Below are 50,010 nucleotides of genomic sequence, written 5' to 3' on the forward strand. Positions count from 1 at the left end.
TAATATCTCCATAGTATTCTTGAAGCGATTTAGAACTTACAAGCATCTTTGAAAGCGGCTGTCTATTCTTTATATTAGCCCCATTTCTAGCACTTCTTCCAAGTTTAACCATTTTATAAGCCTCTTCCATTTCTCCTTCAAGCTCTTTATCTATCAATTCTTCAGCATATTTTGGCCATGGACATAAATGTACACTTTCTTTAGCTGTCTTATCTAATTCTAGTACTAAGTTTTGATATATTTCTTCAGTGATAAATGGTACAAATGGAGCTGCTACTAGCGTTAGCGTAGTAAGTACCTTGTATAAAGTTACATAAGCTCCTATCTTATCATTTGTTAGGGTTTCACTCCAGAATCTTGATCTATTTCTTCTTACATACCAATTAGATAATTCATCTACAAACTCTTCAATAGCAAGAGCTGCCTGAGTTATTCCATAACCATCCATGTTGTTTTCTACAGTTTTTATTAGTGTGTTTAATTTAGAAATTATCCATTTATCCATTACATTTTCACTTACAAAGTCCTTATATTGTAATGGATTAAACTGATCTATCTCTGCATATAACACATAAAATGAATATACATTCCATAAAGTACTTAAGAACTTTCTTTGTGTTTCTTCTACGTCCTCCACAGAAAATCTAGTTGGAAGCCATGGAGCACTTGCAGTATAAAAATGCCATCTACAAGCATCTGCTCCAACCTTATCTAATATTTCAAATGGGTCTACTACATTTCCTTTATGCTTTGACATTTTAAGTCCATGTTTGTCAAGTACATGACCAAGAACTATACAATTTTCAAATGGATTTGTATCAAATAAGGATGTAGATATAGCCATTAAAGTATAAAACCATCCTCTTGTCTGGTCTACAGCTTCTGAAATAAACTGCGCTGGGAAATTACTTTCAAATATTTCTTTGTTTTCAAAAGGATAATGATGCTGTGCAAAAGGCATAGAACCTGAATCAAACCAACAATCTATAACCTCTCCTGTTCTCTTCATCTCCTTTTCACAATGAGGACATCTTAATTTAACTTCATCTATGTATGGTTTATGAAGTTCTATATTTTCCGGTACATTTATTCCCTTTTCTTTAAGTTCTGCTACACTTCCTATACATTCTCTATGTCCACATTCACATTCCCAAATTGGTAGAGGAGTTCCCCAGTATCTATCTCTTGAAATACCCCAATCTATTACATTCTCTAAGAACTTTCCAAATCTTCCTGTTCTCACGTTATCAGGATACCAATTTACTCTGTTATTATTTTCTAAAAGCCTATCTCTTAGTGATGTCATTCTAACAAACCAGCTATCCTTTGGATAGTATAAAAGAGTTGTGTCACATCTCCAGCAATGTGGATATGAGTGAGTGAACTTCTCTGATTTATAAAGTAATCCTCTTTCTTTTAGTTCTTCAAGAATTTTAGGATCGGCTTTTTTCACAAACATACCCTTCCAAGGCTCGACAGCTTCTACAAATTTACCTTCTCCATCAACAAGGTTTATAAGAGGTAGATTATATTTTTTCCCTGTTTGATTATCATCTTCACCATAAGCTGGTGCAGTATGTACAACCCCTGTACCATCTGATAATGTTACGTAATCCGCATGAACTACATAAAATGCCTTTTCCTTTGGAGTTACAAACTTAAAAAGCTGCTCGTATTCTGTTCCAAGTAATTCTTCACCTTTAAATTCTCTTACTACTTCATATTCTCCTTCTATAACTTTAGAAACAAGTTCCTTAGCAAGTATTAGATGCTCATTATTATTTAATACTTCTACATAATCATAAGCCTTGTTTATAGTTAATGCTACGTTACTTGGTAAAGTCCATGGAGTAGTTGTCCAAGCTAATATGTATTTATTTTCTTCTCCCTTTACTTTAAACTTTGCTATAGCTGTGGCTTCTTTTACATCTTTATATCCTTGTGCAACTTCATGAGATGAAAGGGATGTTCCACATCTTGGGCAATAAGGTATAACCTTATGTCCTTTGTAAAGAAGTTCTTTTTCCCACATTTGCTTTAATGCCCACCATACAGATTCTATATAATTATTATGATATGTTACATAAGGATCATCCATATCAACCCAGAAGGCTAATTTTTCTGACATATCTTTCCACATAGTTGAATATGTAAATACAGATTCTTTACATTGTTCTATAAACTTTTCTACACCATAATTTTCTATGTCTTGTTTCCCAGAAATACCAAGTTTTTTTTCTATTTCAAGTTCCACAGGAAGTCCATGAGTATCCCATCCTGCTTTTCTTAAAACTCTATATCCCTTCATTACCTTGTATCTTGGAATTAAATCCTTTATTACTCTTGTTAATACATGACCTACATGTGGCTTTCCATTAGCAGTTGGCGGTCCATCATAAAAAGTAAAGTATTCCCCTTCTTTATTTAGATCAAAGTTTTTATTAACTATTTTTTCATTTTCCCAAAAACTTAATACGTCACGTTCCACTTGTACAAAGCCTTTGGAGTTATCAATTTTCTTATACATTAAGCAATCCCTCCTGTTATTATTGTTGACCTTCATTTTGTATAATAAACAATTTATATACTAAAAAACAAAAAACTTCGCCCAAATAGGACGAAGTTAAACTCGCTATACCACCTATGGATATAAATTTCAAGCACTTTCATGCTCTATCTCTTAACGCGAGATCACGGATAAGCTTACTATAATTTCAGCATTCAACTCCAAGGTGATTTTCTTTAAACTATAAACTATGGATTTTCACCAATCTCCACTCTCTGTAAGCTATAGACTTTAAATACTTTTCCTTTTCACTGCTTTTAACTAATAATATTAATCTAAGTGAAATTTTATTATATTATAGTATATTAAATTTTTATTGTCAATTGATTTTACTACATTCCTAGTGCTTTAAATATTCCATTTGCCAAAGCTTGAGCAGACTTATCCTGAAATTCTTCACTTCTTAAATTTTTTTCTCCTGTAGGATTACTTATAAATTCAAGTTCTGCAAGTATTGCAGGAGCATCTGTATACTTAATAACATAAAATCCTGCAGTTTTAACCTTTCTATCTATAGTCCCAAGTTTGCTTATAAGTTCCTGCTGAACATATGTAGCTAACCTTTGACTTGCAGTACTTCCTCCATCCCACCAGTAGGTTTCTGTTCCACTAGCAGCAGGTGTAGCTGAATTACAATGGATAGACACATAATAATTTGCATTAGCCTGATTTGATATTAATACCCTTTTTTGTAAATCCTGAGAAACATTGGACGGCCATGATACAACATCACTGCTTCGTGTATATACAACTCTTATTCCTTTAGCTTCTAGCAGCTTCCCAAGTTTTAACCCCACAGATAAAGCAACATCTTTTTCCTTAAGTCCTGTAGGTCCTATAGCTCCAGGGTCATATCCTCCATGTCCCGGGTCTACAACCACAGTATATTTACCACTTTTGGTTACTAAAATAGTCCATATAACCTTTCCTGAATATCCATCTACAGTTCCTATATGGGTATATGTACCAGCCGTGCTCGTATTCACTGAAGGCTTGTCCCACCTCACGGCAACTTGTTCTTTAGTTCCATCATTTCTTGTTGCAGTAACGGTAGTTGGCAGTGTAATTGTACCTCCCTCAGTTACTGACTTTATAACATCCTTTTCTGCAATATCTGTAATAGTTGATTGGGAACCTTTAACTTGCATTATAGCATTTGCTATTCCTTCTGCATATTTATATTGAGTAGATAGATCAGAAAGCTTATCTTCCTCATCTGGATTGCTTAAAAATCCCAAAAACACCTTAGCAGTAGGTATATTGGGTAGTGCTGTGAACTCTGGCATTGATCCAGTCTTAATCCCCCTATTAGTAGCACCTGTTTTTGAGATCATGTTGCTTTGTAATAAGCTTGCTAGCGTCTGAGATTTGCTATTTCCAGACATATAGAACGTTTCAAGCCCAGAAGCATCCATACTTCCTGCTAAATTGGCATGTATACTTACTACATAGCTGGCACCAGAAGTACTAAGCTGTGAAAAACGTGAATTCATATCATCCGCTGCCCAACTTATATCATCATTTATTCTAGTATAAGTTACATCGATGCCTTTTTGTTCTAAAATGTCTCCAGCCTTTAATGCTACACTTAAGGCTAAATCTTTTTCTTTCAATCCGTTAAGTCCAGTTATTCCATCATCTTGTCCACCGTGACCTGCATCTAATACTACCTTGAAGTTATTACTTACTGGTGGATTCAATGGTGAAGACTTTACAGTAAAATTCATTTTTACATCTTGTTTTAACGTATCTCCTGAAGTTTTTTTCACATTTTTGCTTATTGTCAAAGTATAGTTTTTCCCAACTTCATATTTTACTCCTGATTTTAAAGCCACTGTTACAGACCTATTATCAGAATTTAAAACAGCACTTATTCCAATATTCTGTCCAGAATCATCTACCATCATAAAGTTACTTTCATTCACTGAACTTGCGTTTATAGGATAATTAAATTTTATATTCCAGCTCTTACTTAAATCTGAAATACTATACGTAGTCTTCCATTGTATGTAGTCTTCTGCTGCATATACAACAGCGTTACTTAAAAACAAAAAACTCATCATAAATGATATTATCAAAAACATCATTTTGTTTCTTCTCAACTCGCCACCCCCAAAATTTATACTAACATTCATATGTAGCAAGTTTATTATCTTAAGCTACAATTATATTATAATTAGGATTACTTCAGTTTTCCACATAAAATTTAAAATATATTAAAAATTCATCTAAATCTATAATTAGGTAGTTATATTTATATCTTTATTTACCTTTAAGCTACCAACTTTATAAAAAGCATAACTTACTAGTGGTATGAAATACAAGTAACTTGCATAGAGTTCTGAACTCACGCTTACATTAAGAGTAGTAAGCGGAACTAGTAATGCTATATTCCAAGGTACAAAAGCTGAAATAACTATAGCTGTGTTTTCTAAATCTATAGCTAAATCATACTTGCTTATAGATTTCTTTTCATAAGCATCTTTTACTAGCATATGAGTTAATATAACAGCTAAAGTTTGACTGCATCCAAAAGCTGCAGTTATTGTACTTGTAGCAACAGTTGCTAAAAATAATTGATGCCTATTTTGGGCCTTATTAATTAAGCTCTCTACAGACTTTAACATTTCGGTTCCCTCAAAAATTCCCGTGAAGGATGAAGATATGAATACAGCTATAGATGCTTTTACCATAGATATTACGCCTCCACCTTTCATTATAGCTTTAAGAGGGCTGTCATTTTCCATAACATATCCTAAAAGTACATATTTAAGAGAACTAATAAAACCGTTATGTTGTACTAACACACTTATAAATATTGCTACAATTATACTTATAAGCATGGATACCTTGACATTAACCCTACAAAGTGAGAGTATCAAAATAATACCTGCTGGTAAAAGTACTATAATTCCAACATTAAAAACCTTTACAATTTCGTCAGCTATAGTGGATCCCATGGTATTTAAAGGATATTTATAAGAATAAAGTGTATAAAATATTGACGCTAATGCAAATGGAACTATGGCTGTTCTGAACATGTTTTTTATATTAGTATAAAGCTCAGTTTCCGTTAGAGTAGCAACTAAGCTAGCACTCGAGGACATAGGTGAACATCTATCACCAAAATATATTCCGGAAATAATTGCACCTGCTGTAATTACTTCATTTACCCCTCCTCCTCTTGCAACTACAATTAGAGCTAGACCTGCAGTGCTAACTGTTCCAAGAGATGTACCTATAAGAAAGGATACAAATGAACTTATTAAAAATGCAAATAATATGAAAAGTTCTGGTTTTAAAAACTTCATCCCATAAAAAACAAGTGATGGTACAGTACCACTCGCCATCCAAATTCCTGTTATCCCACCTATAATTAAAAATATCTTGACTACTACGAGGGATTTTTTTCCACCCTTATACGCCATTTTTAATACATCTTTTACAGGAAACCCTTTTCTTACTGCAGTGTATATAAACAGCATAAGACTTATTATAAGAGGATATCCTATATATACCCCTTTAAGCACACTACCTATAAGAATTACAAAACAAATTATAAAAGTTACTATAATGCCACCCATCTTTTCTCCTTTATATTTATTTTATTGTTACTTTTTGTGTTTTTTTAATTCTACCAAATACTTGTTATGTACATCCTTAAGGGCTACAATAAGAGCCTTTTGTGAGGTTCCAAAAAATCGTTCTTGTATTTCACAAATAATTTTTTGAATGTCATCTACTATGTTGTGTTCAACTATAATAGATTTTATAAACTCTACAGTAATAGGACTTATAGCATTACATGCTATATCCACTATCTGCGATGTGTCCTTATTTATTATTACCCCCAGGAAAAAAATGTTATATTGTATTGTGATTGGGTCACTGCTATTAGAATGTGCAATTCCCGTGATGTATATTGTGTTCTTTTCATATTTCATGCTACTTCCCCCCTCTTATTATTACGCAAAGTCCTCTATTAAAATTATACAATAATTTATTACGAAATTGTTAAAAAATTAAATTTTTTACACAAAAATTCAGACTGTTATTTTAAATAACAGTCTGAATTTAAAATTAAACTAAAGCTAGTTCTTTTTCATATTTAATTATTTCTTCAGGCATTTTCATATTTAACATATTCATTATTACATTATATGGGTCTGATGCTCCTGTGGTATATACTTTAAAGCTTCCATTCCCTTCATGTTTCAAAAGAGAATTTTCCCTTAAGTAATTTATAACGGCTACCGCTTGCTCATAGGCAGGATTTATAAAATTTATTTCCGGATAGCATTCTTCAAATATATCCTTTATTATAGGATAATGAGTGCAACCAAGTATTACATGCTTAATATCTCCACCAGCTTTTAACACATCTTCCATATGAATTTTTATAGCTCTTTTAGCCTCTTCCCTATCTATCTTTCCACTATCAACCATAGCAGCAAGCTCTGGTGACCCTTTTCCATATACCTTTATATCTCCTAGCATTCTATCGTAATATCCACTTTTTACAGTAAAATTCGTAGCTATTAATCCTACCTTGTCCACATTTAAACTATTTTTAATATAATCTACCACTGGGTCTATAACCTTTATTATTTTCACATCGTAATCTGCTGCTATCTTATCTATGATAGTTGATATTGTATTGCATGCTACGGCTATTACCTTAGCTCCTTCATTAATTAAAAATTCTATAGCTCCTCTAGTAAGGTGTATTATTTCTTCTTCTGTTTTATTTCCATAAGGTACGTTTTTATTATCTCCAAAGTATATTAAGTTTTCCGTTGATATTAGTTTTTGAAGTTCCTTTACTGTAGTAAGTCCACCTACTCCTGAATCCATTACTCCAATAGGGTTATTTTTTGCTAACATATAACCATCCTCCTCAAAAAATATAAGCCGGTTCTCTTAATATTTAAGAAAACCGGCTTCATCATACTTATGTATACAAATTTTTTAATATTCGTCTGCATACCGATATAATGAACAGTAATTATTTAATTCGTTTTATGAGAATATTATAACAATAGGAAAACAGCTTGTCAATTAAAAGTTTATTTATTATTTTCAGAAAAATATCTCTCATATACACGCTTTTAAAAATTTCTTAAATATATAAAATAAAGAATTATAAATAGAGTTATAATATAACTACTATAATTTTAAAAGAGGTGCTATACATGAAAATTACTTGGCTAGGTCATTCTTCATTTTTAATTGAAGATTCTAAAGGTAGGAAAATTCTTACCGACCCATTTGATGAAAGCGTAGGATATAAAACTTTCAATGGAGATGTAAATATTGTAACAATAAGCCATCATCATTTTGATCATGATTATACGAAAAATCTAGATTCATCAAAAGCTCATATACTAGACAAAGTTGGAGCATTTAACCTATGTGATATTCCTATTTTAGGTTTTCCATCTTTTCACGATGAAACAAAGGGTAGTAAGCGTGGAGAAAACACTATATATGTAATTACTGTAGATGGTTATAAAATATGTCATTTAGGAGATTTAGGGCACCCTCTAAGTAAAGATGATATTATTTCCCTGGGAAATATTGATATTCTTCTGATACCTGTAGGAGGAAATTACACTATTGACGCCAAGGCAGCTTATGAACTTACAAAATTCTTAAAAAGTCATATAATTATACCCATGCATTACAAAACTCCTGCACTTTCCTTTCCACTAGATGGCGTAGAAAACTTTTTAACATTTATAAAAAATGTGAAAAAATCAAATGACAACTTTATAAATATAACTGGAGACATTTCTGACATGACCAATGAAGTCTTCATATTAAATTACAAATAAAAAGCCTGTAAATACTTACAGGCTCTTTTTTAATTATGTTCTACATGCTCTAAGGAAGCATTTAATATATGGTCTATATGTTCATCATCAAGAGAATAATAAACAACCTTGCCTTCTTTTCTAAACTTAACAAGCCTTGCAGCTTTTAATGTTCTAAGTTGATGAGATATAGAGGACTGGCTCATATCTAAGAGCTCTGCTATATCACAAACGCATAATTCTTTTTTTAAAAGAGCATATATGATTTTTATTCTAGTATAATCCCCTAAAACTTTAAATAACTCCGCAAGCCCTAAAAATGTATTATTATCAAGCATATCCTTTTTTACACATTGCACACAATCGCTATGTATTTCACAACATCCACAAACTTCTATATCTCTTGTGTCTTTCATTTTTTCACCCCTACACATGAAATTCGTTCATATTGTATTATATATGTTTTATATTAATACTTCAAGGAATGAATAATATAACTTCTCTTTTTTCAAGTGATTTTTTAACATCTATTATTCGCTGATTTGAAGAACCTTTATATTTTAATTTGTTATTCCTTTTACTTTCTTCAAATCTTCCATCTACTAAAACGTCTATTTGATATAGTAATTCTTGCCACTGTTTATTGTCAGACATACTATTTATAATTTCCTCAAAGGTAAATCCAGTATAACACCATATATTTAATTCAAACCTTTTTATATCTCTAGCTAGTTGTGATAATGTTCCTGCTTGTTCGAAAGGTTCCCCACCAGAAAAAGTAACTCCTTTAATAACTGGAATATTACTTCTAATTCTTTGAAGAACTTCATCTATTAGAACTTTATCTCCATAAGCAAAATCTTGCATAATTTCATTATGGCATCCACTACACTTATGACTACATCCTGAAACAAACACCACTGACCTTAAGCCTTCTCCATTGGCAAGTGAATTATCCAAAAATCCCGCTACTTGCAAATAGTTCATTATAAATTACCCTTATTGTAAAATGAAATATGATTAGTATGAGATAACCTGTCATTTCTTTCAGCTACTTTTCCTGCTCCAAATCTTTCATCTAAACTTAAATATCCTGTAACTCTAGAAATGCCTTGAATATTTTCACTACCACATTTAGGGCAATTATCTTCTTCATTATTTAGATAAGTTCCGCATTCTTTACAATATTTAATATGAAAGTTTATCCCTAAATAATTTATATTAGTATAATTATAGGCATAATTTAGAATATCCATTATTACATCTTCTGTTGGATAATCATCTAGTTCTATATAAGTTATATGTCCACCATTGCATATTGCATGATAAGGTGCTTCTATATCTATTTTATCCTTTATAGATATTGGAAATCCAACTGGTATATGATAACTGTTTGTATAATACTTTTTATCTGTAACTCCCTTTATTTCTCCAAATATCTTTTTATCTTGTAATATGAACTTTCCACTTAAGCCTTCTGCTGGAGTTGCATAAGCGCTCCAATTCAATTTTGTTTCTTCTGTAGCTTTATCTGTGAAGTTTCTTATATATGATATTATCTTTATTCCTAGCTCCCTTGCATGCTCACTTTCACCATGGTGATGTGAAGTTAAGGCAATTAATGTTTCTGCAAGTCCTATAAACCCTATTCCCCAAGTGCCTTGCTTTAATATTGGTTCTATAGAATCATCTGGAAGTAATCCTTCTGAGCCTTTCATAAGTCCCTGTCCCGCTACAAAGGGAAGATCCTTAACCTTTAATCTCTTAAGTATCCCATATCTATGGATTAATGATTCTTTAGCTAATTCTAATCTACCTTGTAAAAGTTCAAAGAACTTATCTAAGTCACCCTTTGCAAGTATCCCCACTCTAGGTAAATTTATAGTTGTTGGTGCAATGTTCCCTCTTCCCTTTACCTCTGCTTCTCCATTTATATTTGACTGAACTCGAGTTCTGCATCCCATAGTTGCTGGAATATATCCTTGATTATAGTATTCAAGATTAAAGTCTGCATCTATATTCATAAAAGTTGGATTCATTCTTTTACTTGCTACTTTACATGCTAGTTTAAATAGATAATAGTACGGATCTTCCTTCTTTTTATTTACTCCATCCTTTACCCTAAATATTATATTTGGAAATACTGGTTGTTCTCCATTACCTAATCCCTTTTCATACTCTAAAAGGAATATTTCACATACTAATGCTGCATCATCATTTTCTGGTATTCCTATATTAATTGAACTAAATGGAACCTGGGATCCCGCACGGGAATGCATAGTGTTCAGGTTATACACTATACCCTGCATAGCCTGCTCTATGGTTTTCCTAAGCTTCTTATGTACTATAGAATCAATCTTATCTTCATCTATACCATATTCCTTTAATTCTCTCGTTATCTCCTGTCTAGTATAATCTACAAATACTCCCATATCATTATCAAAATTAGGATGAGATTGGCCACCGAACATATCATTTTGTGTAGATTGTAATAATATACATGAAAGTTCTGCTGCTGACTCTATTCTTCTAGGAGGTCTTATAGTTCCATATCCTGTATTAAACCCTCTCTCTAAAACTTCTCTAGTAGGTATATGTAAACAATTTGTTGTCAAATTGTAACTATCAAGGTCATGATAATACACATCTCCATTCTCATGTGCTTTAGCTAAATGTTTAGGCATACTTGCAAGATTATGCCACTTATTTGATTCACTAGCTATTCTTAAAAGCTTGGACGAGAAATTATTTCCTACATTGGCATTATCTCTATCGGTTTCTACTCCGATTTTTTCTATGGCCTTCATTAAGTCTGACTTTATTTCACGTATATTTGTTCTTTCTCTTCTATAATTTGAATATACAAAACCTATTTCTTTATATTCACTTCCAACTAAAACCTTTTCTACTGTGTTTTGTATTTCTTCTACAGTAACTTCTTGAACTTCTCTTTGCTCCAAACTAGAAATTATCTTTTGAGTTAAATCTATAAACTCACTTTCTCTTATTTTATATCCAGTTTCCTCTGCCGCTCTCTTTATGGCATTTGTAATTTTCATCGAATTAAAAGAGACCTTTCTTCCGTCTCTTTTTACAACATGTAGCATACACATAATCCTCCCCTACTATATATTGCGTAAACACTAACCCATTATACTATGCAAAATGTTTTTATACCAGCTTATAAAATCAGTTTATAAAAAGCTATCTCCATGTTTAACCCCTTCTTCTTATATTTTTTACTGTTATTCTAATAATAAGTTTCTTATTTTTTAAAAGAGAGTTATTTGCAGTAAAATCACTTAAAAGTGAATAATTAACATTAAATACGCCTAAATATAAGGTTTATAAGTTTGATTATAAAATCCATAAAATGTAAAATTATTCTAAAATAAATTTATTTTATGATGGGGGCAGTATTATGAAAAAGTTTATATCTCTTATTTCAGTAATTCTTATACTTTTATTATCGAGCTGTACTCAAAGTACTAAAAATATCGAAGATAAACCAAAAGATAACATAGTTGAAAAGGAAGAAAAATATATATCGCCTTATACTGGAGAACAAGTCTCTAAAAATACCTTGAATAATATCCCCTTTATGGTTATTGTGGAAAATTCTAAGGATGCTCGTCCACAATCTGGCCTTGTAGATGCTGATATCGTATATGAAACCATGGCTGAAGGAGGAATTCCAAGATTTATTGCGTTATTTCACAAAAACAATCCTAAAAAAATTGGCCCAGTTCGAAGTGCCCGCCCTTACTTTTTAGATTTATCTAAACTTCATAAATTACCTTTTGGACATTGTGGATATAGCGAAGAGGCTAAAACTCAAATTGAGGCTGAAAATTTGCCAAGCTTAAATGAATTTATATATGAAAAGTATTATTGGCGAGATAAGTCTAGAAAGTATGAACATAGCTTATATACATCCACCGAAAATATGAGAAATTTAATTTCAGAAAAAAATCTTATATCCAAACCTACATCGACTTATAATTTTGATAAATCCTATTGGGAAAATTCAAATCTTGATAGCTCTAATTCAGTTACTATAAAAGTAAATAAATATTATAATACTTCTTATATATTTAAAGATAGCTTATATGTCAAATATATGGACGGTTCCCCCTCTATAGACAGCGACAATAATACTCCTATTCAAGCAAAAAATATTGTTATTCAACTTACAGACATAACACTTCAAAGTGATAATTTACATGTTGATATACAACTAATTGGTGAAGGGGATTGTCTAGTTATAAGCAACGGTAAAGTAGTTAAAGGAAAGTGGAAACAATCCAGCTTAGATTCTAGTACAGAACTTATAGATAATCTCGGAAATCCTATTCCTTTAAATATAGGGAATACCTGGTGGCACATACTAGATAAAAAAGTAAACATTGAAATAAAATAATTTACTTAATTATAGGCAATACTAACTAAAAAGGAGGTATTGCGCATGAAAGGCAGGATAATAGATTTAATAGGCTCAGATGCTCTAGTTGCTTTAGAAGATGGTACTACTATGGAAATTAACAGACTTACATTATCTGAGCATATACAGCTCGGAGATATGGTAAATGTAGATCCTAGTCCCCTTCATCCTGGAAATGATAAACTTGTAGACTTCTTTTAATAAATACACCATTCTTGAAAATACATATATAATACTATATAATAAGTTATGTAAAATTAATAAACCGTGCTAGAGGTGCCGAACTCGGCTGAGAAATGATTTAGTCATTAACTCTCATCACCTGATCTGGATAATACCAGCGTAGGGAAGCAGTCTTGATCGCTTTATAAGGTATTCCAGTGCTGGAATACCTTTAAGTATTGGTCTTGCATTATCTGTAATCCTTAATTTATTTAAGATTGCAGAATTTCCTAGCGGAGGATCTATTACATTAGGTGAAATTGTACCTATTATTCTTCTTTCATTATTTTACGGACCTGAAATAGGATTTCTAACTGGTTTCATGTATGGTATATTAAGTTTAATTTTAGGATCTTATATACTTCATCCTGTACAGGTATTATTTGATTATCCTTTACCATTTATGACCCTAGGACTTGCAGGCTTTTTTAAAGACAAAAATTTAATTGCTGCAGCTATAGCTGTATTAGGAAGATTTACATTCCACTTTATTTCAGATGTAGTATTTTGGGGAAGTAATGCTCTAGAGGGAATGCCACCTTATTTATACCCCCTTATATACAATGCTTCTTATTTAGCAATAGATGGCTTAATTTGTATTGTAATACTTACACTAATTCCTGTTAATCAAATATATTCTATTTTAAATAAAAATTCAATTCATAGTCATTAAATGAAAAGCATGTAATGAAAAATCATTACATGCTTTTATTATTTTTATTATTCTACTTTTATAGCATTAGTTGGACAACTTCCTTCTGCTTCCTTTGCAGCATCTTCTGAGCCAGATGGAACTTCATCTACTACAACTGTTGCTTTTCCAGTACTGTCATCCATTTCAAATACATCCCCAGCTATTGCTGGACATAGTCCACATGATATACAAAGATCCTTATCAACATATGCTTGCATAATACAATTCCTCCTTTTACTTTGAACTATATATATTTTACCCCACTCATGATTCTTTATTACTATTTTATTAAATTTTAAAATTTAATTTTTAACTCATGTTCTAGTATTTAGTTACTTGCTTAACTTTATAAAATTATCTAATAAATTTTCATAATCCCCATTTAATAACACAAATCTTTCCGCTTGACCGCTCTCTAAACTTTCAGCTAAATCCAAATTTATAGGCATCTCTGCCATTAAAGGCACTCCTAAGTATTTTGCCTGCTCTTCAGCTGATTTTTTGCTAAATACTCTAATTTTTTCACTACATTTATCACATTGTATATAAGACATATTTTCTACTACACCAAATACCTTTACGTCCATTTTTTCTGCCATTATTACAACCTTTTTAACTATCATGGATACCATATCTTGAGGTGTAGATACAACTACCATTCCTTCTACAGGCATACTTTGCATTATAGTTAATGCTATATCTCCTGTTCCTGGAGGCATATCAATTAAAAGATAATCTAAATCTCCCCAAACTGTGTCTGAATACATTTGCTTCAATACACCAGTTATTACAGGGCCTCTCCATATAACAGGCTGCTCTTCTTCCTCTGTTAAAAGATTTAAGGATATTACCTTTATACCCAAGGATGTTTGAACAGGCATGAACTTTGCTTCTTCACTATTTTCTACTTGATGTATTTCTGCTCGTTCTTCGTTTATTCCAAAAAATCTTGGCATAGAAGGACCTGTTATATCTCCATCAAGTACTCCAACTTTAAATCCAGCTTTTTGGAGTTGTACTGCTAAAATGCCAGTTACTGTGGACTTACCAACTCCACCTTTTCCACTTATTACTCCTATAATATGTTTTATATTTCCGTGCTTTGGCACATCCTTAGAACATGTGGATGAATTACTATTACAGCTTCCCTTACTAGGACAACTATTGCAATCACTCATTTCTATTCCTCCTTAAATATGTATTATAAAACTTTATTTATTATAGCACTAAAAAAATGTTATAAAAACCCTTATATAAATTATATTAATATCTAAAAGTTACTAGGCTTATCTTTAGTAGCATTCAAATGCCAACTCCTATTTTCATAGTTTGCAACTACATAATACTGTTCTGTATTTTTTTCTTGCCTATTATAAAAGGTAATTATGCTCTTATACATTAATCTATTATACCCCTGGGTTTTAACTGTCATTATCACATCATATTCTGTAGCATTACCTTTTACTAGTTCTCCATTTATATTTTTATCATTTAACTTATTTTTAAAATCTTCTAAATCTGTAGATAAAATAAATTTTGCAATTTCTCTATCCTCATCTAAGTTAACTCCTATTTTTTTTGTTGTTTTTGTATCCTTTATATAGCTATTCAGAGTTTCTATAAGTGAACCATAATATATATCTGTGAAGTCTTTTGGAATCCTTATGTTCCAAAAACTTTTTATAATATCATTATCTATTCTCTTTGATACAATATAAGTCTTATCTTCACTATAAAGATTACCACCACTTTTTTTATCTAATCCTGCAACATAATTAAACTTATGTACTTTATCATGTGCCTCATGCATTTCAAATATGTAATCTGGCTGAAGAGTAGATTTTTCTTCAACCTCCTTTGCAGAAGATAGCATATCATATAATTCTTTTATTACATTCTTATCTGTTACTATAAATCTATATCCTTGATCTCGAGTATTTTGTATTACAATCTTTTGTACCTTATTTTGCTTTATATATTCAAAATTTGTATTTTTTAATCCTAACTTTACCTTCATATTTTCTATTGTATTACATCCTGAAAAAAGAGTACTTACTAAGGTAATTGTAATGATCATAGCTTTAAATCTGAAAAACTTTTTTAACTTTATCAATTTCTTAACCTCCTAGGTTAATTATTAAAATTTACTTTAGGCTTTGTTATATTAAATATAACTATACCAATGATTAATGTAAAAACACTTATAAATTGTGATGTAGATAATATTGAAATTTCACCTCTTGGGTCTCCTCTAAATACTTCTACTATTATTCTTCCTATACTATAAATAATTACATATAAAGCAAATGTACTTCCCTTTTTATTTTTTCTTTTATCATACCAAACTAAAAATATTGCTAATAAAAAGTCAAATATAGATGAATAAATTTGTGTAGGGTGAAGATGTACCGCTGAAGGTGCAAAAGGTGAATTGTTAAATACAATCCCTATAGGAAGCTTTGTAGGTTTTCCATAACAACACCCTGCAAGCAAGCACCCTATTCTTCCAAAACCTTGCGCTAAAGGTATTGAAGGTATTATTAAATCAAAAGTATCTAACACATTCCACTTCTTCCGTTTGCAATAAAAAAATATTGAAATAGCTCCCCCAATTATAGAACCATATATGACAAATCCACTTCCAATATCTCTTAACAAAGAAGGGTTTTCTATCACATTTCTTATCTCAGTTATTATGTATAAAAGCTTGCCTCCAAGTATCCCTGAAAGTATCGCTATTAAAGACATATTATAAATATAATCTTCATGATAATTACTATTTCTTTTTACCCTTGAATCCAAGAGTGCCAATGCAGCTAATATGCCTATAGCTATCATTGTGCCATATCCATAAATTGGCCTTGCAAATAACATAAACAATACCGGCCTCACTTCCTATCACCTCCATTATCCATTATTATAGCATATAAATATATTTATAAAAAATAAGCTGGTCTATAAAATAATAGACCAGCTCTAACTTATTTTTAATGTTTCCACTATAGCTTTAAATATAGTGGGCATATTCTCCTTGAAGTTATCTTCCCTTGTAAAAAAAGAAAATCTTACAAACTTGTTGCCATCTGGTATGAAATATTCAAATGCCTTATACTTTATATTTTGTGAATTTATTAGAGAATATTCAATATAATAGGAATCCTTATCATTAACTTTTACATTAGATAACTTATATCCTTCTACAATATTTTGTTTAAAGGATATATCTTTACTTCTTTCTATAAAAGTTTTCAAGTCTTGATTTAAGTTCCACACTTCTACAAAGCCATATACCTTAAAATCCTTAGCTTGAAAATCGTTATGGTATATTATTTCTTCTCCACCAAAATCTCTTTTTTCTGAAATCCAATCATAAGGAAGTTTATAGGTTACCTTGCCATTTAAAGCAGAGTACTCTTTTAAAGAATTTATGTTACTTTGCATAAGGGAGGTTAGTTTTATACTATCTTTAAATATACTTTGAATACCAAACATAGTTATCATAAGCCCTACTATAATTATGGTGACGCCTAGTCTTTTTTTATTTACAATTATAAGTCTCATACCGTCAAACCTTAAAAGGTTATCGCTCACCTCCACATACTTTATCAATAATAAAATATATGTGAAAAAAGCTGTATTTATTAATTTTTATAAAAATATATTTAATATAAAAAGGTATGCAAATCTGCATACCTACTTTACAGGAATAAGAATAGTTGACTTTCTAAAATCATAAAACATTAACCAATACCCCTCATCTTCTTTTCCTCTACTTGGAACCCAAGTAACAAATCCAGATTTACCTCCATAAGGCTGATCACATTTATCTCTTTTTCCTGGAATCGCATAAACTAAACATTTTAATTTCCCATCCCTGTCACATTTATATCCTAATAAGAAATATCCCTGTTTCTTAATATAAGGATAATAATTCATCATAGGGTAGTATATAACTGCATACTTATTATAGTTTTTTAATCCACACATATTATTAATATCTTTTATAGGAATTCTATACCACTTACATCTTTTTATTTCTGATATATCCTTTACCTCATCATAATCCTTAACTAAGTTTTTGAAAAATTCTCCTGTTCTTCCCTTTGGTAAATCGTCCTTATCTCTAATCAATTTTTCATCTATAGGTTCAACTATAACTTCTATATTATCTATTGGATTATCTATTGGCTCTTCTTGTTCTTCTTCTACTCTAACATTTACATAATCATCTACATCTTGTAGTTCAGGTTCTTTATTGCTTTCTATAACTTCAGTCTCATCTTTTATACTTTCATCTATCCTAGCTTTTTCTTCACCTTTTATACTTTCATCTATCCTAGCTTTTTCTTCATCTTTTATAACTTCTTCTGTAGCCTTCAATTCTTCTGATAAACTTTCCTTAGGGCTCTCTTCTTTAACTATTATGTTTTCTTCTCTTTTAGCTGCTTCAATATTTTCTTCATATTTATCAAATATATTCTTTTCTTCTGAAACTTCCTCACCTGCTCTTGTCTTTCCTTCTAGCAGCAAAAATTCCTTCCATTTCGGAATATCAGTGGTTAAAAATCCGCTAAGTACAGGCACTATGTTTTTGTCTGGCAGTTTAACTATTGCCGCTCCTATAACATTTTCTACATTTAATCCTACATATGCTATATCTTCTATAGGATATTCATAGGAAACGTCGTTTCTTCCATAATCATCTATGTTTAACTCTCCTACCTTAATTATTCTGCTTCCATTCTTCTTCCCTGAAACTAGTGCCATAAAGTAAGGTGTAGTTTCTTTCTTTAAATTTTGTACATAATAAGAAACCTTACATTTATTATTTTTCACTTCAAGTTTTACATAACCTGTAGGAGGTTTATCGGAAGCTATAGCAAAACCCTTTTCATCTTCCTGAAGTATTATAAAGTACCTACTATAATTCTTTTTCTGTACCAATTAACGTACCCCCATATATTATATTCATTATAATATATGAGGTTCCATTCAAAAAGTGACCATTTAACATAAAACTTATAAATATTTTTTACTTATTTCTATGTATAGAGTTAGAAAGATTAGCAAATTCATATATTGAAAGTGTTTCTCCTCTTCTTTTAGGATCCACGTCACATTCCTTCAGTGCATTTTCCAATAAATCTTTGCTAAGCCCTAGGCTTTTCAACGCATTCCAAAGTGTTTTTCTTCTCATATTAAATGAAGCTCTTATAATTTTAAAGAATAACTTCTCATCCTCTACCTTAACTCTTGGACTCTCTAACTTGCTAAGTTTTATTACTGATGAATCTACCTTAGGCCTTGGTATAAATGAAGCTGGTGATACTTTTCTAACGAGCTCAGTATCACAATAATATTGAACTAATAACGATAATGCTCCATATTCTTTGGTACTTGGCTTTGCATCAATTCTCTCTGCTACCTCCTTTTGAATCATTATTGTTAAAGATTTGAATTTATATCCTTCTGTAAGAAGCTTTGCAATTATAGGCGTGGTCACATAGTATGGTAAATTTGCCACAAGCTTTACAGACTTTTCTTCTCCAATTATTTCATCAAAATTTATCTTTAATGCATCCTTATTTATTAACTGAAAATTTTCAAATTCCCTTAATTCTTCATTTAATATTGGTATTAAATCTTTGTCTAGCTCTATTGCACACACCTTTTTAGCTACTTGCAGTAATTCCTTCGTAAGAGTCCCTACTCCCGGCCCTATTTCTATTATAAAATCGTCACTATTTACTTCCGCACCTGTTACTATATCTCTTAAAACTTGATCATCTATTAAAAAATTTTGTCCTAAACTTTTTGAAAACTTAAAATTATACTTATTTACTACTTGTTGTGTTGTGTTATCCATTACTATTCTCCCTTTCCATTTGTTTGATTGCCTCTATAAACTCTTCCTTTGTTATTCCATAATTATTTAATCTGATAACAAATTGACTAGTATTACAATACCCTATTCTTAATATCTTGCCAAGCTTATCTCTTCTATCTTTAGCATTATTATTTCCAGTTAGCCTAAAGAAAATCAAATCTTGTAAGGTAAATTCCTCCCTCTTTTCCTTAACTTCACACTTAGCTGAATTTAATGCTTTTATTATAGCTTCTGGAGCTGCATTTTCCACTCCTATATCTCCATCCTTTGTTCCCTCATCCCTTGATATATAAGCATGCTTTATACCTGGAACCTTTCTGGATATTAAGTTTCTTATCTTTTGGCCAGCATAATCTGGATCTGTAAGTACTATTACTCCTTGTCTTCTTTGAGCTTCTCTTATTCTATCTATAACCCTTTCATTTATACCAAATCCGCCTACGGCAATCATTTCTGCATCCACTGCCTTTTTCACTGCAGTAATGTCATCTCTTCCTTCTACTACGATTACTTCTTTAATCATTTTTTTCCTCCTAAAAGTATAAAAATAGGAGCCATAGGCTCCTTTAATTAATTATATGAACATTTACGTATCTAGCTCCCCAATTTCTAGCTTCACTAAGCGTATTAAAGAAAAGATCCACCTTATTTCCTTTAATTGCAAGTCCAGTGTCTGCAGCAATTGCATACCCATAGCCTTCTATATATAGCTTAGTACCTAGCGGAATCACTCTTGGATCCACTGCTACGGTACTTGTTCCATTAGCATCTCTTACTGCAACCATCCCAGATGCAGTAGTAGCTCTTCCATAATCTTTTCTAGGTGAGTATGCTGTAGATCTAACACTTATTATTGTTGTACCACCTTCGCTACTTGATCCACGAGAAGCAGAATACTTAGTAGATACTGGTTGTACCTTAGGCTTTGTTCCCATAGCCACTACCTTTTGTACAGGCTTTTTAGTTACTGCTTCACTTACAACCTTTCTTGAAACCTCTTTCCCATTTTCGTAAGTAACCTTAGTAGTTACTAATTTTTCTCCAGCCATTCCAGACTGAACTACCTTTTGCTTACCCTTCTCTAACCCACCGTCATTTTTTGTAACTGTTGAGTAAGCTAAAGCCTTTGCTTCCTTAATGGTCTTAGTTTCAACTCTGATTATAGCAACTTTTAAGCCCTTTTCTAATGGCTGATCTTTTGATGGTAATATTTTATCAGCTTCATTAACTTTTATGCCCTCTACCTTAAGCATGGATTCTATATCACTTTCTGCAGAGTTCATAGTTAATGTCTTTCCATCTACTTCGACCTGTACATCCATTGCTTTTTTAATATATATCTTATCTTGATTTTTTACTTTACTGTCAATCCCAATTGACGTCTTATCTTTTGGTCCTAGTATTATGTTATTAGATGTTAAAACATCATTTACAGTATGTCTAAACGTAGTTACTTTATTTTCTTTTCCGTCAATATAAACATAAACTGTTTTTCTTGTATTAGTTATAAATATAACTGCGCCTATTACTACTAGTAATACAAGAAATGTTGCCTTAGGACCATTGGAAAAATGATTTTTTAGATACCTTTTTACCTTTTCCATCACAAAAACCTCCTATTGGCAAAATGCACAAACATTTGATTATTATAATTTACTTGGCGCATTTTGTCAAATTTTTGTACTTTGACCATCTAAAATGTAACATTGTACATAAATAACTTTATAAAAATTAATGATAGCGTTTTAATTCAATATAGACAGTCCTCTTGATGGATTCAATGGTAAAATATGTTAATATAATTATATTATACCTCTCTTTAAATTATTACCATTACCTCTAGGTATTAAAAGTTATCTAACCTTTGATATATACAAATTTTACACTATTATTATATTTTAAGCAACTTCCTAACATTCAAAATAAGCTGTTTTCCAATTTCTTCCTCACTGATATCTCTTATTTCTGCTAGTTTTTCTATTATGTATTTTATATAGTCCGATCTATTTCTTTCTCCTCTAAAAGGAGTAGGTGCCATATATGGACAATCTGTTTCAACTAATATTTTATCATCTGGAACCATCTTAGCCACATCTAAAATTTTCCTTGCATTTTTGAATGTTACCACTCCAGTAAACCCTATATAGTAACCCAAACTTAGGCATTCCCTTGCAAATTCCACACTTCCTGAAAAGCAGTGAACTACCCCTACTACCTCCGGAAACATTTTCATTATCTCTAAAGTATCCTTATGGGCATCTCTATCATGTATTATTACAGGTAAATTTAATTCTCTAGCTAACTCCATTTGTTTTATAAAGGCTTGTTTTTGTACTTCCCTATCCGGGTTTTCTTCCCAATAATAATCTAAACCTATCTCTCCAATAGCCTTAACCTTTTTAGACTTTGATAACTCTCTTATCTTGCTTATAGTACTATCATTTACCTCATCTGCATGTTCTGGATGAATTCCTACAGCTGCATAGAAAAAATCATATTTTTCTGATAGTTCAACAGATTTTATAGCTCCTTCTAAGGATGCACCACAATTTAATACACCTATTACATTACTATTTTTAATTTCCTCTATTAGGTTTTCTCTATCTTTATCAAATGAATTGTCATCATAATGAGCATGAGAATCAAAAATATACATATGCTATCTCCTTTGAAAATACTTATTTTAAAATTATACCATATTTTAATTTTTGTATACATTTCTATAAAAGCCTTAGTTATTAAAAAGTTCAGGGTCAATTATAACCCTGAACTTTTTATAACCATTATTATCTCACTATACTTCCAGTTGGAAGTTCTTCTGGAACCCCTACGGTAAATAATTTACTATCATCTTCAGTAGCCGCTGCAAGTATCATACCCTGAGAAAGTTCCCCTCTTAATTTTACAGGTTTTAAATTTGCAACTAAAACTACATATTTTCCTACAAGTTCTTCAGGTTTATAAAACTTTGCTATTCCTGATATTACCTGTCTTTCTTCTCCACCTAAATCAACCTTTAGCTTTAAAAGCTTTTTAGCACCTTTAACTGGCTCACATTCTATTACCTTAACTACTCTTAAGTCTACCTTTTCAAAGTCTTCTATAGTTATTTCTTCTTTTAAAGGCTGAATCTCCACCTTAGCTGGAGCTGTATTTTTCATTTGCTCTTCTTTTAATTTATTTAATTCATCTATTTTAGCATCAACATCTATTCTTGGGAACAAATTGTCTCCTTTTACAAGCTTTGTTCCTGCACTTGTTCCGTCAAAGGATGCAATGCTATCCCAAGTAATAATTTCTACGTTAAGCTGAGTGTTTATTCTTCTACTTGTATCTGGTAAGAATGCAGAAATTAATACTGAGATTATTCTTAAAGATTCTGCTAAATTATATAATACTGTTCCAAGTCTTTCCTTATTGCTTTCATCCTTGGCAAGTATCCACGGAGTGGTTTCATCTATATATTTATTTGCTCTTCCTATAAGTGTCCAAACCTCATCTAGAGCTTCAGGTATTCTTAGGTCATCCATGTGCTTTTCAATCTTTAAGTATACACTGGTTGCCATAGAAATAAGATCGTTATCTATATCTTCCTTTGCTGTAGGGCTTGGAATCACTCCGTAAAAGTACTTCTCTATCATAGCCGTAGTTCTAGATAATAAATTTCCTAAATCATTTGCTAGATCTGAATTAATTTTCTTTATAAATAATTCATTATTAAATATTCCATCTGAACCAAATGGAATTTCTCTTAAAAGATAGTATCTTACTGGATCTGTTCCAAAGTGATTTACGAGCACTACTGGATCTACTACATTACCTTTAGATTTTGACATCTTTCCTCCATCCACTAAAAGCCATCCATGACCAAAAACTTGTTTAGGAAGAGGAACTCCAAGTGCCATTAACATTATAGGCCAATAAATAGTGTGGAATCTTAAGATGTCCTTACCCACTAAATGAACATCTGCTGGCCAATATTTATTTAGCAGTTCTTCATTACCTGTATTATATCCTAGTGCTGTTATATAGTTTGCTAAAGCATCTATCCAAACGTATATAACATGCTTTTCATCAAAACTTACTGGAATTCCCCAATCAAAAGAAGTTCTTGAGACACATAAATCTTGAAGTCCTGGTTTTAAGAAGTTATTTATCATTTCATTTTTTCTAGACTCTGGTTGTATAAATTCAGGATGGGATTCTATGTGCTCTATAAGTTTATCTGCATACTTTGACATCTTAAAGAAGTACGCTTCTTCTTTTGCCTTTTCTACAGGTCTTCCACAATCTGGGCATTTTCCATCTGTTAGTTGTGTTTCAGTCCAAAATGATTCACAAGGAGTGCAATACCATCCTTCATATTCTGACTTGTATATATCTCCCTGATCATAAAGTTTTTTAAATATCTCCTGTACAGAGTTTATATGATAATCATCTGTAGTTCTTATAAACTTATCATAGCTTATATTCATCATACCCCAAAGACTTTTTATGCCTGCAACTATTTCATCTACATATTCTTTAGGTGTTACACCCTTTGCTTCTGCAAGTCTTTGTATCTTTTGACCATGTTCATCTGTACCTGTTAAAAACATTACATCATAACCTGTAAGACGCTTAAATCTTGCCATAGCATCTGCTGCTACTGTTGTATAAGTATTTCCTATGTGTAAATTTGCTGATGGGTAATAAATTGGTGTTGTAATATAATAGGTTTTCTTATTCAATTTCCATTCCTCCTTAGATAAAGTTCTTATATAATAAAAAGCCTCTATAAAGCTTTTAAGCTTTATAGAGGCGTCATTTTCACGCGTTACCACTCTAATTCTCCTTTTCTTCTCAAAAAAGGACTCAATAAGTGAGAAAAACTCACTTTGCATTTTAACGGATGCACCCGAAATACCCTACTTAATATTTCAGATATTTTGCTCTGGGGCCATGTTCATAAACCTTAACGCTATCGGCTTTCACCTTATCCGACTCTCTTTTAGCATTTCATCTTACTACTCTTCCCATCATTGCATTTCAAATTTAATATTAATACATATATTTTGCCATGTCAACTAGTTGATTTTCCTATTATTTCACTTATTTCTTTTAAATATACTTATATGTTTTTGCTTATCTTGTTTACAATGTATTATAATTAGTGGTGTATTACTTTGATAAACTTTGATTGAATGTTATTACTTAAAAGGAGGTACTTATTTGATACGCAAAGATATAATAAAGGATGTTTTAAAATTAGCCCTTCCTGCAGTTGGTGAAATGGTCTTGTACATGATGATATGGGTACTTGACACAATGATGGTTGGCAAATATGGCGGAGAAACTGCTGTAAGCACTGTAGGACTTAGTTCAGAGATAATGTACAGTTTTGTAAATGTATTTATTTCCGTGGGAATATCTGTTGGAACCGTATCCCTTATCTCAAGAAAACTTGGCTCTAAAGATAATACTGCTTCAGAAGAATTTGCAACTTTAGGACTTGCCATAGGCTCTATTCTAGCATTTATAATTTCATCAGCAGCATTTATATTTGCACCCAAAATTTTATTTTATTCTGGTGCTAGGGATACTGTACTAAGTAATGGAATAATATATATGAAAATCACCTCTATAGGGTTGTTTTTTAATATGCTTATGAATGTGTTGAATTCAGTTCTTAGAGCAGGTAAAAATACTAAAATCCCTCTTTTAGCATCTGGATTAATTAATATAATAAATTTATTTTTAGATTGGGTTTTAATATTTGGAAGGCTTGGTTTCCCAGAACTCGGAATACGAGGTGCAGCTATAGCTACATCTATGGCACATATAGTTGGATTTATATTTATAACTTTTTATACGTTAAAAAAGTCTCTTATAAAACCTCATTTTAAATTTATAAGAAATATAAATACCTATAGAGCTAAAGAGCTTATTAAGCTCTCAATTCCTTCATCAATGCAAGAAGGAGCGTTCTCCATGATACGATTATTAGGCACTATATTAATTATGTATTTAGGCAAAACAGCCTTTGCAGCTAATCAAATTACAACTACTATAGAATCTATATCATTTATGCCTGGAAATGGAGTTGCTATCGCTGCTACAACTTTAGTTGGACATAAAATTGGAGAAAGAGATTTACACGGTGCAAAAGAATACGCTTATACCTGCACATTAATTGGAACAAGTATAATGCTTATATGCTCCATAGCCTTTTTACTATTCCCTAAGTTTTTAATAAGCTTATTTATAAAACAAAATGAACTTGAAGTAATAGGTCTTGGTACCCTTTGCCTTATGATTGCTTCTATAGAACAACCATTTATGGCAATCTCAATGATACTTGGCGGCGCCCTAAAAGGTATGGGTGATACTAAAACACCATTTATGGTGTCCTTAATATCTAGTTGGATTATAAGGTTTCCATTGCTGCTTATTTTTATATACAAATTGAACCTATCAGTTATATACGTTTGGTGGATAACTGCCATACAATGGTCATTTGAAGGTATAGTAATTTTTGTACTATTTAAAAGTAAATTCAAAAAACTTATGACCCCTACTTAGCCAAGTAGGGGGTTATGTTTTTAATAAAAAAATAATTTTACAGTAACTACTGCCATTATAGCAGCTGTTAAATCTGCAAGTATGGCAGCCCATAGAGTATGTCTTATTTTTTTAATTCCTACTGCTCCAAAATAAATAGTCACTGTATAAAATATTGTTTCTGTAGAGCCCATTATAGTTGATGCTACTCTTCCTACAAAGCTATCTGGTCCATAGGTTGTTAAAACATCTGTAAAAACTCCTAAAGCTCCGCTTCCCGATAAAGGCTTTATAAGTAAAAGAGGTAAAAGTTCTCCTGGAATACCGACATATTTTAGCAATGGATTACTAATTTGTGTTATAAAGTCCAAGATTTTAGCTTCTCTAAGCACAGATACTGCAAGTATCATAGCAAGTAAATAAGGGAAAATTCTTAAGCATATCTTCAATCCGTCTTTGGCTCCCTCTACAAAACAATTATATACCTCTACCTTTTTAATAACTCCATAAGTTACTATTAACCCTATAATTCCTGGAACAAGAAAATTACCTAAGTTCATAATTCCCTCCTAAAAATATTTCTCAAGTATTTTACATGAAATTACTCCAACTACAGCTGCTGAAGCCGTAGTTATTATGGCCGTAATTATTATCTCTGCTGGATTTTGTGAGCCTGTAGCTGCTCGTATGGAAATTACAGTAGTTGGTATAAATTGAATACATGCAGCATTTATAACTAAAAATAATGCCATATCATTGGAAGCTGTATCCTTATTGGGATTTAACTTTTGCATATTTTCCATAGCCTTTATCCCAAATGGAGTAGCAGCATTGGATATTCCCATCATATTAGCAGTAATATTCATAACAATACTACCTAAAGATTCCTTATCTCTTCCTTCTTTTTTAAATATAACTTTTAAAATAGGCCTTAAAAGCTTTGCTAACATTTCTGTCATACCGCTTCTTTCTGCAATTTTCATTACTCCGCACCATAAACACATAACTCCTGCAAGCTTTATAATTATTTCTACAGTACTATTTGTTGAAGCTAGTATTGCCTGCGTCATTATATCTGCTCGTCCTGTAATCATTCCCCAAATTATACCCAAAGTTAATATTCCAAACCAAATATAATTTATCATTTTACCCTCCATGGATTTTTTGTATATTAATTTATATGTTAATAAACTCTATTGTATTGCAAATAAATTTTATTAATGTTACCATATATAATGTTTTTAAATATAAATTATGGAGGCTATACATGACTTTAAAAGATATAATGAAATATATAGAAAGTGAATACCATATTATAAATAGTACTCCCTGCGAAGTATGTGGCGGTGAATATTTAGCTGATGGCCTAGATATAGATATAATTAATGGAAACCCTTATGATGTGTGCGATTGTACATGTTCAAAATGTGGTCATGAAAAAACTTTTGAATTTTATGCTCCCTTTATAGATGAACTAACCAATAGTAAATGGAAACAAAACTTAAATTAAAAAGAAGCCCATATGTTAGGCTTCTTTTGTTATTTATACACAGGAACTTCAAATGTAATTTTAGGATCCTTGCATTGTGAAACTAAATTGATTATATTTCTAATTTGCGCATACGGCCAATTAATATCAGTTGCATATTGATGTGTTGCTGGTGCACCCGGATTAAACTTCATTTTATAAAGTGTATCTTGATTATTAGTTGTATTATTTATATATCCTGATCCAATAAACTTTGCCCCACCCTTTATAGCATCCTCTGGAGTAAACCACCCTTGCTCATATGCATATTTTGATCCAAGTTCATCTGGATTACTATCAAGGGCACCTATACCGAACATATTATAAACTAACTTCTTGCCTTTATCTCCATCAACCTCTATTCCATTAGCAAGTTTAGAGCTTCCATTTCCTGTTTCAAGCAAGGCATGGGACACAAGATAAATTGGATTTATGTTATTTGCCTTAGCTGCATCAAAAAATGCTTGTCCTTTTCCTGCTAGTATTCCCCTTCCCATTAAAATATTATTTAAATCTTGAACAGTTATACTATCATTTGTATAGCTTAATTTCATAAACGCATATTTCCCATCTTGATCCATAAAATTCTTAGGATTAAGATGATATTTTATTTGATTATAACTGGCCCCTACCCAGCCTGAACCACCTTCACTAGTAGTTGAAACACCTGGCTTTGCTTGCTTACTTATTGCATCTGTAAAAGTGGTTACATAACTCTTATTAACTATATCAGTATTTGATATGCTGTTTATGCATCTTAGATAATCTATGTAATAATTATCATAATCCGTATTTATATCCTTATAATTACCTTTAGTATTTGATCTTTTCACATAAACAAGGATTTTATACTTATCTCCATTTTCATCACTAGTAAATCTTTTATTTATGGTAATCTTACCTGAAGAAGCAGTTGTGTATCCATTAGTCCATTCCTGAAAATCCTCATACTTCCAAAGCTTCTTGTTATATCGACTTACATATATTTTATACTGAGCATTATCAACACTCGAAGATAGGTTGAAGGTTTGATATTGATTACTAATTATAGGTTCATATTGCATTTTAAGTGTCTTAACCTCAGCTCCATTTACATATGTAGAGCCATCTGAAAATCTAGGTGTTATTGTAAATTTCATTTTTACAGGTTGGTTTAACTTTTTACCCCCTAAAGATTCCACTTGTGTGCTTACATTTACGTAGTAAGACTTTGCTGGGGTATAGCCCTCCACTTTAGGAAGTACTTTTATGGTGTTAGCTGTATCACCTAGCATTACAGTGGCTTGTACAGCATTACCCTTATCATCTGTCACTGTTATATTAGAGTTATTTATAGTTTCTTCATTAAGATTAAAATTAAACTTTACTGTCCATACTTTATCTTGAGAAATAGCTGTTTGACTTTGAAATTCTTTTACACTTGTTGCTGCATGTGATATGTTATAATTACTTGTTGTAAGCGTAAAAAAAGTTGCAAGCATAAGTGCTGCAAAAGACTTCTTCAAAATAATCCCCTCACTTCATCGTTGTTTACTATAATTAGATTATATAAAATTTTAAGACTTTTTTCTATGAAAAAAGTTAATTTATTTTAATATTTTGCTATAATTTTAACTGTACATTAATAAAAGAGAGGTATAAGAATGAAAAAAAATGACCTTGCTGATAATTTTAAAGTAGAAGAAATTAGAATAAATAAGTTTATAAGCGAAAAAGGTGTATGTTCAAGAAGAGAAGCAGATAGGCTTATTTCTTTAGGTAAAGTTACTATAAATGGTGAAGTAGCTACTATGGGATCTAAAGTAACTTATGCAGATGAAGTAAAACTTGACGGTAAACTTCTTTCTGAAAAACCTAAATCAGTATACATAGCCTTAAATAAACCTAAAGGTATAGTAAGCACTACTGATCCAAAAGAAAAAAATAATATAGTAAACTTTATTAATTATCCTGAACGAATTTTTCATATAGGTAGATTAGACAAAGATTCCGAGGGCCTTATATTTTTAACCAACGATGGTGATATAGTAAATAAAATACTTAGAGCTGGCAATAATCACGAAAAAGAATATATAGTAACTGTAGATAAGCCATTAACTCAAGACTTTCTTCAAAGAATGTGCTCTGGTGTGAGGATACTTGGCACTATAACAAAGCCTTGCAAAATATATAAAGAAGGCTCTAATATATTTAGGATAATACTTACCCAAGGATTAAATAGGCAAATTAGACGAATGTGCGAAGCCCTTGGTTATACTGTAACAAAGCTTAAACGAATTAGAATAATGAATGTAAGGCTAGATAACCTCCCACTTGGCAAATGGAGATATCTTAGTAGAGATGAAATTCAAACTATAAATGAATTAGTAAAGAATTCACTAAAAACTGAAGAAGCCTCTAAATAAAAAGAGAGCCTTTAATAAGGACTCTCTTTCCTGTAAAAAGTTCTTTACTATGATCCAAAATTATTCTTCTATCATACAAATGCTTTGTGCTGCAATTCCTTCTCTCCTTCCTGTAAAACCCAATCCCTCTTCAGTTGTAGCCTTTATATTTACTTGATTCGCATGTATGCCTAGTATATTACTTATATTTGCTTTCATAGTTTCAATATATGGCGCCATTTTAGGCGACTGAGCAATAATTATAGAATCAATATTTACTATTTTAAAGTTTTTTTCCATTATTAGTTTACTTACTTCTTTTAATAACTTTAAGCTGTCAATTCCGTTGTACTCCTCCTTTGTATCCGGAAAATGTTTTCCTATATCCCCTAAAGCAGAAGCGCCTAATATACTATCCATAATAGCATGTATCAATACATCTGCATCTGAATGCCCCAAAAGTCCTTTTTCATAAGGTATGTGAACTCCACCTAGAATAAGTTTTCTTCCATTTACCAACTTATGTACATCATATCCTATTCCTACTCTCATCATAGTACCTCCTAATATATCTTTTATAATATTTTATAATAATACTTTTCTTAATTAAACAAAAAAATAAAGCCTGGCATTCCAGGCATATTATACTATATAATTTATGATATGTTTTTCCTGTAATTGATTACATTTTCCTTGTGACCTCTTTTATTTAAATGAAAAAAGCTTTTTATACTATTAATAATTCTTATATACAAGGGTTCCATATTCTTTTTATTTTTGTGCCTTTTAGAAAAATCAACATATACAACATTATCTTTCATACACGTCACACCCTTTATAATTTATTTATATTAATATAATACCATAAAATAGATGAATTGTTAAGAAAATTCTAAATATATTTTATGTCTAAAAGTTTTTACAAAAAAACTTTTAGACATAGGATTTGAGGAGAAACTATTTTACAAAAATAGGATCTACTAGTGACATCTATTATATTATATTCACTATACTTATAATTTGCTATTCTGTTTTATATTATTTACTTAATATTTAAAACTAATTCAAATAAAATGTGTTAAAATGTTTATTATCTACCATATTTTAAAATAGTTATCAACAATTTGTCCACATTTCTGTGGATAATGTTGATATAATTACTTGTCAATTCCAAAAATTTGTAATTTCTTATAGTTAATAACTATAATTAAAAATGTAACCTTTTGTATATATTTGAGGATATATAGAAATCAACAGAAATTTCACAAGTTATACACATGCAAAATGTGGACAATGTGTATAACCATGAAATTACTTAATTATTCTAATTACAACAAAACCTATAAGTCCTTTAAAATACAGGGATTCCGTATGTTTTAATAAATAATTTAAAAGGAGTAAAGATAATGCGAAAATATAAATTCCTTAAATCTCCATTATACTTAACTATACTAATATTTCTTACGATTCCTTCGGTTTATTTAATAATTAATCAATATTTATATATTAATAACTCAATAAATAATCAACAGTTTATCCACAAAAACAACGATAAACCTATTAATAACTCTAATAATATTACAACTTCTCAAGCAGATACAAAAAATACTTATTCAAAAAGAAACTTCTCGGGATCTAATTTAAAGCATAGTAACGAAGGAATACCTGTACTTATGTATCATTCTATTTCTAATCGGACGGGTAACGAAATTCAACTATCTAAAAACTTATTTGAAGCTCAAATGAAACTTTTAAAAGATAAAAATTATACTACCTTGTCTTTAGACGAGCTTTATGATTTTATTAATTACAATAAGCCAATTCCTAAAAAGTCCGTTGTGTTAACCTTTGATGATGGTTATGTTGATAATTACTTAAACGCTTATCCAATACTAAAAAAATATAATTTTAGAGCAACTATATTTGTTATTACAGATAATGTAGATAAATATAGTCATACTATAAATTCCCCTCAAATTAAAGAAATGTCTTTAAATGGCATAGATATTATGAGCCATACTGAAAAACACGAAAATCTTTTAACACTTACTTACGATAAACAACTATACAGTTTGAAAACTTCAAAGAATTTTTTGGAAAAAGTTACAAATAAAAAGGTAGATTATATTGCTTATCCTTATGGCAAATGGAATAAAGATACTTTGAAAGCTGCTCAAGATGCTGGTTATACTATGGCATTTTCTACAAGCGGAACTTGGACAGACAAATCAGATGGTATATATAAATTAGATAGAGTATATATAAGTTCTAATTTTGACTTAAGTGAATTCGAAAGAAGATTAACAAACAGAAATTACAACAATATTCATTCTAAAAACATGCTGTCTCAATAGCAAAAATAGACATAGAACTTATTAATTCTGTGTCTATTTTTCAATATTTTTTATAGTTCAAAATTATGTTCTCATCCTTCCATAGTACCTCTTATAGATTGTTTTATGGTGCCTTTCATATTTGTCCACAATTCTTTATAGCTTATCCACAATTTTTGTGAATAATTTTTATTTTTTTAATACCCTTACTCCCAATTATATAGGGACTTGTAAACATTGTCCACATTTACCCTGTTGATAACTTGGACAAGATACTGTGGAATACTTAGACATTTTATTACTTAATTCATGCAATTTTTTATATTTTTTTGCAACTTTTTTTACATTTTATTACATATAATATATCACAATAATTCATATTGTTTCTTGCTTGTACTACCATAATCTTATATGCATTTATTATAAAACTAAGGATGCCTTTAGATAAAGGCATCCTTAGTTTTATAATAAAAAAGTTATATGCTATTCACATTATAATATATACTTAATTTATTATTTGTGTGCAATTACTTCAATTTCTACTAATGCACCTTTTGGCAATTTAGCCACTTGTACACAGGAACGTGCTGGATAAGTTTCTTCAAAATATTGCGCATACACTTCGTTTACCTTTGGAAAATCATCCATATTTGTTATAAACACTGTGCTTTTTATAACATTATTGAAATTTAATCCTTGGGATTCTAATATGCTTCTTACATTTTTCATTGATTGATGAGTTTGAGCAACAATTACATCTTCACCTGTAACTACTTCTCCTGTATTTGGATCTACTGGTATTTGACCCGATAAAAATACTAGGTCTCCAACCATTATTCCCTGTGAATATGGTCCTATAGCCTTTGGTGCTAAGTTTGTTGAAATTACTTCTTTCATATTTTCTTCCTCCTTTAAACTATTCATATCTAATGATATACTAAATTTTAGCCAATTCCACCATAGAATATGCCAAATATATAAACTATTATAGTAAGTCCACAAAATACATATCTCGTCATTGGCTCAAACCAAGAACCTAATTCTTTTTTACAACCTAACTGCACCTGTTCTCTTGCAAATTTGGGCCCACAAACCCAGAAAAACATAATTCCGGCAAGAAGTGCTCCTAAAGGTATTACATAAATAGATATTACATCCATCCAAATTCCTAGTTTATTTCCATCTTCAAGCACCAATCCAGTAACCGCTCCAATTAATGCAATAGTAGCAACTGAAACCTTTCTAGAAAGGTTAAACTTAGCTTGTAATGCCTCTATTGGAGTTTCAAATAAGTTCATTAAAGATGTAACTCCAGCAAACAAAACAGCTATAAAGAATATAATTGAAAACAATTGTCCCATGGGCATTTGTTTAAATACGCTTGGCATTGTAATAAACATAAGCGGAGGACCTGCTGCTGGATCCATTTTAAACGCAAACACTGATGGTATGATTACAAGCGCTGCCAACATTGCTGCCATTGTATCAAAGATGGATACATACTTTGCACTTTCCACAACATTTTCGCTTTTCTTTAGATAGCTTCCATATACTACAGTTCCTGAACCTGCTAATGAAAGAGAAAAAAACGCTTGTCCAAGGGCATATACCCAAGTTTTAGGATTCCCAAGAAACTCCCATCTTGGAATAAATAAATACTTATATCCTTCCATTGCTCCGGGTAGTGTTGCTACACGAATAGCAAGTATTAAAAACAATACAAAGAATGCAGGCATCATTACTTTGTTAACCTTTTCTATTCCATTAGAAACCCCTGCAAGCATAATAATAAATGTTAAAGCCAACCCCATCATATGCCAGTTAACACTTCCCATATTGCCAGCTATAGCTCCAAAATATGCTCCACTATCCTGCGCCTTTACTAAAGAACCTGTAATTGATCCTACAGTAAATCTAAGTATCCAACCTACAACTACTGAATAACCTATGGCAATCCCTAGTGATCCTATTACTGGTATAAGTCCAATAAGATCTCCATGTTTCCTTCCTCTTCTTTCCAATGCCTTTTGGAAGGCGCCTAGCGGCCCTGTCCCCATTGCACGCCCAAAGGACATCTCTCCAATAACTCCTGTGAATCCAATAACTATAACAAATATAAAATATGGTATTAGAAATGCTGCTCCTCCAAGCTGTCCTACACGATAAGGAAACATCCAAATATTACCCATACCTACTGCTGAGCCAATGCATGCTAAAATAAAACCAACTTTCGAATCAAATGTATCACGATTAATCTCATTGTTCAATTGCGTGGAAAGGTTTTCTTGATTGTTATTTCCCATAACCTCACTCCTCTTATAATATAATTATAGCACCTAACAGAAATCCTGTTAATTTAATATTATCATTAACCTTTTTCATGTAATATAATTGTGAGAAAATAGCTTTTGACGTCATTTAAGAAAAGTTTTTTAGATAAGCACTAGTTAGGATTCTTAAATTATTTAATTACATAAATATAGAAAGCGAAAAAGAGTTTAGCATGAAAATTTAGTTTTTCATGTTGGATACTAATTGTACCTCCTATCTCTTTTCCACTTTCTACAAAATCAGTCTGATATTTTTTTTATCAATCTTCTCATTGCTACTGGCAATGAAAGTAGTGATATAGAAAAGTGAAAAATATGCAAAAACATCTAGCAATCATTTACATATTAAATATATTTTCCAACAAACTTACTTTTACATTAATATACAATTTAAATATTCCCGTAAAATAATATTATGCTATTTTACGGGTATATTTACTTATTTTACTGGCTCAAGACTCGCTTGGAAGTGACGAAGAATTGGTGGTTCCCATGTAATTCTGTAACCACTTACAGTATTGGCTTTTTCCTTAATTTCAATGAGAGCATCTGCCATAATATCAATATGAGCTTGAGTATATACACGACGTGGAATTGCAAGTCTTGTAAACTCAAATTCTGCATGAAGTTGTTTTCCTGTATCAGGATCATTACCTAACATATAAGATCCAATATCACATGTACGAATTCCTGCTTCTTTATAAAGCTCTATTGCTAAAGCTTGTCCCGGGAACTCATTATATGGAATATGTGGGAACATAGCTTTTGCATCTACAAATACTCCATGTCCTCCTACTGGAGATTGATAAGCTATACCTGCTTCATCTAGACGTCCTGCAAGATATTCCATCTGTCCTATTCTATATCTTAAATAATTCTCATCAAGGCCTTCATAGAGACCAATTGCTAATGCTTCAAGGTCACGACCTGAAAGTCCTCCATAAGTAATAAATCCTTCAAATGAAATTGTACGACCTTTGCATAATTGATATAATTGTTCATCTTCTTTAATTCCAATTAAACCACCCATGTTTACAATAGTATCTTTCTTAGCACTCATTGTAAACATATCTGCATAGCTAAATACTTCTTTAATTATTTCTTTTATAGATTTATTTTCATATCCAGGTTCACGTTGCTTTATAAAATAAGCATTTTCTGCATAACGTGCCGCATCTATACAGAGTTTTATATTATATTTTTTACATATTTCAGATGTTTCTCTTATATTTTGAACAGATACAGGTTGTCCCCCTGCTGAGTTATTTGTAATTGTCATAATAACAAGTCTAACTTTATCTGCTCCATATTCTTTTATTAATTCTTCAAGTTTTACAACATCCATATTTCCTTTAAACGGAACTCTAACTGTTGGATCTGCAGCTTCAGGAACAACACAATCAATTGCTCTTGCACCTGCAAGTTCAACATGTGCTCTTGTTGTGTCAAAGTGCATATTAGATATAGAATATTCTCCCTTACCCATCATTAATCCAAAAAGAACCTTTTCTGCTGCACGGCCTTGATGTACAGGCTGAATATACTTATATCCAAATATATCTTGTGCTGCTTCAACTAACTTAAAGTAACTAGAAGCTCCTGCATATGCTTCGTCGCCTCTCATTACTCCAGCCCATTGCTCTTGACTCATTGCATTTGTTCCACTGTCTGTTAATAAATCGATATATACGTCTTCACCTCTAAGATTAAACAAGTTATACTTAGCCTCAGCAATTTTTTCTTCTCTTTCTTCACGAGTAAGCATTTTAATTGTTTCTACCATCTTAATTCTAAATGGTTCTGGTACATATTTAATAGCCATATTAACAAACCCCCATCATCTAATTTTAATTTATCTTAATATAGATAAATTAATATGTAATAAATAATTTGTATAATTTAAATTTTCAAATTATTTATCTTTAATAGAATTGTATCACCGCTATAATTTTTAGTCAATACTATAATCTATTTTTTATCATATTTTTCTAATAAAAACCATTTATTAATATTTTATCCTGAATTATTGCACTGTATACGATTTCTGATAAAATATTTTTTATTTTGTAGATAATTTTTTATTATCATAATAATTTCTTTATTTATTCTCTTGAAATATATTACTGTTCATGATATCGTATAATATAATATATAAAGGAATAAAGTAGGTGGGTAAAATGAATAAAGCTACCTTAGAGCAATATATTAAACTCGTTGAGTTTTTAGGAAAAGTCTTAGGTCCTGATTATGAAATTGTGCTTCATGATTTAACAGATGAGAAATATTCTATTATAGCCATTGCAAATGGACATGTTAGCGGCCGCAGTATAGGTGCCCCTTTAACAAACCTTGGGTTAAAGATTATGGCAATGGGAAGTTACAAACATAGTGATTATGTTATTAATTATAATGGTGCTTCAAAGACTAATAGAGTTTTGCGTTCATCTACTATGTTTATTAAAGACAATACTGAAGAGGTTGTTGCAATGCTATGCATCAATTTCGATGATAGCAAATATGTGGCCATCAGTGAAGAAATTTTAAAACTCTGCCACCCTAATGAATTAATTCTGCAAAACAAGTCTTATGATTCAGTTAATTCAGTTTTAAGCGATGTTCCTGAAAATTTCTCTGAGTCCATTGCAGAGGTCACAGAAACTGTTTTAAATGAAGTTTTATCTGACAAAAATATTCCTGTTAATCGTCTTACTCAAGATGAACGCCTTAATATAGTAGATGTATTAAATCAAAAGGGAATATTTATGCTAAAAGGAGCAGTTAGTGAAGTTGCCAAACAACTCCACTGTTCAGAGCCGAGTATTTATCGCTATTTAAACATTCTTAATAAAGACAAAAATTAAAATTATAGTTATTCTATTATCATCTATAACTCTAAAAATAAAAATCCAGCTCCTAAAGAGCTGGATTTTTTTATATTAACGTATAATTCTTCTACCACCACTGAAATCGCTCCTAGTAAGTGGAGATATTTTTACTACATCACCTGTTCTTGGTGCATGTAAATAAGAATTATTACCCGCATATATTCCAACATGATGTGCCGGATATCCAAAGAACACCAAATCACCTGGTTCTAACTGATCTTTTGAAACAGCTACTCCAACTGTTTGCTGATCTGATGCAATTCTTGGAAGATTTATTCCATACTGTGCATATACGTACTTAACTAACCCAGAACAATCAAAGGTACTGGGTCCATTTCCTCCCCATTGATATGGTCTTCCTAAAAAGCTGGATGCATATACCACTATGGAGCTTCCGGATGCATTTGATGGAATTTCCATATTTAACTCAAAATTATTATTAACATTAGAATTATTTGAATTTCCCCTTGATGCTTTAGATGCAGCCAATTGATGTTGTTTTTGCATTGCAGCAATTTGAGCCATAGCCTTATTAATATAACTTTGAGATTCGGTTATTGAAGATGCATAGGTTCTCTCTTGTTTTCTTAAATCAGCTAAAAGTTTATTTTGTTCATTCTTTTTGCTCTTAACTTCACTTAGTTTTTTCTCACTGTCAGCTTTTAAGACCACTAATTTACTTTTATCATTATCTAAACGCTGTTTTTTTTCAACAATGACTTCCTTCTTTTGCTTAAGTTCAGCCGCTAGTTTTTTATCAAATTCCATTACCTTTTTAACAGTTTCAGCTCTTGAAATAAACTCTCCTATTCCATCAGCTTCTACTAAAATATCTAAATAGCTTCCCATGCCCTTTACATACATGGCTCTAATTCTTTTATCAAACAAATCCTTTTGATCTTTTATTTCTTCTTGTGCCTTTATAATTTCTTTTTCTGTTGCATTTATATTCTTTTCTGTACTCACAATTTTAGTTTTTACGGCATTTATTTGATACATTAATCCTTCTATCTGATTGTCCATCTTTTCAATGTCGACTTCTAAATCTTCTCTTCTTTCCTTAACATTTTCTAATGCCTTTTTACTTTGCTGAACTTTAGCCTTATGACTTTCCACTTGAGTAGATAATGGCTCCGCCAATACAGAACTACTTAAAGTAAAAATTAATGCTGCTGCCGTAATAATAGAAACTACATTCTTTTTCATACTAGCACCCCCAAGACTTCATCCTAAGTTCATAAACTTTTTATCCATTTTAATTAATTTATGTTATAATTTAACACACTTCTCATTATACCATTAATTTTAATAAAAACTCAACGAGAAATTAGATAACTTAACCTACCTGCTAATTTCCCGTTATATATTTATTTAGTATACTAAACCTCCAAAGAATATTTATATACTTCTGATTTGGGCATTTTTCTATCCCTGGCTACCATTTTTATTGCTTCCTTTTTTATATACCCCTGATCTATATAACTTTTTATATGTTCTTCTACACTCATATTTTCCCATAAGGCTTTTTCTTCCCTATCTATTTCTTCTATGGTCTTTCCTTCTACCACTAATACGTATTCCCCTCGTGGGGATACTGCTTCATAGTGACATATAGATTCCTCTAATGTTAGTCTTAATACTTCTTCATGTAGTTTTGTAAGCTCCCTACATAAAGCAATTTTTCTGTTACCTAAGTTTTCTCTTAGAAAAGTTAAAGTGTTTAAAAGTCTATGCGGAGCTTCATAAAAAATAAGTGTTTCAGTTCTACCTTTTAAATCTTCAATTATAATCTTTCTATCCTTGTTTTCTCTTGGTAAAAACCCTCTGAATAAGAACTTTGTAGTATCCATACCTGATGAAACTAATGCTGTTGTAATAGCTGTAGCCCCTGGCAGTACCTCAAAAGGTATTTTTTTTTCTATACATTTACCAATTATTACGCTTCCGGGATCTGAAATTCCTGGAGTACCTGCATCACTTACTAAGGCTATGGTATTTCCTTCATTTAAGCGTTCTATAATACTACCACTTCTATCTTCTTCATTATGCATATGATAGCTTATAAGTGACTTTTTTATATTATAATGATTTAATAACTTTAAGGTTTGCCTTGTATCCTCTGCAGCTATTATATCCGCTTCTTTTAAGGCTTCTAGAGCTCTTAAAGTTATATCTTTTAAATTTCCTATAGGTGTAGGAACTATAAATAATTTACCTTTACTCATTTCCATCATTCTCTCTTCCATATATTTCATTAATTTCATCTGTATAATCACCCTTTTCATCATAAACATAGAGGGTATTTTCCCACTTTAGAAACCTTCCTCCATTGTTTTGCCCTTCAATAAGAACAATATTTGCAGCTTTGTTTACTGATGGTTGAACCATTCTGATAGATTTAGGCTCTATTTTATACTTTCTCATAATACAAAGTATGTCAGCTATCCTCTCCGGCCTATGTACCATATATAATCTTCCTCCATGTTTAAGTACTGCCTTTGAAGCCTTAATAACATCTTCTAATGTACAACATATCTCATGCCTAGCAATAGCATCTTTATTACTTAAGTTTATAATACCTGTATTTAAAATTTTGTATGGAGGATTTACTGTAACTACATCTACCTTTTCTAATGAACTTAGCATTACCTCATCCCTTAAATCTCCACATAAAAAAGATACCTTATCTTGTAAGTTATTATACTCAACAGTTCTTAATGCCATATCTACCATTTCTTCCTGTATCTCTATACCTTTAATAGACTTTAATTCATTTTTCCCTGTTATTACAAATGGAATTATTCCTGTTCCACTACAAAAATCAATTACTTTATCATTTCTTTTTATCTTTGCAAAATTAGCTAAAAGTACCGCATCTATTCCAAATCTAAATCCCTGTTTTTTTTGTATTACATATATACCTTTTAAATTAAGATCATCTAGTGTTTCATCATCTTTTATTAAATTATAATTTTTCATCTTAAATTCCTCTCCATAGAAAAGTTTCTCTAAATAATTATTTATTAAGAAGGTTGAAATGTCAAATATATTATAAATAAAAAAAAAGACCACTTCAAAGTGGTCTTTTTTATTATTCTGCTACTGGAGCTCCTACTGGACAAACATTAGCACAGTTTCCGCAGTCGATGCAAGTGTTAGCATCTACAACGAATATTGAATCTCCTTGGCTTATTGAGTTAACTGGACATTCTGGTGCGCATGCTCCACAACTTATACAAGTATCATTAATTACGTATGCCATTATGTAAACACCTCCTTAATAATTTGGACAAGTATATCCGAATTCTATTTTACCACGTTCCTTAAAATTTTTAAAGAGATTTTTACAAAATAGTATACCCTAAATCTTCTACTGATTCCAGTATATTGTCTAAAGATAAAAAATACTCATCGTAGACTACATTAACTTCCTTATTTTCTAAATTTATTTGACAAGCTATGACTCCCTCATTATTAGAAATACCATTTCTAATTTTGTTCACGTCTACCATGCTTTTCATATTACATATCTTTAAAGCAGCCTTCATAATTGCCTCCTAGTTTTCCTTGAATAATTCCTTCAGTATAACTTTATCTTCTTCTTCTACTTCTATTTTTATGTCTTCTTCACTTACAGTTCCTTCATAGGCACCTGATATTAAAGTAATTTCATCTATTGAAATATCCTTTATAAATTCTTCTCCATTTTGAGGTTTTATCTTTACTCTTACACTTTCTTTAACTGTATTATTTCCAATAACCTCTCCTTGGCCATATTCACTATTAATTACTGATCCTATTTTAGGCAGTCTTTTTCTAATCCCCTCATAGGTTTCCTGTTCAAAATTCAAGCAACACATAAGTCTTCCACATATTCCAGATATCTTAGTAGGATTTAATGATAAATTTTGCTCCTTAGCCATCTTTATAGATACTGGAACAAAATCACCTAGATATGATGAACAACACATAGTTCTTCCACAAGGCCCTAGTCCGCCTATCATCTTTGCTTCATCTCTTACTCCTATTTGTCTTAGTTCTATTCTAGTCCTAAATATAGATGCTAAGTCCTTTACTAACTCTCTAAAATCCACTCTTCCATCTGCAGTAAAGTAAAATATCACCTTATTATTATCAAAAGTATATTCTACATCTATAAGTTTCATTTGAAGATTATGTCCTTGTATCTTTTCTGAACATATCTTAAATGCTTCCGAAGCCTTAATCTTATTTTCTGAGTGCCTTAATTCATCTTCTTCTGTAGCTTTTCTTATAACACTCTTTAATGGGCTTACTATCTCATCTTCACCTATTCGTTTTTCTCCTATAACACATTCCCCGAATTCTACTCCTCGTGCAGTCTCTACTATTACATTTTCTCCTTGATTTATCTTAAGTTCTCCAGGTGAAAAATAATATATTTTTCCAGCCTTTTTAAAACGTATTCCTACAACCTTTACCATATATGATTATACCTCCTGTATATCAAGTAGCATTGATTCAAATACTAATCCTACATTTACATTTTTCTCAAGTTTAACCCTTGTAGATTTTATTATATCTATAATATCATTTAACTCATTAAAAGAAAACATTTCAGATAACTTCTTTATATCTTCTATCTTATCTACATTAATAATCATATCTATATTATTTATTTCTTTATATATCAAAGAGTCTCTTATAAAGGAAAAAAACCACGTAAGTACTTCATTCCACTGGCCTTTATACCTTACAAGTATATCTTCATAATGCCATATATCAAAATCCTTACCTTTTATATTTAATAGTATATCTAAGGCTAGACTTCTTATTTCCTTTAAAGATTTATCTTCAATATACTTTTCTGCCCTTCCTGGAATACAGTCGCTAAATGCCATTATAGAATGCACTTCTTCTTTATTTAAGTTTGAATACTTACCTATTATAAACCTTTCCATTTCGTCGCATGTTAGGTGATGTAATTTATAGGCTTGACATCTAGAACGTATTGTATCAAGCAATGAATCTAAATGCTCACACAATAGCATAATGTAAACCCCACTTGGCGGCTCTTCTATCGTCTTTAAAAAAGCATTTTGGGCTTGATTGGTCATCCTATCCGCTTCATATACAATTATTACTTTTTTATTGCCTTCATAAGGCTTTGAGTTAATTTCTTCTATTAACTTTTCTACCTCATCTACTCCCATGGATTTTTTGTTTCCACTAATTCTTGCCTCTATAATATCTACACATTGTCTATTTCTATCCTTATTCAATAATTCATATGCTATATCTCTAGCAATTAAACTCTTTCCTAATCCATCCTCTCCAATAATAATGGATGCATGTGAAAAACGTCCATTATCTATGGAGTGCATTATCTGTTTCTTTATAGCTTCATGTCCTATAATCTCCTTAAATAACAAATATATATTCCTCCATTAGATCTTTTCAAATCTATCTACATCTATAACAAATACTGTAGCTCCACCTACTTGAACTTCTATAGGATAAGGTACATATACACCTGTAGAGCCTGCCACAGGTGATGGAGAAGTCACAATCTGCTTTCTTGTCTTACAAACTTCCTCTATGATTTTTATTACCTCATCAACTCTTTCTTTTTCCACACCTATCATTAAAGTAGTATTTCCTGACTTTAGAAAGCCACCTGTTGTTGCAAGCTTTGTTACTCTATAATTAGCTTCAGTTAACACATCTACTAGATCTATCGCATCATCATCTTGTACTACTGCAATTACAAGTTTCATATATATCAACCCCCTCACAATAAAATTACATATATACTTTATTATACCCTTTTAAGATTATTATAGAAATATTAAATTATTTCTGTTAATAATTTATATATACTTTCATGAATTTCATCTATTGTCTTTATACTTTCGTTTTCTACACATTTAATTTTATCCCAATTATACTTGTCTGCAATATAACAAGCATTATTATAAGATTGTATAAGGTAACTATTATTTCTTTCATGTATATCCTTTTCTTTATTTCCTGTAAACTTATTTTTTCTCTCCATCATAAGCTTAAAACTATATTCAGGTGGCATGTCTAAAAATAATACTTTATCTGGCACTGGTAGCCCCATTAATTTAAACTCTAACTCCCATAGCCAATCTAGAAACTTTTCCTTTTCACCTGTATCATTTATTTTAGATGCTTGATGTACCATATTAGAGGTAGTATATCTATCTGCGAGTACTATGCCTCCCTCTTTATAAAACTGTTCCCATTCCTTTTTAAATGACGCATATCTATCTACTGCATAAAAAGTAGATGCTGCATAGGCATTTATATCTTCTGGATTTTCACCAAACTCTCCATTTAAATACATCTTTATAAGAGCTGATGAATTACTTTTATAATTAGGATATTCTATTTTTAATACCTTATATCCTTCTTTTAGCAATCTTTCATATAATTTATTAGTTTGTGTAGCTTTACCGCTGCCATCCCCTGCCTCAAGTACTACTAATTTTCCCTTATATATCTCACTTTTCAACATATATTCCTCCAAATTAAATTTACATATGCAAAATTTTTATATATCCATTTTGTACTCCAATTACTTCTATATCATTTTCCATATAATATTTTAACACATTTATGGCTTCCTTATCTATTAACTCCCCTGCCATTAAAATCGGCACTCCTGGGGGATATGGTATGATACTTTCTCCACATACATGTCCTTCTGAATTTTCTATTTTTATCAGCTTTTTATCTTTCCCCAAGCTCTCGTATGGTGTCATATATGCCTTTGGAATCTTATATGATAGCAATGGCACATTTTTCATAAGGAATTCTTTATATGGCATCGTCGAAAGTACTTCATAAAGATGTTGAAACTCTTCTTCAGTATTAAATGGTGAAAATATAAGAACTACATTATATAAGTCACTCATTTCTGCCTGTATACGATTTTTTCTCAGATAATTTAAAACTAAATTTGCACTTACATTGTTTTTAAAATTTATAACATAACGGGTTGTATCTAAATTGCACTTATATATACCTAAATCCCTATCCTCTAATATACGCAGGTAATTTAACCTTTTTAGCTTTTCCTTATACTTATTAGATAAATTAATTAAGTTACCATATACTTCCTGTCCATAACTTTCTATATAATATCTCGCATAATCCATAGATGCCATAAGCATATAAGAAGGGCTTGTACTATTAAATATAGTAAAATAGAACTGAGCCCTATCTATCAGCTTACTATTAGTTATATGTAAATATGAAGTTTGAGTAAAACTCGGCAACGTCTTATGACAACTCATAACTACCATATCAGCTTTCAAATATACTGCGCTAGCTGGCAATTTTTCATGAACACCATAATGTGCTCCATGAGCTGAATCCACTAATAAATACATATTATTTTCTTTTGCCATAAAGGCTATTGATTTTAAATCGCAAGCTATACCATAATAATTTGGATATGTTAGAATTATAGCCTTAGCATCTTTATTTTCTTCTATAGCTCCTTTTAATTCTTCCATATCCATACCTACTGGCAAATTAAATTCCTTATGAAGTTTACTTCCTACATATATTGGATTTAGCTTTCTTAAAATAATTCCATTATAAACAGACTTATGACAGTTTCTATCTACTATTACTTTATCCCCTTCTTGAAGTGCAGAAAATATCATTATTAAATTTCCGCTAGTACTTCCATTAACTAAGAAGTGGGATTTTTTGCTATTATACAATTGTGATAGGAGGTCTTCTGCCTCCTTTATAATTCCTTCAGCATTGTGAAGATTATCTAAACCGTCTACTTCGGTAATATCACAATTTATAATTAAGTTTGCCAGTTCATTCCCTATATCAGTGGCTAAAAAACCCTGGCCATTCTTATGTCCAGGCATACAAAATGAAACATTATTTTCCTTTACATAACTTAAAACCCCTTCTACAAGTGGTAATTTTGACAATTATTATCCTCTCCTCTTATCATAGGGTATATCATATATTTTCTTATACAGTTCTTATAGTATCTATAAAAATCTGTATTCATATCAGTACTAATTATTCTTTTCTCACAATCTAAACAAACACCGTTTCCATTTATCATTATACCATTACCTAGAGGCTTTCCGCATATTATACAATGTAATTTTTTCATAAATATCCCCCTTCAGATTTCTTGCCTTAATTATTGCCTCTCATAATATATTTTATTCACTACATTGTCCAAATTTATTTTGTCCACATAAATATATATAAATTTTTAGGAAATAATATATATTGAATTTTAAAGGATGGTGTAATATATTATGAAACAGGAGATTATTGGTTACTTAGAATCCATAAAAGAAGATCTATTTGAAATTAGTTCCTATTTATATAACAATCCTGAAGAAAGTTTTAAAGAATATACCTCTTGTGAATACCTATGCAATTTTTATGAGAGATTTGGGTTTAAGGTTAAAAAAAATATTATAGGCATGCCTACTTCTTTTTCAGCTGAAATTGGAAGTGGTCATCCAAAAGTTTGTTTTATATGCGAATATGATGCAGTAAAGGATCTTGGTCATATAACTGGTCACAATTTGTTATCTGCTATATCTACTGGCGCAGCATTAGGGCTATCAAAGGTAATATCAAAACTTGGAGGAAGCATAATAGTTCTTGGCTGTCCTGGTGAATTTTTAGGTGGTTCTAAAGTTACAATGGCAAAACAGGGGATATTTGAAGATATTGATGTTGTGCTAGTTGTACATCCAGATATAATTACAGCTGAAAGTGGTACTTCCATGGCACTTATTCCACTAAAAATTAATTATAAAAGCGACTATGGATTAAGCTACAGGCGAAAAGGTAATTATTCTGCCTTAGATGCTTGTATGCTTACCTTTAATTCACTGAACATACTATCAAAGGGTTTCGGTCCTGCCTGCAGTATTGATGGGGTTATAGTTCAGGGTGGTAAGGATCCCCATTTACTTCCTAATGAAGCTGAATCAAAATTTTATATTAGAGCTACAAAAATGAACTACGCTGAAGCTGTTGAGTATAAAATCCGCTCACTTTCTAAATGCCTGGGTGAAATTATGAATATAGATTCTCAGTGTTCTATTTATGAAATACCCTATGATGAGCTTATTACTAATTCAACATTATCGAGGTTATTTTCCCATAATCTAAAAGAAGCAGGTATTATAGACATTGAAGGTCCTAAGGACACTTATTCCGGTCTTAGTTTAGGTACTGTTAGTCATTCAGTTCCATGTATACATCCTTATATATCTATAGTACAAGATAATAGTATTAAATATTCATCTAAAGAATTTGCTCAAGCAACTATATCTGATTTTGCTAAAAATATAGCATTAAAAGCATCTCATGCATTAGCTTTTACTGCAATAGATATTATACAAAAAGAGACCTTACTTCAAGAATCTAGGAAGGAACTTACTAATTCCTTAGAAAATCAAAAAGATTAGCCTTTATTATGAGGCTAATCTTTTATTTCTATTAAACTTTAACTTTTCGATCAAATTATTACTAGGCTCAAAGTAAAATTTCTTTAATTTATCTCCCTGCCTATAAACGCAACAATAAGGATTAAAATTTAATAGAGAACATATATACTTCTTATTATTTATAGTTGTTATACTAATAGTTTTTTGCTTCTTTATATATTCGATATCCTTAACTTTTATATTTTCAACTACCCTATCATCATTACCCTTAATCCTATGAATTATGAATTGATCTGCTATTAATGAATAGGTGTATCTAACTCTACATTTTATTACTTCCAATACTAAAACTAATGTAACTAAAGCACCTGTAAGCACAATCAGCGTACTGCCTATATACAATCCTTTAATTACCTCAGTAAAGAACAATACTATTAAGATTAAAGTAAACAATTTAATTAAAGAAGCAAGCTTTCTTCTACAAATTGTTTCTTTATGCATATTGCCCATAATAAACCTCCATACACTTTGTCCTCTTAATTAATTTAACATACAGATTATACTAGGGATTTAAAGTTTAATCCATGTCCATATTTCGCTATAATTATTCTTAAAATGTCATGTAGGACAACTATATTAGTATGATATAGAGTTGTACATATTAACTTGAATATGCTAAGCTTATCTATAGAGTTTAACATTTTTACGAATCAAAAATTTCTTATTAATCTTATAATGAATAATTTCATTCATTATAAGATTAAGTTATAGACATAGTTTAATTTTTAGTTATAATATAATTACTAACTAGACTTCAGCATAAGGAGGGATAACATGATATCAATATACAAAACTTCTGAGGAAAACAACATGTGTACCTTACACCAACTAGAAAATATAGAGCCAGGATGTTGGGTAAATATTGTTGCTCCATCAGATCAAGAGTTATTGTTAATTTCTAAAAAAGCTAATATATCTATAGAATTCTTACGAGCAGCTATGGATGATGAAGAGACTTCTCGTATAGATAGTGATGAAAATAATAATATATTACTTCTCTTAGATATTCCATTTACTGAAATGGAAGAGAATTCATTAACTTATGATACCTATCCACTAGCTATAATACACACAGAAACTATGCTTATAACAATTTGCCTTAAAAATAGTAAGATACTACTTGATTTTATAGATGGTAAAGTAAAATCTTTCTTCACCTTTAAACGCTCAAGATTTATACTTCAAATACTATATAAAATTGCAGGTTATTATTTAATTTATTTAAGACAAATAGATAAAAAAAGTTCAATGGTTGAAAAAAGACTTCATAAATCTATGAAAAATAAAGAGCTAATTCAATTGCTTTCTCTGGAAAAATCTCTAGTATATTTTTCAACTTCATTAAAATCCAATGAAATAACCTTAGAAAAAATGTTAAAGCTAGAGATAATGCAAAAGTATCCAGAGGATCAAGACATATTAGAAGATGTTATTATAGAAAATAAACAGGCTATAGAAATGGCTAATATCTATAGCAATATACTTACAGGAACCATGGATTTCTTTGCTTCGGTAATTTCTAATAACTTAAATATTGTAATGAAGTTATTAGCTTCTGTAACCATAGTAATGTCTATTCCAAATATGATTTCTGGTATGTTTGGTATGAATGTAGGTGGTGTTCCATTCTTTCAAAACCCTTACGGATTTTGGGCAGTATTTGCAATAATGGGTTTTATATCACTAATTGCTATAATAATTCTTAATAAAAAAGATATGTTTTAAAATTATTAAAACATATCTTTAAATAAAAAATCCCAATCATACTGATTGGGATCCTTCTATGGAGGCGCCACCCGGATTTGAACCGGGGAATAAAGGTTTTGCAGACCTTTGCCTTACCACTTGGCCATAGCGCCATATATTATTTACGTTACTTATAAATGATACCATCTAAATGCTTATTTGTCAACAACTTTTAGATGGTATTTATAAATTAGACTTGCTATATTACTTCTCCTAATATCTTCCCTATACTATCATATATAACTAACGATGCTCTATTATCATAGTCAGTTGTTGTCTTATTAATTAATATAAGATGCTTTCCATTAAAATATTGAACTAAGCTGGCTGCTGGATATACGACTAAAGATGTTCCCCCTATTATAAGTACTTCTGCATTTCTTACATGATATATTGCCTTATTTATAACATCCATATTTAAAGCTTCTTCATATAAAACTACATCTGGCTTTACAACAGAACTGCACTCATCACAATGTGGAATTACTTTATTAGAGTTCATTATATAATCTAAACCAAAACTTTTTTTGCATTTAATACAATAATTTCTATGTACACTTCCATGAAGTTCTATAACATTTTTTGAACCTGCCTCTTGATGTAATCCATCTATATTTTGAGTAATAACAGCCTTTAGCTTTCCTATCTCCTCTAACTTAGCTAAACTATAATGCGCCTTGTTAGGTTTAGCATTTCTATATATCATCTTTTCCTTATAAAACTGAAAAAATTCCTCTGTATGTTTTTTAAAAAAACTATGGCTTAGCATTACCTCTGGAGCATGCTTATAGTTATTCTTTATCTCATAAAGTCCCTGTGAAGACCTAAAATCTGGTATATTACTTTCTGTAGAAACGCCTGCTCCTCCAAAAAATACTATGTCGGAACTATTTTTAATAATATCCCTTAATTTTTCAGTGCTATTCAATAAAATCACTCCCAGCGTATATTAGTATAAATATTATATACCCAGCAGCTTTAAAGTGACAACAAAAAACTAAAAAACACATCAGATTAACTGATGTGTTTCCTACCTGGCAACGACCTACTCTCCCACCGGGCCTCCCCGGCAGTACCATTGGCGCTTTGAAGCTTAACCTTCGTGTTCGGAATGGGTACGGGTGTTACC

50 protein-coding genes, 1 tRNA gene, 1 rRNA gene, 1 riboswitch and 2 other annotated features (1 of these 55 cut by a window edge) are annotated in these 50,010 nt (G+C 30.9%); of the genes, 11 read left to right on the forward strand and 41 right to left on the reverse strand.

What is annotated here, in order from left to right; genetic code table 11:
- The 5 genes from ileS to murI all read right to left on the reverse strand — a co-directional run.
- Positions 1-2,527 carry the 5' portion of an isoleucine--tRNA ligase gene (gene ileS / locus JOC70_RS10370; RefSeq protein ID WP_204598815.1) on the reverse strand. The gene continues 584 nt to the left of window position 1, outside the view, so 2,527 of the gene's 3,111 nt are visible here — the first part of the coding sequence; it begins with the start codon at positions 2,525-2,527; its stop codon lies off the left edge, out of view.
- 83 nt (positions 2,528-2,610) lie between these two features.
- Positions 2,611-2,827: a binding site (T-box leader), on the reverse strand.
- A gap of 71 nt (positions 2,828-2,898) precedes the next feature.
- A complete protein-coding gene (locus JOC70_RS10375; protein ID WP_204598816.1) occupies positions 2,899-4,668 on the reverse strand; it encodes an N-acetylmuramoyl-L-alanine amidase in 1,770 nt (589 codons plus the stop codon).
- A gap of 138 nt (positions 4,669-4,806) precedes the next feature.
- Complete coding sequence (locus tag JOC70_RS10380; RefSeq protein ID WP_204598817.1) at positions 4,807-6,150, reverse strand: Na+/H+ antiporter NhaC family protein; 1,344 nt, start codon at positions 6,148-6,150, stop codon at positions 4,807-4,809.
- Between the two features lie 27 nt (positions 6,151-6,177).
- On the reverse strand, positions 6,178-6,510 hold the full coding sequence (locus tag JOC70_RS10385) for a DUF3870 domain-containing protein (protein ID WP_204598818.1): 333 nt from the start codon (positions 6,508-6,510) through the stop codon (positions 6,178-6,180).
- Between the two features lie 136 nt (positions 6,511-6,646).
- Positions 6,647-7,450 carry a glutamate racemase gene (murI, locus tag JOC70_RS10390; RefSeq protein ID WP_204598819.1) on the reverse strand — a complete coding sequence of 268 codons (804 nt, stop codon included), beginning with the start codon at positions 7,448-7,450 and terminating at the stop codon, positions 6,647-6,649.
- A 308-nt stretch (positions 7,451-7,758) separates the two neighbouring features.
- On the opposite strand from murI, the gene JOC70_RS10395 reads away from it, so the two are divergent.
- Positions 7,759-8,400, forward strand: a complete 642-nt coding sequence (locus tag JOC70_RS10395) for an MBL fold metallo-hydrolase (protein ID WP_204598820.1) — start codon at positions 7,759-7,761, stop codon at positions 8,398-8,400.
- Positions 8,401-8,429: 29 nt separating this feature from the next.
- Here the strand turns inward: JOC70_RS10395 and JOC70_RS10400 are convergent, their stop codons facing one another.
- From JOC70_RS10400 to nrdD, 3 genes are all read right to left on the reverse strand, one after another.
- Positions 8,430-8,795 carry an ArsR/SmtB family transcription factor gene (locus JOC70_RS10400; RefSeq protein WP_204598821.1) on the reverse strand — a complete coding sequence of 122 codons (366 nt, stop codon included), beginning with the start codon at positions 8,793-8,795 and terminating at the stop codon, positions 8,430-8,432.
- A gap of 61 nt (positions 8,796-8,856) precedes the next feature.
- Positions 8,857-9,366, reverse strand: coding sequence for an anaerobic ribonucleoside-triphosphate reductase activating protein (gene nrdG, locus JOC70_RS10405; protein ID WP_204598822.1), 510 nt, complete (start codon positions 9,364-9,366; stop codon positions 8,857-8,859).
- On the reverse strand, positions 9,366-11,486 hold the full coding sequence (nrdD, locus tag JOC70_RS10410; RefSeq protein ID WP_204598823.1) for an anaerobic ribonucleoside-triphosphate reductase: 2,121 nt from the start codon (positions 11,484-11,486) through the stop codon (positions 9,366-9,368). Before nrdD ends, nrdG begins: the two co-directional genes overlap by 1 nt.
- 314 nt (positions 11,487-11,800) lie before the next feature.
- Here nrdD and JOC70_RS10415 point away from each other — a divergent pair, with 314 nt between their 5' ends.
- From JOC70_RS10415 to thiT, 3 genes are all read left to right on the forward strand, one after another.
- Entirely contained in the window at positions 11,801-12,799 is a 999-nt protein-coding gene (locus JOC70_RS10415; RefSeq protein ID WP_204598824.1) for a DUF3048 domain-containing protein, read from the forward strand.
- A 45-nt stretch (positions 12,800-12,844) separates the two neighbouring features.
- Positions 12,845-13,021, forward strand: a complete 177-nt coding sequence (locus JOC70_RS10420) for a hypothetical protein (RefSeq protein ID WP_204598825.1) — start codon at positions 12,845-12,847, stop codon at positions 13,019-13,021.
- A 61-nt stretch (positions 13,022-13,082) separates the two neighbouring features.
- Positions 13,083-13,186: riboswitch (TPP riboswitch) on the forward strand.
- 34 nt (positions 13,187-13,220) lie between these two features.
- The gene (gene thiT, locus JOC70_RS10425; RefSeq protein WP_341534883.1) at positions 13,221-13,715 is read left to right on the forward strand and encodes an energy-coupled thiamine transporter ThiT; all 495 of its coding nucleotides are present in this window, start codon (positions 13,221-13,223) and stop codon (positions 13,713-13,715) included.
- Between the two features lie 47 nt (positions 13,716-13,762).
- Here the strand turns inward: thiT and JOC70_RS10430 are convergent, their stop codons facing one another.
- The 11 genes from JOC70_RS10430 to metG form a co-directional block, all read right to left on the reverse strand.
- Positions 13,763-13,954, reverse strand: a complete 192-nt coding sequence (locus JOC70_RS10430; protein ID WP_035304620.1) for a ferredoxin — start codon at positions 13,952-13,954, stop codon at positions 13,763-13,765.
- A 114-nt stretch (positions 13,955-14,068) separates the two neighbouring features.
- The gene (locus tag JOC70_RS10435; protein ID WP_204598826.1) at positions 14,069-14,914 is read right to left on the reverse strand and encodes an Mrp/NBP35 family ATP-binding protein; all 846 of its coding nucleotides are present in this window, start codon (positions 14,912-14,914) and stop codon (positions 14,069-14,071) included.
- A gap of 92 nt (positions 14,915-15,006) precedes the next feature.
- Positions 15,007-15,813, reverse strand: coding sequence for a YhfM domain-containing protein (locus JOC70_RS10440; protein WP_204598876.1), 807 nt, complete (start codon positions 15,811-15,813; stop codon positions 15,007-15,009).
- 53 nt (positions 15,814-15,866) lie between these two features.
- Positions 15,867-16,628, reverse strand: coding sequence for a prolipoprotein diacylglyceryl transferase (locus JOC70_RS10445; RefSeq protein ID WP_204598827.1), 762 nt, complete (start codon positions 16,626-16,628; stop codon positions 15,867-15,869).
- A gap of 84 nt (positions 16,629-16,712) precedes the next feature.
- Entirely contained in the window at positions 16,713-17,297 is a 585-nt protein-coding gene (locus JOC70_RS10450; RefSeq protein WP_204598828.1) for a hypothetical protein, read from the reverse strand.
- Between the two features lie 132 nt (positions 17,298-17,429).
- Positions 17,430-18,680, reverse strand: a complete 1,251-nt coding sequence (locus JOC70_RS10455) for a hypothetical protein (protein ID WP_204598829.1) — start codon at positions 18,678-18,680, stop codon at positions 17,430-17,432.
- Between the two features lie 88 nt (positions 18,681-18,768).
- Positions 18,769-19,602 carry a 16S rRNA (adenine(1518)-N(6)/adenine(1519)-N(6))-dimethyltransferase RsmA gene (gene rsmA, locus JOC70_RS10460; RefSeq protein ID WP_204598830.1) on the reverse strand — a complete coding sequence of 278 codons (834 nt, stop codon included), beginning with the start codon at positions 19,600-19,602 and terminating at the stop codon, positions 18,769-18,771.
- Positions 19,595-20,146 (reverse strand): ribonuclease M5, encoded by a 552-nt coding sequence (gene rnmV / locus JOC70_RS10465; RefSeq protein WP_204598831.1) that lies wholly within the window; start codon positions 20,144-20,146, stop codon positions 19,595-19,597. Before rnmV ends, rsmA begins: the two co-directional genes overlap by 8 nt.
- A gap of 43 nt (positions 20,147-20,189) precedes the next feature.
- A complete protein-coding gene (locus JOC70_RS10470) occupies positions 20,190-21,230 on the reverse strand; it encodes a 3D domain-containing protein (RefSeq protein ID WP_204598832.1) in 1,041 nt (346 codons plus the stop codon).
- Between the two features lie 284 nt (positions 21,231-21,514).
- Entirely contained in the window at positions 21,515-22,279 is a 765-nt protein-coding gene (locus tag JOC70_RS10475) for a TatD family hydrolase (protein WP_204598833.1), read from the reverse strand.
- 130 nt (positions 22,280-22,409) lie between these two features.
- Positions 22,410-24,353, reverse strand: a complete 1,944-nt coding sequence (gene metG, locus JOC70_RS10480) for a methionine--tRNA ligase (RefSeq protein WP_204598834.1) — start codon at positions 24,351-24,353, stop codon at positions 22,410-22,412.
- Positions 24,354-24,416: 63 nt separating this feature from the next.
- Positions 24,417-24,654: a binding site (T-box leader), on the reverse strand.
- Positions 24,655-24,834: 180 nt separating this feature from the next.
- Between metG and JOC70_RS10485 the strand changes: the two genes are divergently transcribed.
- A complete protein-coding gene (locus tag JOC70_RS10485; RefSeq protein WP_204598835.1) occupies positions 24,835-26,184 on the forward strand; it encodes an MATE family efflux transporter in 1,350 nt (449 codons plus the stop codon).
- Positions 26,185-26,204: 20 nt separating this feature from the next.
- On the opposite strand, the gene JOC70_RS10490 is transcribed toward JOC70_RS10485, so the two are convergent.
- Both JOC70_RS10490 and JOC70_RS10495 read right to left on the reverse strand, forming a co-directional pair.
- Positions 26,205-26,723 (reverse strand): spore maturation protein, encoded by a 519-nt coding sequence (locus JOC70_RS10490; RefSeq protein ID WP_204598836.1) that lies wholly within the window; start codon positions 26,721-26,723, stop codon positions 26,205-26,207.
- Positions 26,724-26,732: 9 nt separating this feature from the next.
- On the reverse strand, positions 26,733-27,308 hold the full coding sequence (locus JOC70_RS10495) for a nucleoside recognition domain-containing protein (RefSeq protein WP_204598837.1): 576 nt from the start codon (positions 27,306-27,308) through the stop codon (positions 26,733-26,735).
- 122 nt (positions 27,309-27,430) lie between these two features.
- Here JOC70_RS10495 and JOC70_RS10500 point away from each other — a divergent pair, with 122 nt between their 5' ends.
- Positions 27,431-27,673, forward strand: a complete 243-nt coding sequence (locus JOC70_RS10500; RefSeq protein WP_204598838.1) for a metal-binding protein — start codon at positions 27,431-27,433, stop codon at positions 27,671-27,673.
- 29 nt (positions 27,674-27,702) lie between these two features.
- Here JOC70_RS10500 and JOC70_RS10505 read toward each other — a convergent pair whose 3' ends face one another.
- Positions 27,703-29,196 (reverse strand): N-acetylglucosaminidase, encoded by a 1,494-nt coding sequence (locus JOC70_RS10505; RefSeq protein WP_204598839.1) that lies wholly within the window; start codon positions 29,194-29,196, stop codon positions 27,703-27,705.
- Between the two features lie 138 nt (positions 29,197-29,334).
- Between JOC70_RS10505 and rluF the strand changes: the two genes are divergently transcribed.
- Entirely contained in the window at positions 29,335-30,096 is a 762-nt protein-coding gene (rluF, locus tag JOC70_RS10510) for a 23S rRNA pseudouridine(2604) synthase RluF (RefSeq protein ID WP_204598840.1), read from the forward strand.
- Positions 30,097-30,156: 60 nt separating this feature from the next.
- On the opposite strand, the gene ispF is transcribed toward rluF, so the two are convergent.
- Positions 30,157-30,627 (reverse strand): 2-C-methyl-D-erythritol 2,4-cyclodiphosphate synthase, encoded by a 471-nt coding sequence (gene ispF / locus JOC70_RS10515; protein WP_279381248.1) that lies wholly within the window; start codon positions 30,625-30,627, stop codon positions 30,157-30,159.
- 854 nt (positions 30,628-31,481) lie between these two features.
- Here ispF and JOC70_RS10520 point away from each other — a divergent pair.
- On the forward strand, positions 31,482-32,429 hold the full coding sequence (locus JOC70_RS10520) for a polysaccharide deacetylase family protein (RefSeq protein WP_207755286.1): 948 nt from the start codon (positions 31,482-31,484) through the stop codon (positions 32,427-32,429).
- A gap of 492 nt (positions 32,430-32,921) precedes the next feature.
- Here the strand turns inward: JOC70_RS10520 and JOC70_RS10525 are convergent, their stop codons facing one another.
- From JOC70_RS10525 to JOC70_RS10535, 3 genes are all read right to left on the reverse strand, one after another.
- Positions 32,922-33,305: a RidA family protein gene (locus JOC70_RS10525; protein WP_204598842.1), complete on the reverse strand. Its 384-nt coding sequence runs from the start codon at positions 33,303-33,305 to the stop codon at positions 32,922-32,924.
- A 47-nt stretch (positions 33,306-33,352) separates the two neighbouring features.
- Positions 33,353-34,711, reverse strand: a complete 1,359-nt coding sequence (locus JOC70_RS10530) for a sodium-dependent transporter (RefSeq protein WP_204598843.1) — start codon at positions 34,709-34,711, stop codon at positions 33,353-33,355.
- Positions 34,712-35,177: 466 nt separating this feature from the next.
- Complete coding sequence (locus JOC70_RS10535) at positions 35,178-36,560, reverse strand: tryptophanase (protein ID WP_204598844.1); 1,383 nt, start codon at positions 36,558-36,560, stop codon at positions 35,178-35,180.
- Between the two features lie 355 nt (positions 36,561-36,915).
- Here JOC70_RS10535 and JOC70_RS10540 point away from each other — a divergent pair, with 355 nt between their 5' ends.
- Positions 36,916-37,599, forward strand: a complete 684-nt coding sequence (locus JOC70_RS10540) for a helix-turn-helix transcriptional regulator (RefSeq protein ID WP_204598845.1) — start codon at positions 36,916-36,918, stop codon at positions 37,597-37,599.
- Between the two features lie 75 nt (positions 37,600-37,674).
- Here JOC70_RS10540 and JOC70_RS10545 read toward each other — a convergent pair whose 3' ends face one another.
- From JOC70_RS10545 to JOC70_RS10595, 11 genes are all read right to left on the reverse strand, one after another.
- Positions 37,675-38,829, reverse strand: coding sequence for a C40 family peptidase (locus tag JOC70_RS10545; RefSeq protein WP_204598846.1), 1,155 nt, complete (start codon positions 38,827-38,829; stop codon positions 37,675-37,677).
- Positions 38,830-39,002: 173 nt separating this feature from the next.
- Complete coding sequence (gene rsmI / locus JOC70_RS10550; RefSeq protein WP_423880673.1) at positions 39,003-39,848, reverse strand: 16S rRNA (cytidine(1402)-2'-O)-methyltransferase; 846 nt, start codon at positions 39,846-39,848, stop codon at positions 39,003-39,005.
- On the reverse strand, positions 39,841-40,602 hold the full coding sequence (locus JOC70_RS10555) for a tRNA1(Val) (adenine(37)-N6)-methyltransferase (RefSeq protein WP_204598847.1): 762 nt from the start codon (positions 40,600-40,602) through the stop codon (positions 39,841-39,843). The genes rsmI and JOC70_RS10555 overlap by 8 nt, the downstream gene beginning before the upstream one ends.
- Before the next feature lie 112 nt (positions 40,603-40,714).
- The gene (locus JOC70_RS10560) at positions 40,715-40,885 is read right to left on the reverse strand and encodes a DUF362 domain-containing protein (protein WP_035304567.1); all 171 of its coding nucleotides are present in this window, start codon (positions 40,883-40,885) and stop codon (positions 40,715-40,717) included.
- Between the two features lie 82 nt (positions 40,886-40,967).
- Positions 40,968-41,171, reverse strand: a complete 204-nt coding sequence (locus JOC70_RS10565; protein ID WP_204598848.1) for a heavy-metal-associated domain-containing protein — start codon at positions 41,169-41,171, stop codon at positions 40,968-40,970.
- Between the two features lie 9 nt (positions 41,172-41,180).
- A complete protein-coding gene (locus JOC70_RS10570) occupies positions 41,181-42,086 on the reverse strand; it encodes a PSP1 domain-containing protein (RefSeq protein WP_204598849.1) in 906 nt (301 codons plus the stop codon).
- A 6-nt stretch (positions 42,087-42,092) separates the two neighbouring features.
- Positions 42,093-43,034: a DNA polymerase III subunit delta' gene (locus JOC70_RS10575; protein ID WP_204598850.1), complete on the reverse strand. Its 942-nt coding sequence runs from the start codon at positions 43,032-43,034 to the stop codon at positions 42,093-42,095.
- 15 nt (positions 43,035-43,049) lie between these two features.
- Entirely contained in the window at positions 43,050-43,379 is a 330-nt protein-coding gene (locus tag JOC70_RS10580; RefSeq protein WP_035304559.1) for a cyclic-di-AMP receptor, read from the reverse strand.
- Positions 43,380-43,450: 71 nt separating this feature from the next.
- Entirely contained in the window at positions 43,451-44,128 is a 678-nt protein-coding gene (locus tag JOC70_RS10585) for a thymidylate kinase (RefSeq protein WP_204598879.1), read from the reverse strand.
- Between the two features lie 34 nt (positions 44,129-44,162).
- Entirely contained in the window at positions 44,163-45,584 is a 1,422-nt protein-coding gene (locus JOC70_RS10590; protein WP_204598851.1) for an aminotransferase class I/II-fold pyridoxal phosphate-dependent enzyme, read from the reverse strand.
- On the reverse strand, positions 45,563-45,775 hold the full coding sequence (locus JOC70_RS10595; protein ID WP_186428675.1) for a sigma factor G inhibitor Gin: 213 nt from the start codon (positions 45,773-45,775) through the stop codon (positions 45,563-45,565). The genes JOC70_RS10590 and JOC70_RS10595 overlap by 22 nt, the downstream gene beginning before the upstream one ends.
- Before the next feature lie 151 nt (positions 45,776-45,926).
- On the opposite strand from JOC70_RS10595, the gene JOC70_RS10600 reads away from it, so the two are divergent.
- A complete protein-coding gene (locus JOC70_RS10600; protein ID WP_204598852.1) occupies positions 45,927-47,096 on the forward strand; it encodes a zinc-binding metallopeptidase family protein in 1,170 nt (389 codons plus the stop codon).
- Between the two features lie 6 nt (positions 47,097-47,102).
- Here the strand turns inward: JOC70_RS10600 and JOC70_RS10605 are convergent, their stop codons facing one another.
- Positions 47,103-47,585 (reverse strand): hypothetical protein, encoded by a 483-nt coding sequence (locus JOC70_RS10605; RefSeq protein WP_204598853.1) that lies wholly within the window; start codon positions 47,583-47,585, stop codon positions 47,103-47,105.
- 324 nt (positions 47,586-47,909) lie between these two features.
- Between JOC70_RS10605 and JOC70_RS10610 the strand changes: the two genes are divergently transcribed.
- Positions 47,910-48,860 carry a magnesium transporter CorA family protein gene (locus tag JOC70_RS10610; protein ID WP_204598854.1) on the forward strand — a complete coding sequence of 317 codons (951 nt, stop codon included), beginning with the start codon at positions 47,910-47,912 and terminating at the stop codon, positions 48,858-48,860.
- 59 nt (positions 48,861-48,919) lie between these two features.
- Here the strand turns inward: JOC70_RS10610 and JOC70_RS10615 are convergent.
- From JOC70_RS10615 to rrf, 3 genes are all read right to left on the reverse strand, one after another.
- Positions 48,920-48,994, reverse strand: a tRNA-Cys gene (locus JOC70_RS10615).
- Between the two features lie 86 nt (positions 48,995-49,080).
- The gene (locus JOC70_RS10620) at positions 49,081-49,809 is read right to left on the reverse strand and encodes an NAD-dependent protein deacylase (protein WP_204598855.1); all 729 of its coding nucleotides are present in this window, start codon (positions 49,807-49,809) and stop codon (positions 49,081-49,083) included.
- Between the two features lie 104 nt (positions 49,810-49,913).
- Positions 49,914-50,010 (reverse strand): 5S ribosomal RNA (gene rrf, locus JOC70_RS10625); the annotation flags it as partial.

It is taken from the genome of Clostridium pascui (genome assembly GCF_016908015.1).
Lineage (GTDB): Bacteria > Bacillota > Clostridia > Clostridiales > Clostridiaceae > Clostridium_AK > Clostridium_AK pascui.

What these genes read in the sequence shown, in the direction of transcription:
- JOC70_RS10380 (WP_204598817.1), bottom strand. Translation starts at nt 6,150, where the DNA reads ATGGGTGGCATTATAGTAACTTTTATAATTTGTTTTGTAATTCTTATA.
- JOC70_RS10385 (WP_204598818.1), bottom strand. Translation starts at nt 6,510, where the DNA reads ATGAAATATGAAAAGAACACAATATACATCACGGGAATTGCACATTCT.
- murI (WP_204598819.1), bottom strand. Translation starts at nt 7,450, where the DNA reads ATGTTAGCAAAAAATAACCCTATTGGAGTAATGGATTCAGGAGTAGGT.
- JOC70_RS10395 (WP_204598820.1), top strand. Translation starts at nt 7,759, where the DNA reads ATGAAAATTACTTGGCTAGGTCATTCTTCATTTTTAATTGAAGATTCT.
- JOC70_RS10400 (WP_204598821.1), bottom strand. Translation starts at nt 8,795, where the DNA reads ATGAAAGACACAAGAGATATAGAAGTTTGTGGATGTTGTGAAATACAT.
- nrdG (WP_204598822.1), bottom strand. Translation starts at nt 9,366, where the DNA reads ATGAACTATTTGCAAGTAGCGGGATTTTTGGATAATTCACTTGCCAAT.
- nrdD (WP_204598823.1), bottom strand. Translation starts at nt 11,486, where the DNA reads ATGCTACATGTTGTAAAAAGAGACGGAAGAAAGGTCTCTTTTAATTCG.
- JOC70_RS10415 (WP_204598824.1), top strand. Translation starts at nt 11,801, where the DNA reads ATGAAAAAGTTTATATCTCTTATTTCAGTAATTCTTATACTTTTATTA.
- JOC70_RS10420 (WP_204598825.1), top strand. Translation starts at nt 12,845, where the DNA reads ATGAAAGGCAGGATAATAGATTTAATAGGCTCAGATGCTCTAGTTGCT.
- JOC70_RS10430 (WP_035304620.1), bottom strand. Translation starts at nt 13,954, where the DNA reads ATGCAAGCATATGTTGATAAGGATCTTTGTATATCATGTGGACTATGT.
- JOC70_RS10435 (WP_204598826.1), bottom strand. Translation starts at nt 14,914, where the DNA reads ATGAGTGATTGCAATAGTTGTCCTAGTAAGGGAAGCTGTAATAGTAAT.
- JOC70_RS10440 (WP_204598876.1), bottom strand. Translation starts at nt 15,813, where the DNA reads ATGATCATTACAATTACCTTAGTAAGTACTCTTTTTTCAGGATGTAAT.
- JOC70_RS10450 (WP_204598828.1), bottom strand. Translation starts at nt 17,297, where the DNA reads ATGAGACTTATAATTGTAAATAAAAAAAGACTAGGCGTCACCATAATT.
- rsmA (WP_204598830.1), bottom strand. Translation starts at nt 19,602, where the DNA reads ATGGATAACACAACACAACAAGTAGTAAATAAGTATAATTTTAAGTTT.
- rnmV (WP_204598831.1), bottom strand. Translation starts at nt 20,146, where the DNA reads ATGATTAAAGAAGTAATCGTAGTAGAAGGAAGAGATGACATTACTGCA.
- JOC70_RS10475 (WP_204598833.1), bottom strand. Translation starts at nt 22,279, where the DNA reads ATGTATATTTTTGATTCTCATGCTCATTATGATGACAATTCATTTGAT.
- JOC70_RS10490 (WP_204598836.1), bottom strand. Translation starts at nt 26,723, where the DNA reads ATGAACTTAGGTAATTTTCTTGTTCCAGGAATTATAGGGTTAATAGTA.
- JOC70_RS10495 (WP_204598837.1), bottom strand. Translation starts at nt 27,308, where the DNA reads ATGATAAATTATATTTGGTTTGGAATATTAACTTTGGGTATAATTTGG.
- JOC70_RS10500 (WP_204598838.1), top strand. Translation starts at nt 27,431, where the DNA reads ATGACTTTAAAAGATATAATGAAATATATAGAAAGTGAATACCATATT.
- rluF (WP_204598840.1), top strand. Translation starts at nt 29,335, where the DNA reads ATGAAAAAAAATGACCTTGCTGATAATTTTAAAGTAGAAGAAATTAGA.
- ispF (WP_279381248.1), bottom strand. Translation starts at nt 30,627, where the DNA reads ATGAGAGTAGGAATAGGATATGATGTACATAAGTTGGTAAATGGAAGA.
- JOC70_RS10520 (WP_207755286.1), top strand. Translation starts at nt 31,482, where the DNA reads ATGCGAAAATATAAATTCCTTAAATCTCCATTATACTTAACTATACTA.
- JOC70_RS10525 (WP_204598842.1), bottom strand. Translation starts at nt 33,305, where the DNA reads ATGAAAGAAGTAATTTCAACAAACTTAGCACCAAAGGCTATAGGACCA.
- JOC70_RS10530 (WP_204598843.1), bottom strand. Translation starts at nt 34,711, where the DNA reads ATGGGAAATAACAATCAAGAAAACCTTTCCACGCAATTGAACAATGAG.
- JOC70_RS10535 (WP_204598844.1), bottom strand. Translation starts at nt 36,560, where the DNA reads ATGGCTATTAAATATGTACCAGAACCATTTAGAATTAAGATGGTAGAA.
- JOC70_RS10540 (WP_204598845.1), top strand. Translation starts at nt 36,916, where the DNA reads ATGAATAAAGCTACCTTAGAGCAATATATTAAACTCGTTGAGTTTTTA.
- JOC70_RS10545 (WP_204598846.1), bottom strand. Translation starts at nt 38,829, where the DNA reads ATGAAAAAGAATGTAGTTTCTATTATTACGGCAGCAGCATTAATTTTT.
- rsmI (WP_423880673.1), bottom strand. Translation starts at nt 39,848, where the DNA reads ATGAGTAAAGGTAAATTATTTATAGTTCCTACACCTATAGGAAATTTA.
- JOC70_RS10555 (WP_204598847.1), bottom strand. Translation starts at nt 40,602, where the DNA reads ATGAAAAATTATAATTTAATAAAAGATGATGAAACACTAGATGATCTT.
- JOC70_RS10560 (WP_035304567.1), bottom strand. Translation starts at nt 40,885, where the DNA reads ATGGCATACGTAATTAATGATACTTGTATAAGTTGTGGAGCATGCGCA.
- JOC70_RS10565 (WP_204598848.1), bottom strand. Translation starts at nt 41,171, where the DNA reads ATGAAGGCTGCTTTAAAGATATGTAATATGAAAAGCATGGTAGACGTG.
- JOC70_RS10570 (WP_204598849.1), bottom strand. Translation starts at nt 42,086, where the DNA reads ATGGTAAAGGTTGTAGGAATACGTTTTAAAAAGGCTGGAAAAATATAT.
- JOC70_RS10580 (WP_035304559.1), bottom strand. Translation starts at nt 43,379, where the DNA reads ATGAAACTTGTAATTGCAGTAGTACAAGATGATGATGCGATAGATCTA.
- JOC70_RS10595 (WP_186428675.1), bottom strand. Translation starts at nt 45,775, where the DNA reads ATGAAAAAATTACATTGTATAATATGCGGAAAGCCTCTAGGTAATGGT.
- JOC70_RS10600 (WP_204598852.1), top strand. Translation starts at nt 45,927, where the DNA reads ATGAAACAGGAGATTATTGGTTACTTAGAATCCATAAAAGAAGATCTA.
- JOC70_RS10605 (WP_204598853.1), bottom strand. Translation starts at nt 47,585, where the DNA reads ATGGGCAATATGCATAAAGAAACAATTTGTAGAAGAAAGCTTGCTTCT.
- JOC70_RS10610 (WP_204598854.1), top strand. Translation starts at nt 47,910, where the DNA reads ATGATATCAATATACAAAACTTCTGAGGAAAACAACATGTGTACCTTA.